This window comes from Nocardia sp. NBC_01503, assembly GCF_036327755.1.
Classification (GTDB): domain Bacteria; phylum Actinomycetota; class Actinomycetes; order Mycobacteriales; family Mycobacteriaceae; genus Nocardia.
Genome location: NZ_CP109596.1, coordinates 8174592 through 8229915, shown reverse-complemented (window position 1 = coordinate 8229915; position 55324 = coordinate 8174592). Strand labels below are relative to the sequence as shown.

Annotated in this window: 64 protein-coding genes (2 of these 64 only partly in view); 37 read left to right on the top strand and 27 right to left on the bottom strand. The window is 65.6% G+C overall.

Annotated features, from left to right (window positions below; all coding sequences use genetic code 11):
- Positions 1 to 424, top strand: partial view of a long-chain-fatty-acid--CoA ligase gene (locus OHB26_RS38155; protein WP_330182089.1) — the end only. It extends 1061 nt beyond the left edge of the window; only the last 424 of its 1485 coding nucleotides appear in the window; its start codon lies off the left edge, out of view; its stop codon occupies positions 422 to 424.
- A 70-nt stretch (positions 425 to 494) separates the two neighbouring features.
- A complete protein-coding gene (locus OHB26_RS38150; RefSeq protein ID WP_330182088.1) occupies positions 495 to 947 on the top strand; it encodes a MaoC family dehydratase in 453 nt (150 codons plus the stop codon).
- A 159-nt stretch (positions 948 to 1106) separates the two neighbouring features.
- On the opposite strand, the gene OHB26_RS38145 is transcribed toward OHB26_RS38150, so the two are convergent.
- Together OHB26_RS38145 and OHB26_RS38140 are read right to left on the bottom strand one after the other, a co-directional pair.
- A complete protein-coding gene (locus tag OHB26_RS38145) occupies positions 1107 to 1799 on the bottom strand; it encodes a YdcF family protein (protein ID WP_330182087.1) in 693 nt (230 codons plus the stop codon).
- 144 nt (positions 1800 to 1943) lie between these two features.
- Complete coding sequence (locus OHB26_RS38140) at positions 1944 to 2789, bottom strand: NAD(P)H-binding protein (protein WP_330182086.1); 846 nt, start codon at positions 2787 to 2789, stop codon at positions 1944 to 1946.
- Between the two features lie 92 nt (positions 2790 to 2881).
- On the opposite strand from OHB26_RS38140, the gene OHB26_RS38135 reads away from it, so the two are divergent.
- Both OHB26_RS38135 and OHB26_RS38130 read left to right on the top strand, forming a co-directional pair.
- Positions 2882 to 3337 (top strand): MarR family winged helix-turn-helix transcriptional regulator, encoded by a 456-nt coding sequence (locus OHB26_RS38135; RefSeq protein WP_330182085.1) that lies wholly within the window; start codon positions 2882 to 2884, stop codon positions 3335 to 3337.
- A gap of 44 nt (positions 3338 to 3381) precedes the next feature.
- Positions 3382 to 3657, top strand: a complete 276-nt coding sequence (locus OHB26_RS38130; protein ID WP_330182084.1) for an Lrp/AsnC family transcriptional regulator — start codon at positions 3382 to 3384, stop codon at positions 3655 to 3657.
- Positions 3658 to 3661: 4 nt separating this feature from the next.
- Here the strand turns inward: OHB26_RS38130 and OHB26_RS38125 are convergent, their stop codons facing one another.
- The 3 genes from OHB26_RS38125 to OHB26_RS38115 all read right to left on the bottom strand — a co-directional run bounded on the left by OHB26_RS38125 (position 3662) and on the right by OHB26_RS38115 (position 5773).
- Positions 3662 to 4015 (bottom strand): hypothetical protein, encoded by a 354-nt coding sequence (locus OHB26_RS38125; protein ID WP_330182083.1) that lies wholly within the window; start codon positions 4013 to 4015, stop codon positions 3662 to 3664.
- Between the two features lie 168 nt (positions 4016 to 4183).
- On the bottom strand, positions 4184 to 5239 hold the full coding sequence (gene trpD / locus OHB26_RS38120; RefSeq protein ID WP_330182082.1) for an anthranilate phosphoribosyltransferase: 1056 nt from the start codon (positions 5237 to 5239) through the stop codon (positions 4184 to 4186).
- A 123-nt stretch (positions 5240 to 5362) separates the two neighbouring features.
- Complete coding sequence (locus OHB26_RS38115) at positions 5363 to 5773, bottom strand: ribonuclease E inhibitor RraB (protein WP_330182081.1); 411 nt, start codon at positions 5771 to 5773, stop codon at positions 5363 to 5365.
- 178 nt (positions 5774 to 5951) lie between these two features.
- On the opposite strand from OHB26_RS38115, the gene ctaE reads away from it, so the two are divergent.
- From ctaE to OHB26_RS38090, 5 genes are all read left to right on the top strand, one after another.
- Positions 5952 to 6563 (top strand): aa3-type cytochrome oxidase subunit III, encoded by a 612-nt coding sequence (ctaE, locus tag OHB26_RS38110; RefSeq protein WP_330182080.1) that lies wholly within the window; start codon positions 5952 to 5954, stop codon positions 6561 to 6563.
- 82 nt (positions 6564 to 6645) lie between these two features.
- The gene (gene qcrC, locus OHB26_RS38105; RefSeq protein ID WP_442942813.1) at positions 6646 to 7509 is read left to right on the top strand and encodes a cytochrome bc1 complex diheme cytochrome c subunit; all 864 of its coding nucleotides are present in this window, start codon (positions 6646 to 6648) and stop codon (positions 7507 to 7509) included.
- 73 nt (positions 7510 to 7582) lie between these two features.
- A complete protein-coding gene (qcrA, locus tag OHB26_RS38100; RefSeq protein WP_330182079.1) occupies positions 7583 to 8737 on the top strand; it encodes a cytochrome bc1 complex Rieske iron-sulfur subunit in 1155 nt (384 codons plus the stop codon).
- Complete coding sequence (qcrB, locus tag OHB26_RS38095; protein WP_330182078.1) at positions 8734 to 10338, top strand: cytochrome bc1 complex cytochrome b subunit; 1605 nt, start codon at positions 8734 to 8736, stop codon at positions 10336 to 10338. Before qcrA ends, qcrB begins: the two co-directional genes overlap by 4 nt.
- 182 nt (positions 10339 to 10520) lie before the next feature.
- Positions 10521 to 10823: a hypothetical protein gene (locus tag OHB26_RS38090; protein WP_330182077.1), complete on the top strand. Its 303-nt coding sequence runs from the start codon at positions 10521 to 10523 to the stop codon at positions 10821 to 10823.
- A gap of 155 nt (positions 10824 to 10978) precedes the next feature.
- On the opposite strand, the gene OHB26_RS38085 is transcribed toward OHB26_RS38090, so the two are convergent.
- On the bottom strand, positions 10979 to 13183 hold the full coding sequence (locus OHB26_RS38085) for an MMPL family transporter (RefSeq protein WP_330182076.1): 2205 nt from the start codon (positions 13181 to 13183) through the stop codon (positions 10979 to 10981).
- Between the two features lie 98 nt (positions 13184 to 13281).
- Between OHB26_RS38085 and OHB26_RS38080 the strand changes: the two genes are divergently transcribed.
- Entirely contained in the window at positions 13282 to 13920 is a 639-nt protein-coding gene (locus tag OHB26_RS38080) for a TetR/AcrR family transcriptional regulator (RefSeq protein WP_330182075.1), read from the top strand.
- Between the two features lie 80 nt (positions 13921 to 14000).
- Positions 14001 to 14480 (top strand): nuclear transport factor 2 family protein, encoded by a 480-nt coding sequence (locus tag OHB26_RS38075; protein WP_330182074.1) that lies wholly within the window; start codon positions 14001 to 14003, stop codon positions 14478 to 14480.
- On the opposite strand, the gene OHB26_RS38070 is transcribed toward OHB26_RS38075, so the two are convergent.
- Complete coding sequence (locus tag OHB26_RS38070; protein ID WP_330182073.1) at positions 14460 to 14897, bottom strand: hypothetical protein; 438 nt, start codon at positions 14895 to 14897, stop codon at positions 14460 to 14462. The genes OHB26_RS38075 and OHB26_RS38070 overlap by 21 nt on opposite strands.
- Before the next feature lie 125 nt (positions 14898 to 15022).
- Between OHB26_RS38070 and OHB26_RS38065 the strand changes: the two genes are divergently transcribed.
- Positions 15023 to 15496 carry a diadenosine tetraphosphate hydrolase gene (locus tag OHB26_RS38065; RefSeq protein WP_330182072.1) on the top strand — a complete coding sequence of 158 codons (474 nt, stop codon included), beginning with the start codon at positions 15023 to 15025 and terminating at the stop codon, positions 15494 to 15496.
- A gap of 20 nt (positions 15497 to 15516) precedes the next feature.
- On the opposite strand, the gene OHB26_RS38060 is transcribed toward OHB26_RS38065, so the two are convergent.
- Positions 15517 to 15726, bottom strand: coding sequence for a DUF397 domain-containing protein (locus OHB26_RS38060; RefSeq protein ID WP_330182071.1), 210 nt, complete (start codon positions 15724 to 15726; stop codon positions 15517 to 15519).
- A complete protein-coding gene (locus OHB26_RS38055) occupies positions 15723 to 16613 on the bottom strand; it encodes a helix-turn-helix domain-containing protein (RefSeq protein WP_330182070.1) in 891 nt (296 codons plus the stop codon). Before OHB26_RS38055 ends, OHB26_RS38060 begins: the two co-directional genes overlap by 4 nt.
- A 175-nt stretch (positions 16614 to 16788) precedes the next feature.
- Here OHB26_RS38055 and OHB26_RS38050 point away from each other — a divergent pair, with 175 nt between their 5' ends.
- Genes OHB26_RS38050 through OHB26_RS38040 form a run of 3 tightly spaced genes read left to right on the top strand, consistent with a single transcriptional unit; the run spans position 16789 to position 18303 of the window.
- A complete protein-coding gene (locus OHB26_RS38050; protein WP_330182069.1) occupies positions 16789 to 17169 on the top strand; it encodes a hypothetical protein in 381 nt (126 codons plus the stop codon).
- Positions 17156 to 17461, top strand: coding sequence for a hypothetical protein (locus OHB26_RS38045; protein ID WP_330182068.1), 306 nt, complete (start codon positions 17156 to 17158; stop codon positions 17459 to 17461). Before OHB26_RS38050 ends, OHB26_RS38045 begins: the two co-directional genes overlap by 14 nt.
- Before the next feature lie 38 nt (positions 17462 to 17499).
- On the top strand, positions 17500 to 18303 hold the full coding sequence (locus OHB26_RS38040) for a HEAT repeat domain-containing protein (RefSeq protein WP_330182067.1): 804 nt from the start codon (positions 17500 to 17502) through the stop codon (positions 18301 to 18303).
- Positions 18304 to 18451: 148 nt separating this feature from the next.
- Here OHB26_RS38040 and OHB26_RS38035 read toward each other — a convergent pair whose 3' ends face one another.
- The 5 genes from OHB26_RS38035 to OHB26_RS38015 all read right to left on the bottom strand — a co-directional run bounded on the left by OHB26_RS38035 (position 18452) and on the right by OHB26_RS38015 (position 23372).
- Positions 18452 to 18910, bottom strand: coding sequence for an ATP-binding cassette domain-containing protein (locus OHB26_RS38035; RefSeq protein ID WP_330182066.1), 459 nt, complete (start codon positions 18908 to 18910; stop codon positions 18452 to 18454).
- Positions 18900 to 19604 carry a DUF998 domain-containing protein gene (locus tag OHB26_RS38030; protein ID WP_330182065.1) on the bottom strand — a complete coding sequence of 235 codons (705 nt, stop codon included), beginning with the start codon at positions 19602 to 19604 and terminating at the stop codon, positions 18900 to 18902. The genes OHB26_RS38035 and OHB26_RS38030 overlap by 11 nt, the downstream gene beginning before the upstream one ends.
- Positions 19605 to 19750: 146 nt before the next feature.
- On the bottom strand, positions 19751 to 20497 hold the full coding sequence (locus OHB26_RS38025; RefSeq protein ID WP_330182064.1) for a phosphatase PAP2 family protein: 747 nt from the start codon (positions 20495 to 20497) through the stop codon (positions 19751 to 19753).
- Positions 20494 to 22881, bottom strand: coding sequence for a heavy metal translocating P-type ATPase (locus OHB26_RS38020; RefSeq protein ID WP_330182063.1), 2388 nt, complete (start codon positions 22879 to 22881; stop codon positions 20494 to 20496). The genes OHB26_RS38025 and OHB26_RS38020 overlap by 4 nt, the downstream gene beginning before the upstream one ends.
- A 278-nt stretch (positions 22882 to 23159) precedes the next feature.
- Positions 23160 to 23372, bottom strand: coding sequence for a hypothetical protein (locus tag OHB26_RS38015; RefSeq protein ID WP_330182062.1), 213 nt, complete (start codon positions 23370 to 23372; stop codon positions 23160 to 23162).
- A 98-nt stretch (positions 23373 to 23470) separates the two neighbouring features.
- Here OHB26_RS38015 and OHB26_RS38010 point away from each other — a divergent pair, with 98 nt between their 5' ends.
- Together OHB26_RS38010 and OHB26_RS38005 are read left to right on the top strand one after the other, a co-directional pair.
- On the top strand, positions 23471 to 23866 hold the full coding sequence (locus tag OHB26_RS38010) for a hypothetical protein (RefSeq protein WP_330182061.1): 396 nt from the start codon (positions 23471 to 23473) through the stop codon (positions 23864 to 23866).
- A gap of 334 nt (positions 23867 to 24200) precedes the next feature.
- The gene (locus tag OHB26_RS38005) at positions 24201 to 25421 is read left to right on the top strand and encodes an IS256 family transposase (RefSeq protein WP_330181113.1); all 1221 of its coding nucleotides are present in this window, start codon (positions 24201 to 24203) and stop codon (positions 25419 to 25421) included.
- Between the two features lie 57 nt (positions 25422 to 25478).
- Here the strand turns inward: OHB26_RS38005 and OHB26_RS38000 are convergent, their stop codons facing one another.
- Both OHB26_RS38000 and OHB26_RS37995 read right to left on the bottom strand, forming a co-directional pair.
- On the bottom strand, positions 25479 to 25967 hold the full coding sequence (locus tag OHB26_RS38000) for an SRPBCC family protein (RefSeq protein WP_330182060.1): 489 nt from the start codon (positions 25965 to 25967) through the stop codon (positions 25479 to 25481).
- The gene (locus OHB26_RS37995) at positions 25964 to 27502 is read right to left on the bottom strand and encodes an FAD-dependent monooxygenase (protein WP_330182059.1); all 1539 of its coding nucleotides are present in this window, start codon (positions 27500 to 27502) and stop codon (positions 25964 to 25966) included. Before OHB26_RS37995 ends, OHB26_RS38000 begins: the two co-directional genes overlap by 4 nt.
- 28 nt (positions 27503 to 27530) lie before the next feature.
- Here OHB26_RS37995 and OHB26_RS37990 point away from each other — a divergent pair, with 28 nt between their 5' ends.
- Positions 27531 to 28175 carry a TetR/AcrR family transcriptional regulator gene (locus OHB26_RS37990; protein WP_330182058.1) on the top strand — a complete coding sequence of 215 codons (645 nt, stop codon included), beginning with the start codon at positions 27531 to 27533 and terminating at the stop codon, positions 28173 to 28175.
- 187 nt (positions 28176 to 28362) lie between these two features.
- Here the strand turns inward: OHB26_RS37990 and OHB26_RS37985 are convergent, their stop codons facing one another.
- On the bottom strand, positions 28363 to 29427 hold the full coding sequence (locus OHB26_RS37985; RefSeq protein ID WP_330182057.1) for a beta-ketoacyl-ACP synthase II: 1065 nt from the start codon (positions 29425 to 29427) through the stop codon (positions 28363 to 28365).
- A 24-nt stretch (positions 29428 to 29451) separates the two neighbouring features.
- On the opposite strand from OHB26_RS37985, the gene OHB26_RS37980 reads away from it, so the two are divergent.
- Positions 29452 to 29724, top strand: a complete 273-nt coding sequence (locus OHB26_RS37980) for a winged helix-turn-helix transcriptional regulator (protein ID WP_330182056.1) — start codon at positions 29452 to 29454, stop codon at positions 29722 to 29724.
- A 105-nt stretch (positions 29725 to 29829) separates the two neighbouring features.
- Here OHB26_RS37980 and OHB26_RS37975 read toward each other — a convergent pair whose 3' ends face one another.
- From OHB26_RS37975 to OHB26_RS37950, 6 genes are all read right to left on the bottom strand, one after another.
- The gene (locus OHB26_RS37975; protein WP_330182055.1) at positions 29830 to 31023 is read right to left on the bottom strand and encodes a protein kinase family protein; all 1194 of its coding nucleotides are present in this window, start codon (positions 31021 to 31023) and stop codon (positions 29830 to 29832) included.
- 279 nt (positions 31024 to 31302) lie between these two features.
- Positions 31303 to 31545 carry a helix-turn-helix transcriptional regulator gene (locus tag OHB26_RS37970; protein ID WP_330182054.1) on the bottom strand — a complete coding sequence of 81 codons (243 nt, stop codon included), beginning with the start codon at positions 31543 to 31545 and terminating at the stop codon, positions 31303 to 31305.
- Complete coding sequence (locus OHB26_RS37965; protein ID WP_330182053.1) at positions 31535 to 32386, bottom strand: ABC transporter permease; 852 nt, start codon at positions 32384 to 32386, stop codon at positions 31535 to 31537. Before OHB26_RS37965 ends, OHB26_RS37970 begins: the two co-directional genes overlap by 11 nt.
- Positions 32383 to 33312 carry an ABC transporter ATP-binding protein gene (locus OHB26_RS37960; RefSeq protein ID WP_330182052.1) on the bottom strand — a complete coding sequence of 310 codons (930 nt, stop codon included), beginning with the start codon at positions 33310 to 33312 and terminating at the stop codon, positions 32383 to 32385. Before OHB26_RS37960 ends, OHB26_RS37965 begins: the two co-directional genes overlap by 4 nt.
- A 206-nt stretch (positions 33313 to 33518) precedes the next feature.
- Complete coding sequence (locus OHB26_RS37955) at positions 33519 to 34442, bottom strand: NADP-dependent oxidoreductase (RefSeq protein WP_330182051.1); 924 nt, start codon at positions 34440 to 34442, stop codon at positions 33519 to 33521.
- A gap of 73 nt (positions 34443 to 34515) precedes the next feature.
- A complete protein-coding gene (locus OHB26_RS37950; RefSeq protein WP_330182050.1) occupies positions 34516 to 35241 on the bottom strand; it encodes an SDR family oxidoreductase in 726 nt (241 codons plus the stop codon).
- A gap of 48 nt (positions 35242 to 35289) precedes the next feature.
- Here OHB26_RS37950 and OHB26_RS37945 point away from each other — a divergent pair, with 48 nt between their 5' ends.
- Positions 35290 to 36186: a LysR family transcriptional regulator gene (locus OHB26_RS37945; RefSeq protein WP_330182049.1), complete on the top strand. Its 897-nt coding sequence runs from the start codon at positions 35290 to 35292 to the stop codon at positions 36184 to 36186.
- A gap of 405 nt (positions 36187 to 36591) precedes the next feature.
- Positions 36592 to 37422: an alpha/beta fold hydrolase gene (locus OHB26_RS37940; protein ID WP_330182048.1), complete on the top strand. Its 831-nt coding sequence runs from the start codon at positions 36592 to 36594 to the stop codon at positions 37420 to 37422.
- 260 nt (positions 37423 to 37682) lie between these two features.
- Here the strand turns inward: OHB26_RS37940 and OHB26_RS37935 are convergent, their stop codons facing one another.
- Complete coding sequence (locus OHB26_RS37935) at positions 37683 to 38144, bottom strand: hypothetical protein (RefSeq protein ID WP_330182047.1); 462 nt, start codon at positions 38142 to 38144, stop codon at positions 37683 to 37685.
- 607 nt (positions 38145 to 38751) lie between these two features.
- Here OHB26_RS37935 and OHB26_RS37930 point away from each other — a divergent pair.
- Positions 38752 to 39252: a hypothetical protein gene (locus OHB26_RS37930; RefSeq protein ID WP_330182046.1), complete on the top strand. Its 501-nt coding sequence runs from the start codon at positions 38752 to 38754 to the stop codon at positions 39250 to 39252.
- A 33-nt stretch (positions 39253 to 39285) separates the two neighbouring features.
- On the opposite strand, the gene OHB26_RS37925 is transcribed toward OHB26_RS37930, so the two are convergent.
- Positions 39286 to 40506, bottom strand: coding sequence for an IS256 family transposase (locus OHB26_RS37925; RefSeq protein ID WP_330181113.1), 1221 nt, complete (start codon positions 40504 to 40506; stop codon positions 39286 to 39288).
- A gap of 73 nt (positions 40507 to 40579) precedes the next feature.
- On the opposite strand from OHB26_RS37925, the gene OHB26_RS37920 reads away from it, so the two are divergent.
- From OHB26_RS37920 to OHB26_RS37895, 6 genes are all read left to right on the top strand, one after another.
- Positions 40580 to 41080, top strand: a complete 501-nt coding sequence (locus OHB26_RS37920) for a DinB family protein (protein ID WP_330185911.1) — start codon at positions 40580 to 40582, stop codon at positions 41078 to 41080.
- A gap of 120 nt (positions 41081 to 41200) precedes the next feature.
- A complete protein-coding gene (locus tag OHB26_RS37915) occupies positions 41201 to 41629 on the top strand; it encodes a hypothetical protein (protein WP_330182045.1) in 429 nt (142 codons plus the stop codon).
- A gap of 119 nt (positions 41630 to 41748) precedes the next feature.
- Complete coding sequence (locus tag OHB26_RS37910) at positions 41749 to 42057, top strand: hypothetical protein (protein ID WP_330182044.1); 309 nt, start codon at positions 41749 to 41751, stop codon at positions 42055 to 42057.
- Positions 42058 to 42247: 190 nt separating this feature from the next.
- Positions 42248 to 42985: a hypothetical protein gene (locus OHB26_RS37905; protein ID WP_330182043.1), complete on the top strand. Its 738-nt coding sequence runs from the start codon at positions 42248 to 42250 to the stop codon at positions 42983 to 42985.
- A gap of 391 nt (positions 42986 to 43376) precedes the next feature.
- The gene (locus tag OHB26_RS37900; RefSeq protein WP_330182042.1) at positions 43377 to 44396 is read left to right on the top strand and encodes an alpha/beta hydrolase; all 1020 of its coding nucleotides are present in this window, start codon (positions 43377 to 43379) and stop codon (positions 44394 to 44396) included.
- Positions 44397 to 44796: 400 nt separating this feature from the next.
- Complete coding sequence (locus OHB26_RS37895) at positions 44797 to 45174, top strand: hypothetical protein (RefSeq protein WP_330182041.1); 378 nt, start codon at positions 44797 to 44799, stop codon at positions 45172 to 45174.
- 51 nt (positions 45175 to 45225) lie between these two features.
- Here OHB26_RS37895 and OHB26_RS37890 read toward each other — a convergent pair whose 3' ends face one another.
- Positions 45226 to 45483: a YdeI/OmpD-associated family protein gene (locus OHB26_RS37890; protein WP_330182040.1), complete on the bottom strand. Its 258-nt coding sequence runs from the start codon at positions 45481 to 45483 to the stop codon at positions 45226 to 45228.
- A gap of 393 nt (positions 45484 to 45876) precedes the next feature.
- Between OHB26_RS37890 and OHB26_RS37885 the strand changes: the two genes are divergently transcribed.
- On the top strand, positions 45877 to 46878 hold the full coding sequence (locus tag OHB26_RS37885; protein ID WP_330182039.1) for a papain-like cysteine protease family protein: 1002 nt from the start codon (positions 45877 to 45879) through the stop codon (positions 46876 to 46878).
- Between the two features lie 12 nt (positions 46879 to 46890).
- The gene (locus OHB26_RS37880; protein WP_330182038.1) at positions 46891 to 47457 is read left to right on the top strand and encodes a hypothetical protein; all 567 of its coding nucleotides are present in this window, start codon (positions 46891 to 46893) and stop codon (positions 47455 to 47457) included.
- A gap of 94 nt (positions 47458 to 47551) precedes the next feature.
- Here the strand turns inward: OHB26_RS37880 and OHB26_RS37875 are convergent, their stop codons facing one another.
- Positions 47552 to 49372, bottom strand: a complete 1821-nt coding sequence (locus OHB26_RS37875; protein WP_330182037.1) for a DEDD exonuclease domain-containing protein — start codon at positions 49370 to 49372, stop codon at positions 47552 to 47554.
- A 575-nt stretch (positions 49373 to 49947) separates the two neighbouring features.
- Between OHB26_RS37875 and OHB26_RS37870 the strand changes: the two genes are divergently transcribed.
- The 7 genes from OHB26_RS37870 to OHB26_RS37840 all read left to right on the top strand — a co-directional run.
- Entirely contained in the window at positions 49948 to 50544 is a 597-nt protein-coding gene (locus tag OHB26_RS37870) for a C40 family peptidase (RefSeq protein WP_330182036.1), read from the top strand.
- Between the two features lie 215 nt (positions 50545 to 50759).
- Entirely contained in the window at positions 50760 to 51755 is a 996-nt protein-coding gene (locus tag OHB26_RS37865; protein ID WP_442943071.1) for an NlpC/P60 family protein, read from the top strand.
- Between the two features lie 19 nt (positions 51756 to 51774).
- On the top strand, positions 51775 to 52782 hold the full coding sequence (locus OHB26_RS37860) for a hypothetical protein (RefSeq protein ID WP_330182034.1): 1008 nt from the start codon (positions 51775 to 51777) through the stop codon (positions 52780 to 52782).
- Positions 52783 to 52856: 74 nt separating this feature from the next.
- Positions 52857 to 54020, top strand: coding sequence for a glycosyltransferase family 4 protein (locus OHB26_RS37855; RefSeq protein ID WP_330182033.1), 1164 nt, complete (start codon positions 52857 to 52859; stop codon positions 54018 to 54020).
- An 85-nt stretch (positions 54021 to 54105) separates the two neighbouring features.
- A complete protein-coding gene (locus OHB26_RS37850) occupies positions 54106 to 54495 on the top strand; it encodes a polyketide cyclase / dehydrase and lipid transport (protein WP_330182032.1) in 390 nt (129 codons plus the stop codon).
- A gap of 43 nt (positions 54496 to 54538) precedes the next feature.
- Complete coding sequence (locus tag OHB26_RS37845) at positions 54539 to 54976, top strand: SRPBCC family protein (protein WP_330182031.1); 438 nt, start codon at positions 54539 to 54541, stop codon at positions 54974 to 54976.
- A gap of 32 nt (positions 54977 to 55008) precedes the next feature.
- Positions 55009 to 55324 carry the start of an ArsA family ATPase gene (locus tag OHB26_RS37840; protein ID WP_330182030.1) on the top strand. The gene runs 947 nt beyond the window's last position, so only the first 316 of its 1263 coding nucleotides appear in the window; its start codon is at positions 55009 to 55011; its stop codon lies beyond the right edge, outside the window.

Below are 55324 nucleotides of genomic sequence, written 5' to 3'. Positions count from 1 at the left end.
TGTGTTCAGCGGTTACACCGGTAGGCCGGAGGCCACCGCGGAGGCGGTGGTGGACGGCTGGTTCCGCACCGGAGACCTCGGCACCAAGGATGAAGAGGGCTACCTGCGCATTGTCGACCGCATCAAGGAGATGATCATCCGCGGCGGATTCAATGTGTACCCCACCGAGGTGGAGGCCGCGCTCCTGCGGCATCCCAAGATCGCGCAGGTCGCGGTGATCGGTGTACCCGATGACAATTACGGCGAGGAGATCCTGGCCGTCGTCATACCCGCCGAACCGGTCACCGCCGATGAGGTAATCGATTACGCCCGTGAGCATGTCGCGCGCTATAAGTACCCGCGCCGCGTCGAATTCCTCACCGAACTCCCACTCGGGCCGACCCATAAGATCCTGAAACGAGAACTGAAGGAGCGTTTCGCATGAGCGGTCAGGCTCGGAGGCGGCAGCACGGTGTAACCACGCAGAGTCCCGCACCTGCGACAGGAGGTACAGCATGATCGACTTCGCCACCTTCGATCAGCTGCGCGCGGCGGTGGGCACCGAAATCGGGGTCAGCGATTGGTTTCTCGTCGACCAGCAGCGCATCGATCGGTTCGCCGAGGCCACCGGTGATCACCAGTGGATCCACGTCGATCCGGTACGCGCGGCCGAGGGACCTTACGGCCGCACCATCGCCCACGGGTTCCTGACCCTGTCCCTGGTCGTCCCCATGACCGCCCAGGTGATGGAGTTCAGCTGCGCCCGCATGGCAATCAACTACGGGCTCAACAAGGTTCGCTTCATCAGCCCGGTTCCGGTGGGCAGTCGCATCCGCGGTCGCTTCACCCTGAACTCGGTGACCGATATCCCCGGCGGTGTCCAGGCCGAGCGCACGGTCACCGTCGAGATCGAGGGCGAGGCCAAACCGGCCTGCGTCGCGGAGAGCATCGCCCGTTATCTGTCCTGAGTGCCGGTTCGGCGTGAGAACCTTTCGCTCTCACGCCGACTCAGCGTTCGGGGTAGCCAGGACTCGGGATCAGCGATGGGTATTCCGTAGCCGGGGCGGTCGCCGATATCGCCTCGTGCTCGGGCCACCGCAGGTCTTCCGGCCGCCGCGGGCGCTGATCTACTTGACCGGTCCGAAAGGCTGTGCCGAGAGCGGGGATTCGTCCGGGGTCATGGTCGCCACCACGGCGATACCGGCGGAGCGGAAATTGCTCAGTGCCCGCGCGATATGGTCCGCCGAGGTGATCAGGATGGCGGCGTGCGCGCCGATCGCCTCCATGAGCTGCGCCGAGAACGCCGCATTCTGAACCGTGGAGTTCGCCTTGGTCTCACTGTGAATGCGCTCGGGGTGGATGCCGCGTGCGATCATCCAGTCCGCCATGGCCTGTGCCTCGGTGCGTCCGTTCTGCGGATTGCCGCCGGTGACGATGACCGGCGCCTCGGGGGAGAGCAGCGCCGAGACGTATCCGGCGTACAGGCGGTTGATCAGCTCCGGGCGCATATCGCCGTCCGGTTGCAGCCCGTAGCCGAGCACCACGATCGCGGTGGTGGGGCTGAACATGGCGGGCAGGTCGAGACCGGGCAGGTCCAGCCCCGGCATCAGGTTGGTCACCGAATTGAGTGCGGTGACAACATCTTCGGTAATGCCCGCGATGGGGGTCGCGGGCACGGCCGAACCCTCGGCGTGGGCCGGGATGGCGGCCGCGGTGATCGCCGCGACGGTGGCCCCGGCGAGCAGGGTGCGCACGGCGAGGCGAGCGGTATTTCGGGAGAGGTGGCGCAGAACCGGAACGGCCGGTAGCAGGTCGTACATCGGAAACCCCCTGGATAGCCACTAGTGACTACTAGTCGGTTCACATTTTGATCCATGATCACCCGAAATCCTCGCCCGGGTACGGAAATCGTGAAAACAAGACCCCAATTTCTGGAACTTGTTCACTCAGTGGGACGTTCGGGTTCAGTGGAAGGCGTCCCGATGGGCTCGGCACCACTGCTCGAAGGTGCGCGGAGCCCGGCCCAGCAGCTCGGCGACCGTCTCGGTGCGCAGACCGACTGTGTCCGAACGCATCCGGTCGAAGGATTCGCGAATCGCCTCGGCCAGCGCCGGGGGCGCGCCCCGGGGAAAGCGGGCGCGAACGGCCTCGTCCGCGGTGGCGGTGGCGCGAATCCGCAAGGGGCGGTCCAGGACTCCGGAGAGAATCGCGACCTGCTCCGCGCAGGTCAGTGATTCGTCACCGGTCAGGTTGTACGCGGCTTTCGCATGACCGTCCTCGGTCAGTGCCAGGGTCGCGACCGCCGCGATATCGGCGGGGTCGATGGGTGCGAAGCGACCCGGTCCGGTCGGATCCAGAATGGGCTCATCCGCGCGAATCGCCGGAATCCACTCCAGGACATTGGTCATCAGCCCGCCCGGACGCAGGATCGTCGAGTCGATACCGCTGTCGATGACGAGCTGTTCCCGCGCGTGATGCCAGCGACCCATGGGCGGAATCGGATCGCCGAGAGCCCAGAACGAGGAGATCAGCACGACGCGCTCGACCCCGGCCGTGCGAGCGGCCGCGACGGCATGCTCGGCGTGGTCCATGCCGGTGCCGGGTACGAGCAGGAACAGCGCGGTGACACCGTCGAAGGCGGTGGTCAGGGTCGCGGGATCGTCGAGATCGCCGAGGTGGAGTTCGGCTCCGGGGAGATCGGCGGCTCGTGCGGTATCGCGCACCAGTGCCCGGTACGGCACCGCGGCCGCACCCAATTGTCGAGAGAGCTCCCGGCCTATGTTTCCGGTGGCTCCGGTCAGAAGTATCATGAAAAACGCTCCAAGTCGTTAGCCGTCTATCGAATAACGCTAGACGGCTAACGATCTCGGGTCAATGGTCGATTTCGCATATCGGAGGGTCGATGTCCGCATTCCTGGACCTGCACGGCAGCACATCGAAAGCCTTGCGCGCCTTGGCCGATCGCGATATGCGACGGCACGGCCTGCATCTGGGCCAGAACCATGTGCTCGCCGTGCTCTGGGAGCGGGACGGGCGCACCCCGGGGGAGATGGCGGCCGCGCTGAACGTCACCACCCCGACTGTCGTCAAAATGGCGACCCGCATGACCGCGGCCGGACTGCTGGTCCGCCGCCCCGACGATCGCGACAACCGACTCGTTCGACTCTGGCTCACCGATAAGGGCCGCGAACTCCAGGGCCCGGTCGAGGCCGATCGCAAGCTGCTGGAGGACAGGGTGACCGCCGCCCTCACCGATACCGAACGCGCACATCTGATGTCGGCCCTGACCAAGATTCACGCCAGCGCCACCGAACTCCTCGGCGGCCCCATCGACCAACCCGGCACGCTGCCCGACTGACACAACCGGCAACGCCGCGCCCGTGATCACCTAGAGTTGGGCGCATGATTACCGCGATCGTGCTGATCCACGCCGAGTCCGACCGCATTCCTGAGACCGCGCAGGAGTTGGCGGATATCGACGGGGTGGCCGAGGTCTATTCGTGCGCGGGCGATGTGGATCTGATCGCCGTCGTACGGGTGCGCGAGTACGAGCGCATCGCCGAGGTGGTGACCGGGCGCATCAACAAGACCCCGGGCGTCGTGCGCACCGCGACCCATATCGCGTTCAAGTCCTACTCGCGCGCCGATGTCGAGGCGGGCTTCTCCATCGGCGAATAGCGGCTCAGTCCGACTGGACCGACGCTCCGAGTGGCGTCGCCGTCCGGCCGGGCTCCACCACATTGGTGACCCCGCCCTTACAGACGGGGAGTAGATACACGCGGATCCCGCGGTCGGTCCTGTTCTCCACCGCGATGCGTCGCGGCACCTTGCGAATGGTCAGACAACCGGACGGGTCGAGGTAGTGGTGCCCGTCGACGGTCAGCGTGCCCGCGGCCGTCTCTCGCACGATCGGTGCGACCGGGTGTGCACCGCTCTCCGGCACCGCGCCCAGTAACCCGCCCACGCCGAGCACCGCCGCGACCGTGAATAATCCACGCCGCCAAGGGATTCCGCAGTGCTCACAGGTGTGCGCCATTACGGTGCGGTCGTTGACGCACCGGCGTTCATCACTCGTAATCGCACCATGCCGCACATCCTCGACTCGGTCCGTACGGCGATCACCCGCGCCCGGCAGCGGAGAACCGCCTGCTCAACGATCGAACTGTAGCGCTGTCGCGGGCATCTCACCGGCAAACGCGCGGGGTTACTCCGCGTCGAGCTGATTGGTGACGGTCGCCCAGCGGTCCAGCAGGTCCGCCGCCGCACCGGTATCGATGGCCGCGGCGACCTTCTCCAGGGCCACCGCCAGCTGCGAGTGCAGATCACCCGCGGCGGACTCGGGGGTCATCTCGAAGGCGACCACGGCGGCCGCGGAGTTCAGTAGCACGGCATCGCGCACCGGGCCGCGTTCACCCGCGAGCATATTGCGGGCGATCACCGCGTTCATCTCCGCGTCACCACCCTTGAGCGCCGACGGATCCACCCGCGCGATCCCCAATTTCGTTGGGTCGATGGTGGTTTCGACACTGCGCCCGCCCGCGACCACCCACGCATCGGTGGTGTCCGCGGTGGTGATCTCGTCCAGGCCGTCATTACCGCGCACGATCAGCGCGGTGGAGCCGCGGCTCGCGAACACACCCGCGATGGTCGGCAGCAGATCCGCGAACGCGCAGCCGATGAGTCCGGCGGTCGGCTGGGCCGGATTGGTCAGCGGGCCCAGGATATTGAAGACCGTGGGGATGCCGATCTCACCGCGCGCCTTGCTCGCGTACCGCAGCGAGGGATGGAAGACCGGGGCGAAACAGAAGCCGATCCCGACCTCCTGCACCGACTTCGCCACCGATTGCGGGCCGAGGGCGATCTTCACCCCGAGCGCCTCCAGCACATCCGCGCCGCCGCTCTTGGACGAGGCCGCGCGATTACCGTGCTTGACCACCGGAATACCGGTGGCCGCCACCACGATCGAGGACATGGTGGAGATATTGACCGTGCCGGACCGGTCGCCGCCGGTGCCGACGATATCGACCGCGCGGCCCTCATAGGGCACCCGGCGCGCGTGCGACAGCATTCCGTCGGCCAATCCACCCAGCTCATCGGGGGTGGGGCCCTTCATCTTCAGCGCCACGCCGAAGGCCGCGATCTGCGCCGAGGTCGCGCTGTCGGTGAAGATCTCGTTCATGGCCCACGCGGCCTCATCCGCGGACAGGTCGTTGCCGTCGGTGAGGATGCCGAGAATTTCTCGCCAGCTGCGCGCGCTCATTGACTCTTCCATTCGGGTTCAACCAACTCTCGGGACTCTCAGGGGCTTCGCCCCCGAACCCCCCGGGAATCCGGAGTGATGTCGGGCCACCAGTGTTGTCGGAGCAAGCCTAGTGCGCGGGGGCTATTTCTTTTCCCTTGGTTGTCCCGGTGCGGGTTGCAGGGCGTCCCAGCCGAGGGCGTCACCGTCATGGCGCTGGGCCAGGCCCGCCATTCGGGAGCGCTCCTGCGAGCAGTGCAGGGCGTCCAGGAGCTGTACCCGCTGCAAGATCATGTTCGCCTCGTAGTCGTAGTCGGTTAACTCATATCCGTCCTGCGCGGCTATGACTGCGACAGACTGCATCTGATCATCGGGAATCCGCAGGTGATGCCGCAGCACGGCAGGCTGGTCGGCAGTCCAGTTCTCCGCTCGTGCGAGCGCCGCCGAACACGCCTCCGCGTCGTCGAAGCTCGACGCCACCACGATCAGATCGCCGCGCCCGGGATCCAGTTCCGTTGTCCCGCCGCGCCGCAGCAGCTTTCGAACCCACTCCATCGCTGTGTCCAACTCCTCGAATCTCGGCTCAGGTTTCTCTTACCCGGTCAATCTAGGCTGGTCCGTGACACGCCGAGCGCCCCACGAGAGGCTCGCTCGCCCTGCGGTTTCCGACACGTACGACGAAGTTTCGTACCCCGCTATGTCTGTCGTACTACGACAAGTCATACTTACCGGCGTGACGACCGCAGTAGGGACCCCAGGATCGGCCATTACCCAGCGAGTGCATTCGCTGAACCGGCCCAACATGGTCAGCGTCGGTACCATCATCTGGCTGTCGAGCGAGTTGATGTTCTTCGCCGGCCTGTTCGCCATGTACTTTGTCGCCCGCGCGCAGGCCCACGGCCACTGGCCGATGGAGCCGACCGAGCTGAACCTCAAGCTCGCCGTGCCGGTGACCGCTGTGCTGGTGGCCTCGTCCTTCACCTGCCAGATGGGTGTCTTCGCCGCCGAGCGCGGCGATGTGTTCGGCCTGCGTCGCTGGTACACCGTCACCCTGATCATGGGCGCGATGTTCGTCGCCGGTCAGGGCTACGAGTACACCAACCTGGTCAAAGAGGGCACCACGATCTCCAGCACCGTGTACGGCTCGGTCTTCTACATCACCACCGGCTTCCACGGTCTGCACGTCATCGGCGGTCTGATCGCGTTCGTGTTCCTGCTGATCCGCACCTCGCTCAGCAAGTTCACCCCCGCGCAGGCCACCGCCGCGATCGTCGTCTCCTACTACTGGCACTTCGTCGACATCGTTTGGATCGGGCTCTTCGCCACGATCTACTTCATCCGCTGACGCGGATCCAGTACCACGGCACTGCCCGCCGTAGGCACGAAGCTTCTGACAAGTCGGTTCCGTCTACTCCAAAGGGACACAGATGAGTTCATCTCCCCCGTCAGCGCCAGATCCCAGCGAGGGGATCGGCGAGGCCACCAAGACCCGCAAGCAGCGGCGCCTGCGCCGCAAGCTGGCCGGCGGTCTGGTTCTTCTGATGGGCCTCGTCGGAGCCGGCTTCGCGGCATCGGCCCTGACCCCGCAGGCGCAGGTCGCCACCGCGCACGAGGACCAGTCCGCGCTGATCCGCGAGGGCAAGCAGATCTACGACACCTCCTGCGTCACCTGCCACGGTGCCAACCTGCAGGGTGTCCAGGATCGCGGCCCGAGCCTCATCGGCGTCGGCGAGGCCGCGGTGTACTTCCAGGTGTCGTCCGGTCGTATGCCCGCCGCCCGCAACGAGGCGCAGATCGTCCGTAAGCCCCCGAAGTTCGACGCGCACCAGACCGACGCCCTCGGCGCCTACATCCAGGCCAACGGTGGCGGTCCGACCGTCGTTCGGGACAGCAACGGTGAGATCGCGCAGGAGTCCATCATCGCCGGAGCCGATCTCGGCCGCGGTGGCGAACTCTTCCGCATGAACTGCGCCTCCTGCCACAACTTCACCGGTAAGGGCGGCGCGCTGTCCTCCGGTAAGTTCGCTCCGCCTCTGGAGGAGGCGAGCGAGCAGCAGATCTACCTGGCCATGCTCACCGGCCCGCAGAACATGCCCAAGTTCTCCGACCGGCAGCTGACGCCGGAGGAGAAGAAGGACATCGTCGCGTACATCAAGGACCGGATGGAGACCAAGTCCGAGGGCGGCTACGGCCTCGGCGGCTTCGGTCCCGCGACCGAGGGTCTGGCCATCTGGATCGTCGGCATCGTGGTTCTGGTCGGATCGGCTATGTGGATCGGATCCCGGTCATGACCGCGTCAGGCCCGGAGGCGGTAGCGCAGCGTAACCACGGAGGGCCCGCGGGCATGACCCGGAGGATTCAGTCATGAGTGAACAGGAGCGAAAGAGCATGGGGGACAACCCCAGCGAGCACGACTTCACCGATGAGCAGCTCGACGCCATGTCGCGCGATGAGCTCGTCGAACTCGGCACCAAGCTCGACGGTGTCGACGTCGCGTACCGCGCCCCCCGCTGGCCGGTCCCCGGTACCCGCGCCGAGAAGCGCGCCGAGCGTCAGGTGGCGCTGTGGTTCGCCATCTCCGCGATCTTCGGCGCCGCGCTCATCGGCGTCTACCTCTTCTGGCCCTGGGAGTACAAGGGTCGCGGCGAGGAGGGCAACGGCGCTTACACGCTGACCACCCCGCTGTACGGCCTCACCATGGGCATCGCGGTGCTCGCCATCGGTATCGCCGTGGTGCTCATCCGCAAGAAGTTCATCCCGGTCGAGATCTCCATCCAGGACCGCCACGACGGTAAGTCCTCCGAGGTCAACCGCCGCACCCTGGCCGCGCAGCTGCAGGACGCGGTGGACACCTCCACCCTGGGCCGCCGCAAGCTCATCACCCGCACCGCGGGTGCGGGCGCGGGCCTGCTCGGCATCGGCGCGCTGTTCGTCTTCGCCGGCGGCATGATCAAGAACCCATGGGCCAAGGGCGACAAGTCGCCGCTGTGGGTCTCGGGCTGGACCCCCGATTACGAGGGTCAGACCGTCTTCCTGCGCCGCGATACCGGCCGCCCCGAGGACATCGTCCTGGTGCGCCCGGAGGATCTGGACGCGGGCGCGATGGAGACCGTCTTCCCCTGGAAGGAAGAGTGGCGCGGTGACGAGCACGAGACCCTCCAGTCTCTGCGCGGAATTCGCAACGCCGTCATGCTGATTCGCCTGCGCACCAAGGACGCCGAAGGCGCCATCAAGCGCAAGGGCCAGGAGAGCTTCAACTACGGCGATTACTTCGCCTACTCGAAGATCTGCACCCATCTCGGTTGCCCGACCTCGCTTTTCGAGCAGCAGACCAACCGGATTCTCTGCCCCTGCCACCAGTCGCAGTTCTCCGCGACCGAATGGGGTAAGCCGGTCTTCGGTCCCGCCGCTCGCGCGCTGCCGCAGCTGCCGATCACCGTCAATGCCGAGGGCTACCTGGTCGCCGTACACGACTTCATCGAGCCCCTCGGCCCGGCCTACTGGGAGCGTCGTTCATGAGCCAGGCCAACGAACTCGACGAGCGGTACCACGCTGCCGCATTCGTGAAGCGGTCGATCAACAAGGTCTTCCCGACCCACTGGTCGTTCCTGCTCGGTGAGATCGCGCTGTACGCGTTCATCATCCTGCTGCTGTCGGGTATCTACCTGACGCTGTACTTCGACCCGTCCATGAGCGAGACCGTCTACCAGGGCGCGTACCAGCCCCTGCGCGGTGTCACCATGTCGCGGGCCTATGAAACCGCGCTGAACATCTCCTTCGAGGTGCGCGGCGGTCTGTTCGTGCGCCAGGTGCACCACTGGGCGGCGCTGCTGTTCGCGGCGTCGATCATCATCCACCTGTTCCGCATCTTCTTCACCGGCGCGTTCCGCAAGCCGCGTGAGGCCAACTGGGTGATCGGCTCGCTGCTGCTCATCCTGGCGATGTTCGAGGGCTTCTTCGGTTACTCGCTCCCGGACGACCTGCTCTCGGGTACCGGTCTGCGCGCGGCCTTCTCGGGCATCACCATCGGTGTTCCGGTCATCGGCACCTGGCTGCACTGGCTGATCTTCGCGGGCGACTTCCCGGGCACGATCATCATTCCGCGCCTGTACATCGCGCACGTGCTGCTCATTCCGGGCATCCTGCTGGCCCTGATCGCCGCGCACGTCGCGCTGGTCTGGTACCAGAAGCACACCCAGTTCCCCGGACCGGGTCGCAAGGAAACCAATGTCGTCGGCGCGCGCATCGTGCCGGTGTTCGCCGCCGACCAGGGCGCGTTCTTCATGTTCACCCTGGGCATCGTCGCGATCATGGGTGGCGTGCTGCAGATCAACCCGATCTGGAACCTGGGTCCCTACAACCCGTCTCAGGTCTCCGCGGGTTCGCAGCCGGACTTCTACATGATGTGGACCGACGGTATGGCGCGTCTGATGCCGCCGTGGGAGCTCTACTTCTGGGGCCACACCGTGCCGGCCGCGTTCTGGGTCGCGCTCATCATGGGTCTGGTGTTCACCGTCCTGGTGATCTACCCCTGGATCGAGAAGCGCCTCACCGGCGACACCGCTCGCCACAACCTGCTCCAGCGTCCGCGCGACGTGCCGGTCCGCACCGCCATCGGTGCCATGGCCATCGCGTTCTACCTGGTGTTGACCCTGGCGTGTGTCAACGACATCATCTCGCTGAAGTTCGACATCTCGCTCAACGCCACCACCTGGATCTTCCGCATCGCACTGCTGACCGCGCCGCCGATCGCCTACTTCGCGGCGTACCGGCTCTGCCTCGGCCTGCAGCGCAGCGACCGGGCGGTGCTCGAGCACGGTATCGAGACCGGTGTCATCAAGCGCCTGCCGCACGGTGAGTACATCGAGATCCACCAGCCGCTGGGACCGGTCGATTCGCACGGCCACCCCATCCCGCTGGAGTACCAGGGCGCACCCGTGCCCAAGAAGATGTCCAAACTCGGCTCCGCCGGCAAGCCCGGCACCGGCTCCTTCCTGTTCGCCGACCCGGCCCAGCAGCAGCTGGACAATGTCGCGAACGCGCACAAGGAAGAGCACGACATGCTGGCCGCCCTGGAATCCCACCAGGACACCGCGGACAGCGGTTCGCACGGCCACTGAGGTCGACAGCTGTAAAGGGAAGGCCCCGAGTCGAATTCGACTCGGGGCCTTCCCCTGTTGGTAGGCAGCTCGTTCAGAGCGCCCCCGGGAATCGGCATATCGAGAGGCAGCTGCTGCCGCTGCTGGACGACCTGCGGGCAGTATTGGCGGGCCCGGGCGGCATCGATGACCTGGAGTGCGTGGTGACGTACATTCTTAGTGTCGGTGAAACCAGCTGCGCTGATCTGGGGCCGGTCATCGATCGGCTCGGTCCCCTCGCCAAGGAGGTCATCATGACAACCGCGCAACGACTCCGCGCGGAAGGCCGCACGGAGGGCCGCACGGAAGGCCGCGCTGAGGCACTCCTGGAGCAATTGACCTTGAAGTACGGGGAGTTGTCGGCGGGGATCGCCGCTACCGTCCGCACGGCGGACACGGAGCTGCTGCGATTGTGGACCGCACGGGTGCTCACCGCAGGCGGTATCGACGAGGTCTTTCAGCCGTGATGCGACGCACGTTGCCCATGGTCTGGACCGGCGTGCTGTCATCGACCGCCGCGAGGGTTGAACGGAGCACGATCGCGCAGAAGACATCCGTGCCGTAGACGACGGCGGTGCTGAGTACGGAGACCGTTGACAAATCCCTCGGTGAGAAGTCGAAGCTAAGACGCTTCGATCTTGGCGGTCCGGCGCACCCCGGGATCCGTTTCGTATACGCCGACCCGCCGGTGCAGCCGCTTCAGGAATTGCGGTGCGTACCAAGCTCGTTCGCCGAGTAGGCGGAAGCTGACCGGAACCAGGATGCCGCGCATGACCGTCGCGTCCAGCAGGACGGCGACACCCGCCGCCAGGCCGAAGAACTTGGCGAAGCTCACCGGGCTCACCGCGAAGGCGAAGAAGCTGATCGCGATGAGAATCGCTGCGGCGGAGATGATCCGGCCGGTGCGGCCCAGGCCCTCGATCACCGCTTCACGGGTATCGGCTCCGGCGTCGTGCAGCTCCTTGATCCGGCTGATCAGGAATACCTCATAATCCATCGAGAGCCCGAATGCTATGCAGAGCAACAACACCGGCATGGACAGATCGAGCGGGCGGGGTGTGATGTCGAGCAGCCCGCTGCCGTGACCCTGCTGGAAGATCAGGATCATCACACCGAAGGTCGCGGACAAGCCGATCAGATTGAGCAGCAGTGCCCGCAGCGGCTGCACAACGCTGCCGGTGAACAGGAACAGCACGATGAAGGTCGTCACCGTGAGCAGCAGCAGTGCCCATGGCAGGCGGGTGGCGATGGCGTGCTTGGTGTCGACCAGGGTGGCGGTGGTGCCGCCGACCAGGAAGCGCATGGCATCCGGGGTGGGGGTGGCGCGCACCGCGCGCACCAGATCCTGGGCGGTCGCCGATTCGGGGTGGATATCGGCATTCAGTGTCAGGACGATCTCCTGTGCGCCGGAGGCGGTGAGCCGCCGCTGCGACAGGCCGGTCACCTTGCCCGCGGCGAAAACCCCTGCGGGACTGTCGACTCGGCTCACCCCTGGCAGCATCGAGAGTTGTTTCGCGTAATGCCCGATGGACGCGGTGGAGACCGGTGCGGTGGTGACAATGTCCATGGTCGCGGTGCTGTCCCCGCCGAACTCGGTGCGCAGCACATCGAGGGCGATACGGCTGTCCGTGGTGGTCGGCAGGGAACGATCGTCGACCGTCGCGTATTCGATGTGCGCTATCGGCGCGGCGGCCAGCAGCAGGATGGCCAGCACCGGAATGGCGGTGACCACCGGACGCCGCATGACGGCGGCCGCGAGCCTGCCCCAGGTTCGCGAGCGCTGCGATCGCGTGCTGTGTACGAAGGGAATTCGCCCGGCGTCGATACGCGGTCCGAGGACGGCCAGCAGTGCTGGCAGGAGGATCGTGGCCGCTGCGGCGGCGATGACCGTGACGCCGATGCCCGCCAATGCGAGTGAGCGCAGGAAGGTGGATTGGAAGACCAGCACCGCCGAGAGCGCGGCCGCGACGGTGGTGGCGCTGAAAACGATGGTGCGCCCGGCGGTTCGGATGGTGTTCGACACCGCGTCCTCGGTGCTGATGCCGCGCGCCAGCTCCTCGCGGAAGCGACTCACGGTCAGCAGTGCGTAATCGATGGCCAGGCCGAGCGCCAGGGCGGTGATGAGGTTGGTGGCGAAGATGCTCACCGGCGTTACCTCGGCCAGCAGTGACAGTTCGGCGAAGGTGCCCGCGATGGCCAGCAGGGCGATGACTAGTGGCAGCACCGCCGACATGACACTGCCGAAAATGGCGAGCAGCAGTATGAGAGTCAGGGGCAGCGCGATGGATTCGGCCAGTACCAGGCCCTCCATCACCGCGGTATCGATGTCGTTGTTCACCGCGAGCGCTCCGGCCGCGCGTACGGTGACCGCGGTACCGGCCTTGCCGAGATCGTCCTTCACCACCGCGGCGACCGTTTTGGCGCTGGCGGTCTCGTCACCACTGACGAAGGCGGAGATCAGTCCGTAGCGGGCGTCCTGCGATTTCAGCGTCGCTGCCCCGGTTGTCCAGTAGGACTGGATATTTCGTATCTCCGGCCGCTGCCCGAGGGCGGTGGTGAGCCGGTCCGCCGCGGCTACCACCGCGGGGTCGTCGACATTCCCGGATCGAGTGTCGATGAGCAGCAACAGATTCGGATTGCCATCCAGGTGTTGATCGATGAGTTGTTGTGCCCGAGTGGATTCCGCGTTGTCGGGCGTGAAACCGCCGTTCTCCAGCTTGCCGAAGGCGGTGCCCGCCAAGGCCATGGCCGCGACGGCGATCACCGCCGACAGCAGCAGGACGAGTCTGGTTCGCCGAACGATGAAAAGGCCCAAATGAGTGAACATGCCCCGCCTGTCTGACTTCGATCAGCAGTAGATGAACTAACGATCGTCATTGATCTATCAGTGATAGACAGTCAACCGCTGTCAGTAAGCTGTTGTCAATGGACGGAGGAGCTGTGCGGCGAGATACCGGGGGCGCGAGCAGCCCGAGCGGGCGGCGGCGCGAGCGTGAGCGCGAGCAGATGCGAAACCTGTTGCTGGATACGGCGCGGGGCATCGCGGCGGAGCAGGGCTGGCAGGCGGTGACGATCCGGCGCATCGCGGATCGGATCGAATACACCTCACCGGTGATCTACCAGTACTTCTCCGGGAAGGACGCGCTCGTCTCGGAGGTGATGTGCATCGGTTTCCGGGATATCACCGACCGGATCGAAGCCACCATGGCCGAACCGGTCGACTCCCGCCTGGCCGCGCTGGCCACCGCCTTCTGGAGTTTCGCCTTCGGCGCGCCCGAGCTGTACCAGGCCATGAACGGTCAGGCGGGCGTCTCGTTCGACGGTGCCGATATGCCGCCCGAGGTGTCGCGCGGCTTCATGGTCTTCCATGCGGTGCTCGAATCCATTGCGGCCGAACAGGGTCGCCGACTACGTGATCCTGCCGCGGCCGTGCACACCATGTGGGCGTACCTGCATGGCTTCGTCGCATTGGCCATGAGCGGGCGGGTGGCCGGTGGCGCGGAGCAGGGGGAGCGGTACATGCTCGCCTCCCTGCAACCGCTGTTCGACGCGCAATTGGCCTGAGCCCGGCTACCATCGCGAATCCGAACCGCAACGGCCGATTCCCGCCGGAACTCGCGCGGCATCACCGCGAGTATCGACTCATGCCCGCCGACCCGCTCACCATCCTGCACAAGTTCTACGCGGCCGAGGCCGCTTATGTCCGAGGTGACGCCGACCTCGATGCCATGCTTGCCCACCTGGCCCCGAACGTCCTGATGTCCCAAGCCTCGGTCCTGCCCTACGGCGGCGACTGGCACGGACCCCTCGGCTTCGCGGGGTTCCTCCGCGCGTTCGCCGCCACCTGGGCCGACCTCGAATTCCTCGATCAGCGTTTCGTATCCGATGCCGATACGGTCGCCGTCCACAGCCGAGGTCGCCTGACCTCCCGCGTGACGGGCCGCACCCTGGAAACCGAACTGATCCAATGGATTACGTTCCATGACGGCCTGATCACCGCCTTCCGCCCCTTCTACCTCGACACCGCCGCGGTTCTCGCCACGCTCGAGCCGGATCGGACGGATGCGGCTCCCGCCGAACTGGGCACCGCGCGGTCGGATCTCTCAGCGCTCGGTCGCTCGTAACGCCGCCTCGTATTGCGTCCGGTCGAAGACGAACGGTCCCAAGGCGGAGAGATCCCAATCTCGGTGTCCGTTGCGGAAGTCCTGCCACACCACGGTTTCCGGAGTCAGTTCGAGGCTCGCGGACAATGGCCAGCACCCGGCGATGCCACAGGTGCAGCCAAGGATGATCAGTTCGCCGTCGGCCACCCAGGTCTCCGCGGAGTCGCCCAGGAAATGGCGGCTCGGCCAGGCGACCTCGGCCGCAACCAGTCCGGCGTACGAGGCCGCGAGATCCGGGCTGTCCTCGGCCGCCGCGAACGGGCCCTCGACCGGGCGAACCAGATCGCGGAGTTCGACCCCGTCGATGTATACGAGGACGATATCGGTCTCCGCGATCGCGAGTTCGGCACGCTCGATCCGGAATTCGACGGTATGCACCGGCCGACTCTAACCGGTGGAACACCCTGAACCCTCGCCATTTTCGTCGCCGAATGTCGATCACGGTGTTCAGTGTGTTGCGATCATCGCGGTCGTCGCGTGATCCGCGTCGGTACCTTGGCAGTATGGGCGAACGGTGGCGGGCGGATCGGATCGGGAGCGCGCTGCGGGGTGAGAACCCCACCGTGATGCGGCGGTTCCAGGCCGGATTCGCGGTGATCGGGGATACGCAGTTCCTACCCGGATACTCCCTGCTGCTTACCGATGATCCAGCGGCGGAACGGCTTTCGGATCTCCGAAAAGGTGAACGAACGGCCTTCCTGGCCGCGATGGACTGTCTGGGGGAGGCGGTGGAGCGCGCGTGCCGCCGCCTCGACCCCGCGTTCCGCCGGGTGAACCTCGAGATCCTGGGAAATACCCATCCCTTCCTGCATGCGCACATTTGGCCGCGATACGAGTGGGAGCCCGCAGAGCGGGTGATCGGACCGGTCTGGCTGTACCCGGCCGAATCGTGGACCGACCCACGCTATGCCCTTGGCCCGCAACATCATCCGATTCGTCGGACTATCACCGAGGAACTGGCGCGCCTCGACGGGTGACGCCCTCGGCGGGCATCGGATCAAACGAGGCGGTTGAAATCTCCGCGGACGATAGCGCCGGTGAAGTCATCCCAGTCGCCGGGTGCGAAGACCAGCGCGGGTCCGGTCGGGTTCTTCGAATCCCGCACTCCGACGGTATCTTCCGGCAGCCACGCGACTTCGACGCATGCTCCGCTGCTTTCGCTGTGACTGCTCTTGAACCAGTTCGCCGCGGATAGGTCGATCTTCACCGTTCGTAACTCCTTGTTGCCCGCCGGAACAGGTCTCGTGTGGTGTCCTCGTCGAGGGCCGTAGCACGCAGGGCCGCAACGAGTTCATGGTAGCGCCGCAGATCGGCGGGCTTCTCCAAGTAGACATCGTTGCTCATCTGGATCTCGTGATAGACCACCGGTGGCTCGATGGGGCCACCTTTGGCATCGGTGCCGAAGTCGAGAATGACGAAGGGGCCGTGCAGTAGTCCCCACGTGCATCCTGCCGAGAAAGGATGGATGCGCACCGATACGTTGCTCAGCTTGCTGATCTCCGCGAGGTGTGCGAGCTGGGCCGCCATGATCTTCCGGTCGCCGATTACCCGATGCAGGGCCGATTCATGAAGGAGCACATCGAGTTTCAAAGGTCGGGTCTTGCGGGTGACGATCGCCTGACGCTTCATCCTGAGTTCGACGCGTCGTTCGATGTCGTCGCGGCTGTCGTCTCGGAAGAAGGCGCTGATCAGCGCCCGCGCGTAGTCCGCGGTTTGCAGCAGGCCGGGAACGTGCTCGTGGTATGAAATCAGCTGTTGCGCTGAGGCTTCCAGGCCGACATACATATTGAAGGTGTCGTTGAACAGGCCGCCGAACGCGTGGTACCAACTGGTGACCTTGGCCTGTTCGGCCAGTTCGACCGCTCTCTGGGTGTCTTCGGCGCTGATTTCGTAGATTTCGCACAGGGCCTGAACATCGCGGACTCGGACTTTCTTCACTCGCCCGGCTTCGATACGTTGCAGCCCCGGTTCGCTGAGCTCGACCATTTCGGCCGCGATTTTCTGCGTCAGTCCGAGCGCTTCGCGGGCTTCGCGTAGAAACCGGCCGAGTTGGCGTCGGGGGAGGGTCGAGGGTTGATTGCCAGTGTCACTCATGGGGTCTCCCGGAAATGAAGCTGACGGTGCGTGGAAGTTGAAGCCATATGTACCGCAGATCTGAGGCCGGTCATGGCCTTTTGAAGAACTTCAATCTGAAGCTTCAGTTTTCACTGTATGCGCAGGTTATGGGTGGTGTGCTGGCATCACGGCCACGATCAGAGAGGTCAGCACAATGTCCAGAGACAACCAATGGTCGGTGCAGGCGATCATCGAGCGCATCGACCGCGAGAAGCGGGCCGCCGCCGAGCGCGCACCGGCTGAATCGAGCAGTGTCGGGTATTCGGTGCGCGGATTGTGGTCGTGCTACGCCGATCCCGGCGAATTGACCGCCGCGCAGGCGCACACCGCGATGCAGTTGCACCTCGAATGTGGTGTTGCCACTTGCCAAGTGCGGTGGCGGGCGCGCAATGCCCTGGTATCGGCCGGGCGGATGGTGCTCGATCCACGCGCGGCTCGCCCGGCGGCGGCGCGGACGAGTCTGTTCACTCTGCTGCGGATCGCGGTATTCGGTTATGGCGCACTGTTTTTGGGTGGTCGCCATGCCCTGCGATGACCGTGACCAGATCGAACGCCAGGTGATCGCTGACGTTCTCGATACCGTCGAAGCCCAGCTGCGCGAACGCGAACTGCACGGCTGGCGACTGACCGTGCCACGCTCGCGGATCTACGCGATCGTCTTGCACGCGGTCATCGTGAGCGCCCGCGCGGCGCATCGCTATCCCGCTACGCTCGATCGGGCCGACATCTTGGACGCGATCTTCGACGGCGCTGAACCCTGTGCACCCGGCAGCGCCAGGCGGCTGGTGGCCGATGTCATCGGCCGTCACACCGTGCACGCGAATTGACGTCGGGGGACAAGATCATCACCAGGTACCGTTGGGCGGTGAACCCAGCTGATGCGCGACTCCTCCTCGACGGTGATCTCGAAACCCGTAAGGAGAATCTGCGCCTCCTGCTCGATCGGGCCGCCGACGGCGACACATCCGCCCGAGAGGTGCTGCGCGCACTCGTCCGCGACTACCCCGACTATCACCGCTCGCTGTACAGCCTGGCACTGAACCGCACCGAGGTCTTCGGTGACGACAGCCTGCGCGCACCACTGCTCGCCTCACTATCCGATACCAGGTACAACTGCCAGGCCTGGGCCGCAATGGGTTGCGCCGCTCTAGGTTTCCATGACGCGGTCCCCGGCCTGGTCGCGATGCTGAACCACCCGCAGGAGATGGCGCGCGAACAAGCGGTGATCGCATTGGGGATCCTCGGCGACGAATCGATCGTCCCCGCCCTCACCCCCATACTGCGAGACCCGATCCAGGGAATGCGCGAACGCACCGCCGAGGCTCTCGGCGATATCGGCGGCGATGCGGCCCTGGCCGCACTCTGGGAAGAATTCCAGCACCGCCGCTACTACCGCATCGGCTATATCGCCAGCGCCCTGTCCACCTTCACCCCCGACATCATCCCGAGGCTGTGTGAAGCCGCCCGCGGTGACGACCCGGACCAGCGCTACTGGGCCGCCGTAGCCCTCGGCTCCACCGGCGACAACCAGGCCGTCCCCACCCTGGAACACCTGATGGCCCACGACCGCGGCACCACAGTCTTCGACGGCGTAGTCAGCGTCGCCGCCAAGAAAGCCCTCCGCACCCTCCGCCGAATCCAAGCCGCAATCGCGGCCCGCGAATCCTGAAACCCCAACCGCCATAGCCATTGTCGACCTTCTGCAATGACCACCCGGCAAGGTCACGGCGGTCTCCCAGTTCGACACGCACGACTTCACCGATCCGTGGTCCGCATAGAACAGGTCGTGATCGGAATCCTGCCGAGTAGTCGGGCGATCAGGCGATGGCCCGGGCGCGGGTCGCGCTCGTCGCGGCGAGGATGACACCGGCCGCAGCCAGCGCGCTCAGGAACAGCAGCCCGCCTGGAGGTAGGGGTGGCCGGTCGCGCCGAACAGCGACAGCCGCATCACCCAGGAGGGCGCTGACTCGCGGCCACTGCACCAATTCGCCGGGTAGGTAACCGATCTTGCGTTTGATCTCCATACTGTCGGTGTGGGCGTCGAGCCCGAAGATCTTCGCATGCCTCCGATCGGGGCGAGGGAGGTCTATCCGCAGCCGAATGGTGGTCGTCTTCCCTGCGCCGTTAGGGCCGATGAAACCGAACGTCTCCCCACGGTCGACCGTGAGGTCCAGGTCGAAAACACCACGGCCCGCACCGAATCCTTCGTCAGCCCTGTGCAGGCCACCACCGGTTCGGCGGCCGGGCGGGCATCGATATCGGAGGTCATGATTCATCGTCACAATCGGCGCCACCGCCCGGCAGAGCCTTTCGTCCTCGTCCGGTGAGGATCTCGCCACCATCGGCAGCCGCGATTCGCCAGGCCACGCCGATCGTGATCGCGCTCAACGCGACCAACTGAATCCGCTGCGGGACACCTACCCATCCGAAGGGGTACCCGGCCACACAGGCCAGCCCGGCGACGATGACGACAGCCAGCCCCGTCCGCGCGGCCATCCGATCGCCGCGGGTGCCCGACCGTGTTGCCAGTCGCTCGAGAGCCAGCACAGCGGTGATGGCGGCAAGCTGGGAAACCACGCTCGCTCCCAGATGCGCGAGGTGGTGCCAGGACACTTGCGCGGCGAATTCCCTTCGCTCGCAGACGGGATCGACCGTGGTAAGGCAGTCCGGTACGAACACGGCGTCGGTCAAGGTCGCCACACCGAATAGCGCGGCCGCTGCGGCCGTACCGGCCACGAGCCGATCACTCGCGTGGTGCCCGGTGGCCACCAGACCGGCCGCCGCCGCATAAAGGATGCCCGCGACGACGTCTCCACCACGGAAAAGCGAGTGATACGGCTGAGACACCACGTAGTGCTCGCTGACAAAACTGGAGATCAGCGAAAGACGTGTCGGCAATATGAATTCCACCAGCCACAACGCATAGGCGAGACCCGCCCCGGCGAGTACCGCGGCAATGAGGAGTCGCAATCGACGACTGCTCCCGGATGCGCTGCCGACACCTGGCGAACGACGGGTGAGTATCGTCATGGCTCCGACTCCGGTCCTCGTTTCCCTTCACTATCGACTGCGGGAAGGGCACCCACACCGGACGAAAGTCACTCGAGTGCAGGTCTTTACGATTCGATGTCGCCGCCGGGCGCTCCCTGATCATCGCGTCCCCGCACTGCCAATGCTGGGGATCGTGGCGACGGGCGTGCCTCCCACAGTCGAGTCGCCCCTATCGCCACGCCTGCCCACAACGCTCCCAGCACCCAACCGGCGAGAACATCGCTGAGGTAGTGGACGCCCAGGTAGACGCGGGAAAAGCCCACCCCCGCAACGGCTGTCAGCGCAATCGTCCATACGGCAACCTGTCCGGCCCGCGATCTGACGCACCATCGGGTGAGCAGCCAAGCACTGATGATCGCGACCACGCATACGCCGGTGGAGTGCCCTGACGGAAACGACGAGCCGTCGACGGCCGCGACCGGGTGCGGCAGTTCGGGGCGCGGGCGACCGACCGCGAACTTGACCGCTACCACGGCGAGCAGGAACCCCGCGACTCCCAGCATGCCGATGCCGAGGGGCGCGACCGTGCGAGTCAGCCCGGCAACGGCCGCGGCGACCACCGCCATGACGCCGATGATTATGAGCGGGTCACCCAGTCGCGTGAGCGTGATCATCGCCGTAGTGAGCCCGTGATACCGATGTCCGGCAACCCATCTCGTCAATGGACCGTCAATCGCCGCGATTCCGTCCCCATCGACCACATTGTCGAGGATGGCGGCGAACACCATCGCCAGCCCCGACATCGCGACCGCGCCCACCGCCACGGTGACCAGCGCGGTATGGTGACCGGCCGCACCGGACGGCGGAGTCATCGCCGTGGCGGCCGAGGCGCGCCGGATTGTCCCGCCGCCGAAGCATATTCGCGCTCGTCCTCGGCCAGGGTGAAGTAGTTCTCCTCTTCCTGCCGGAAGTGCAGTTGCAGCAATGTGTAGAGCCCGTACAGGCAGGCGAGCAGATCGTCGGTCTGGTCGGGGCCGATGCGACCGGCGATCCGCGCCAAGCGCAGATGTGTTTCGATACGCGTCGTCAGCCGCTCGATCTCCGCGTGCGTACGGCTCATGGTGGCGGTGGCCTCGACACTGCCGAGCGGCACCGCGAGTGCGGGATACAGCTCGGTCTCCTCGGCCTGCTCGTGCGGTCGCAGCTCGCCGGTGAGGAATCGGTACGCGTCCTCGACCGCGGACAACGCAACCGCGTCCTCGCTCCGGTCCGCGAGCCGGTCGGCGGCGGTGCGCAGCAGGGTCAGGGTATCGCGCAGGGTCTCGTGCTCATCGGCGAAGCGGTGCAGTAGGGCCTCGGTGTCGGGGGGAAGATCGGTGCGCAGCGCGGGATTACCGCGCAGGGCGCGTAAGGCATTGAGGATCACCGCCACGTCGATGCCCTCCTGCAGCAGCGCACCGGCGGCGGGCGGCAGCCGGCCGATCGCGGCGACGACCATGGCCACCAGGGACAAACCCATGCCGACCACCGCACTCTGCACAGCGATGCGACGCGACCAGCGGGCGGTATCCATCGCGTCGGCGAGACGGTCGAGACGGTCGGTGGTCAGCACGATGTCGGCCGCTTCGGACGAGGCTGTCGATCCGCGCGCACCCATGGCGACACCGACCGACGCGGCTGCCAGCGCGGGTGCGTCGTTGACGCCGTCGCCGACCATCACCGTCACCGCGGATTCGCGTTCGCGGCGCACCGCCTCGACCTTGTCGGCGGGACTCTGCCCCGCGTACACCTCGTCCAGACCGAGAACGGTGGCGACCTCACGCGCAGGCTCGGGACGGTCGCCGGTGAGCATGACCAGCCGTGTCAAACCCGCCTGGCGCAACCGACGGATGGTGCGAGGCGCGTTCCTCCGCAACGGATCTCGCAGCAGGACGGCGGCGGCGAGCTCGTCGTCGACGACGACCCACGCGATCGCCGCGCTGTCCAGGCTCGCCCGGTTCACGACCGCGCGAGCCCAGTCGGCACCGGTGGATCCGTCCGGCAGCTTGCCGACCTCGACCCGATGGCCGTCGACAACGCCGGACACCCCGCGCCCGGCTTGCTCGGCCACCTCGGCCGGGGCCGAGAGCGCGAGACCGCGAGCCAGCGCCTCGGTGACGATCGCTTCGGCCAGCACGTGCGGCGACACCTGGTCGACCGAGGCGGCCAGCCGCATCATCTCCGGCGCTTCACGTCCGGGCGCGGCGATCACGTCGACAACCTTCGGGCGGCCGGCGGTGAGGGTTCCTGTCTTGTCCATCACCAAAGTGGTTGCGTGACCGAGGCTTTCCAGCGCACCGCCGCCGCGCACCACCACACCCAGCCGCGAGGCCCGCGACAGCCCGGACACGATGGCTACCGGCGCGGCCAGCAACAGCGGGCACGGCGTCGCCACCACCAGCACCGCGACCGCCCGTACCGCCGAGCCGCTCCACACGTACGCGCCACCGGCGACCAGCAGCGCCAGCGGCAGGAACCATGCCGCGTATCGGTCGGCCAGGCGGACCACCGGAGCGTTCTCCGCATTGGCCTGCTGCGCCAGGCGCACGATTCCGGCGTAGGTGCTGTCAGCGGCCGTGGCACCGGCCCGCATCTCGAACGCGTCACCGGCATTGACCACACCGCTGCGCACCGGGTCGCCGGGCCCGCGCTCCACCTGCAGTGGCTCTCCCGTCAGCACCGACTCATCCAGTACCGCAACGGTATTCAGGATCCTACCGTCGACGGGCACCACCTCCCCGGCCGCGACCACGAGCACGTCGCCGACAGTCACCTGGTCGAGTGGAATCACCATCACCTCGTCACCGATCCGGCGACGAGCCGACCGCGGCGCATGTTCGAGCAGAGCGCGTAAGTCCCGGGAGGCACGGCGTTCGGCAGCGGCATCGAGGGCTCGTCCACCGGCCAGCATGACCGCGATCAACGCGCCCGCCAGATACTCCCCGACCATGACCGTGCCCGCCAGCGACAACACCGCGATCAAATCGACCCCGGCCCGTCCCTTCACCAGGGTGGCGATCATCCAGTACAACGCCGGAAGGAAAGCCGCGGCGGTCGCCGCGATCCAGAACCCGTCGGCGATATCGCGCACGCCGAACGCCCACAGCACGCCGCCGATCGCCAGCGCGCTCACGGTCACCCCCACCAGCACCGGTTCGAACCATGAGCTGATCCGGGCCTTCCACGATCGCGTCCTGGCTGTCGGCTGACTTCTCATCGCACGCTCCTTCCGGCCGGGCTCGCGGCACGATCCACACCAGTGCACCGGAACGCGGGCCACAAAGGCAGGGGCCGGGGTCCTCACGGCCGGTGCCCTTAGCCCTTCCCGTACCCGCGATCAGCGGTCGGGGACTCGGCGATGCCAAGGCTCGAAACCAGCCCGGGTGGTGGGGTGTTGTCCAGATCGGCAAAGGTACGGCACCGAATCTCGATGCGGCTCAGTCCTTGTTGTCGCGGAACTGCGCAGCGCGATGCGTACCCCGGTGCGGGACACTTCTACACCGACAACCCCTGCCCGATTTCGACCCCCACGCCAACGAGCTGACCTGGCAGCGCACCATCGAGTTCCTGGCCCACCTCGATCAGGAGCCGCCCCGCGTCGTCCCCACCGTCGACCAGGCCGAAAAGAACGACCGGTAATGCCGCGACCCGGGCGTTGGTCGCTCGTCCAAACGAGTTAACCGACAGCGCTTTCCAGTGCGCGCTCATGCCGATGAGCGTGTACCACCCCTATCAGCAGATGCTGGTGAAACCTCTTGTCTACGAGGCATATCGCATCAGTTTCGGGTGCCGGATACGCTGCGGCGATGGCAACTGTTGCGGTAGAGGCACTGAGTGCCGGTGACACGATCAGCTTCGAGAGCGAACCAGCACTGGTCCAGAGCCTTCTCCGCCACAACATGCAGAAGGGCGAGCACACCTACGATCTCAAGCTCAAGGTCTTGAGTTCAGGAGTAACCGTTGGGCGTTCCTACCGTGCAGGTACAGAGATCGAGCTGATTCCCGTGGAGATCAAACCGGTGACGCTGGCATCGACGATCGAAAGGATCTGCACGTTCGTGGATCCTGACGGGTCGCTGTACGAATTGGACGTCGCGGACTTCCAGCCAGCTCTCAGGGACATGTACGAAGGCACCCCCGAGGTCTTCGATCTGAACCTGTTGAACGGCGAAGCTGTCACCATCCGGCCAGCGCGGCAGTAGCGGTCGAAATACAACATCGCCAGCGCAGGACACCACGTCGTATATCCGCACATGCCGCTTCCCGCGCTGTTCGAAGCAGCCACCGCGGGCCTGCGGAAGATCAACGGGCGGAGCGTGTTCGACCACCGGCAACGCACCGTAATGGCGAATGTAGTGCTGTCTCTACTGGTTCTTTGTTGTGAGTGCCGACTACGCCTCGGTTGAGTCCAGCAGAATGGTGTACGAGCTGGCGGCCTGATCTGCCGCCGAGTCTGGCGTAATCCCCGGACAGCAAGGTGGTCACCGCGTGATCCTCGAAGGACCTCTCACAGTCTCTCGAAGGAGAACTCACGCGATGACCGATATCCAGCCTATCGACCCGACCGCCGTACTGTCCGAGCAACCGGACCTGCTGCGCGGGTTGTTGTCCACGTTCATCCAGTCCTTGATGAGTGCCGAGGCCGACGCGCTCTGCGGCGCCGACTACGGGCAACGCAGCGACGAGCGCGTCAACCAGCGCAACGGCTACCGCCACCGCGACTTCGACACCCGCCTGGGCACCGTCGATGTCGCGATCCCGAAACTGCGCTCGGGCAACTACTTTCCCGACTGGCTCCTCGAGCGCCGCAAACGCGCAGAGCGTGCCCTCACCAGCGTGGTCGCCACCTGCTACCTACTCGGCGTGTCCACGCGCCGGATGGAGAAGCTCGTCGAATCCCTCGGGGTCACAACACTTTCCAAGTCACAGGTCTCGATCATGGCCCGTGATCTGGACGCCCAGGTCGAAGCATTCCGCACCCGCCCCCTCGATGCCGGTCCCTACACGTTCGTCGCCGCGGACGCCCTGGTACTCAAAGTGCGTGAGAACGGGCGGGTGGTCAACGTTCACGCCCTGGTCGCGACCGGCGTCAATGCCGACGGGCACCGCGAAATCCTGGGGCTGCAGGTGGTTTCCGGGGAAAACAAGGCCGGCTGGCTGGCGTTCTTCCGTGACCTGGTCGCGCGCGGGCTGAGCGGGGTTGCCTTGGTGACCTCCGATGCCCATACCGGCCTCGTGGCCGCGATCGGGGCGACCCTGCCCGGCGCGTCCTGGCAGCGTTGCCGCACCCACTACACGGTCAATCTCATGTCGGTTTGCCCGAAATCGTCGTGGCCGTGGGTTCGCACGTTGTTGCACTCGGTATTCGATCAGGCCGACACCGAATCGGTTGCCGCCCAGTATGATCGGATGCTCGACGCGCTCGCCGGCAAGCTCCCGAAAGTCGCCGATCACCTCGATGGGGCCCGCGCGGATCTGCTGTCGTTCACCGCGTTTCCCAAACAGATCTGGCGCCAGATCTGGTCCAACAATCCCCAAGAACGGTTGAACAAGGAGATCCGCCGCCGCACCGACGTGGTCGGCATCTTCCCGGACCGCGGCTCGATCATCCGCCTGGTCGGGGCGGTCCTGGCCGAGCAACACGACGAATGGATCGAAGCCAAACGCTACCTCGGCCTCGAGGTGCTCGCCCGCTCACGCGGGCTGGCACCCACCGACGAACAGGAGGAACCAGCACCCACCGAACTCACCGCCTGACACGACAATTCGGATCCTGCGGTGACCACCGAGTTACACCACGCATTTGGACTTGACCTACGCCTCGAACAGATGGCCGATGTCGAGCAGATCGCGGAGTCGCGTCAGTCTGCCGCGCCACATTCGTTCCATTCCGTTACGGGCCATCTTCTGGCGGCGATCTGCGAGATCGAAGCCGCTATGTGTGAGCAGCAATCTGGTGCCGTGGCCTTCGGGGCGGATTATCCAATCGAGGACCCAGCGGGTGGGCTGCTCTGCTCGCAGGTCGATCCAGCTCATGGTCAACTGTTCATGTGGTTGGGCGGTCAGCACTTCACATGCGATCTGGTTGCAGGGCGTAGCCTGTCGCCTGGCCGCGGTTTGCGGTTGCGGCGGCACTTCGAAGGCGAAGCGCGTTCCGGCGGACGCGGCGAATCCGGTGGAGGGCATCAACCACCGTTCCATCAGGAGTGGCTCTGAGAGCGCGCGCCAGACTTCCGACGGTGCATGGGAAAAGAAGACGTCGATCTCGACTGACGCATGATCCCGTGTTGGATCAGATATCACTGCGCCGCCCCGTTCTGTGCCTGCTTGAACCCCATCCTGTCGACCCAAGTGCTGACGGCTTTGTGAAGCCCGCCGGTACCGGGATCGTCGGAGGCCCAGGCTACGTGGCCGTCGGGCCGGATCAATACGGTGGCCGGGATGGCGATCTCACCCAGGAGGGGAACTATCCAATGTTCGCCCTGGCTGTGCGCGGTGACCAGGTCCAGTCGTTCGGGCCATTCGATGGCTGTCGGGGGTCGGGTTTCGTTGAGAGACAACAGCATCGGGCGTCCCGATCGCAGGAGTTGGTGGACTCGTTTGTTGCCGGTGGGCAGCGATAGATCGGCGTCGGGAACGCGGTGTCCGGACAGCGGGTGGTCGTGGCCGACGTCGTAGCGGATGTCCAGGGCGAACAGCATGGCGGCGAGGCGGTTTCGAACCTCGTCGATGTCGAACAGCCCAGCCAGGGTTGCGCGGAGTGCTTCGGTGTGCGGGCCGGGGCGCATGAGGGCGGTTTGCGCGCGGGTGTTGTGCAGGACGCGGGTAGCGACGGGGCGGCGTTCGGATTCGTAAGTGTCGAGCAGGGATTCGGGCGTTCGGCCGCGGAGGACGGCCGCGAGTTTCCAGCCGAGGTTGGCTGCGTCCTGGATGCCGGTGTTCAGGCCCTGCCCTCCGGCCGGGTAGTGGATGTGCGCCGCATCGCCCGCCAAAAGGACTCTGCCGCAGCGGTAGCGGTCAGCGAGGCGGGCCGCGTCGCCGAACTGGGAAACCCAGCGTGGGCTGTGCATGCCGTAGTCGGAACCTGCCACCTCGCGAAACGAGGCACGGAACTCGTCGAAGGTGGGGGCGGTCGCCGGATCGATGACGCGGTCGTGGCGATTCACCATGAGCCGGAACCATCCGGGCTGCAAGGGAAGCACCGAGAAGTCACCTGGGCCGTATCGTCGGGTCAGGATCCACCCGGAGGGTGGGCTGGACAGTTCAACATCGGCGATCATGCCGATCATGGTCGCGTCGGTGCCGGTGAAACCGATTCCAGCCAGTTTGCGAACGGTGCTGCGGCCGCCATCGCAGCCGATGAGGTAGGCAGCGCGGACGCGACGGGGGTTCGTGCCGCCGATTCGTACCTCGATGCCGTCGGAGTCCTGCTCGAGACCGGCAACCGGCGATCCCCACTGCACGGGTGCACCCAATTCGGTTGCGTACCGGTCGAGTTGAGTTTCGAGGTTGGCCTGGGTGATGGCGAGCCCGGTGGGATAACGGGTGGCGAGATCACCGAAAACCATGGGGATACCGGCGAAATGGCCGGGGCCCTTGCCCGGGAACACGTGTCCGTGCGGCAGCAGGCGCTCTACCATTCCGCGCTGATCGAAGATCTCCATCGTCCGGGCATGGATGCCTCCAGCGCGCGACTGACCGGTCCGTTCGGCGAGCGTATCGAGCAGAACGACGTCCACGCCCGCAAGCCGTAATTCGCACGCCAGCATCAACCCGGTCGGTCCGGCCCCCGCGATGACGACCTCGGTCCGACTTACCGTGTGGTAAACATTGTTCACCACAGGGAGGCTATTAGGCTCTGCCCCGATGGTCAAACGCGGATTGAGCCGGGATCGGCTGGTGGAGATCGCCCACGAGTACGTGTCGGCGAACGGACTGGACGCGCTCACCATGCGCCGACTCGCAGTAGCGGCGGAGGTGACACCCGGCGCGTTGTACAAGCATCTGAAGGATCGGCGAGATCTGCAGCGAGCAATGTCCGATGCCGTCTACGCCACCATCGAACTCGGCGATATAGACCTCGACAACCCGACGGTCGCCCAAGTGATCACCTGCTGCGAACGAATGCGCACGGCCATGCTCGGATTCCGCGACGGCGGCCGCATCGTCGCGGGCTCCTACTCGCCGTTCGCCGCGACCCTGAAGCTGTCGGGCACACTGATGCGTCTGCTTCAGGGCGTCGTGCTACCACCCTTCCAAGCAGGAGACATCCAATCCGCACTGCGCTCCTACACAACGGGATTCGTCATCGAGGAGCAGGCGTACCTCGAGCTCGAACGAGCCGGTGAGTGGGAACCACTCGTGGCGACTCTGACCTCAAACGGCCCGCGGGCGAACCTCACCGGCGACACCATCTCGATCATGACCGGCGAGCGAGATCGGCGCTTCACGGCAGGGCTCCACGCCATTCTTACAGGCACCGTCCACGCCGATCCCACAACATCAGAATAGTGGTAACAGGTCGAGAACCACTGTGGGAGAAACTATCTCATCGGCAACACCCTGTCATGCCGCGACCCGCGCGTTCCGAACCGGCTCTGGCGGCACGCCGAAGATCAACGGGCAGAGCGCTGTTCGGCCGCGGGGATCCATCATCATGCCCGAGTTTCGGATGGGCTGAGCTTGATCGCGCAGTCTTTCAGTACCGCCCGAACACCACGGCCGCGTCGTGACCGCCGAAGCCGTACGAATTGTTCATTGCGTAGTTGACCGTCGCATTTCTGGCGGCTCCGTGAACGATATCCAAATCGATTGCGGGGTCCTGGTTTTCGAGGTTCAGCGTGGGCGGTATCAGCCCGTCTCGGATGCTCAGGACAGTAAGGGCAGCTTCAACAGCTCCGACTGCCCCTACCGAGTGTCCGAGCGCGGATTTCGGGGCGTAGACGCTCGCGCGATCGCCGATAGCTGCCTTGATGCCGTTGGCCTCGGCGAGATCACCGAACGGAGTTGCCGTCGCGTGGGCATTGACGTGATCGATGTCGGCAGCGCTGAGTCCGGCAGTCTGGATCGCACGTCGCATGGCGCGTATGTTGCCGATGCCATCCGGGTGCGGCGCGACCATGTGGTACCCGTCGGAGGTGAGCCCGGCGCCCATGAGACGGGCCAAGGGTTTTGCCCCGCGGGCTCGTGCGTGGTCTTCTGCCTCCAACACGAACAGCGCTGCGCCTTCACCGAAGACGAATCCGTCACGGTCCTTGTCGAATGGCCGTGACGCGCGCTCGGGCTCGTCGATACGCGTGCTCAACGCTCTCATCATCGAGAATCCAGCTACCGCAAGGGGATTGATCCGGCCCTCGACACCGCCCGCGACGATGACATCGGCATCGCCGAGGATGATCGTGCGCCAGGCGTGAACCAGCGCCTCGCATCCTGAAGCACACGCTGATACGGGCGTGACCGCGCCGGCCCCGGCACCGAGTTCCAGGCTCACCACTGCGGAGACCCCGTTCGGCATCGACATAGGTACGGCGAAGGGGGAAACCTTCCGGTACCCGGATTCCCGCATCAGATCGTGGGATTCGATGACAGTGTCTGCGCCGCCGAGACCTGTGCCTATGCAGACACCAAGCCGATCGAGGTCGACTTCGGGGTGTCCGGCCGTATCCCAGATACGTTTGCCCATCACGTAGGCGACCTGTTGGACATAGGACATTCGACGTTTCTGTACCCGAGTCAGTTTTGCGGTCGGGTCGAGCTTGAACACTGACCGAACCGGCCACCGCCGGGCGTGGAAGATCAACTGGCGGTTGCCATCCGAAGTCGTCCGAACGCACGCACATGCGCTTTTCGTGCCCTGCACAACCTGGTCCGGGACGGTCTGGTCGCCCGTCGAGTGGAGCCGACAGTGCCACCGCGCGTGCACTACCGGCTCACCGAACCGGGCCTGTCCCTGGAGGTCCCATTGGCGGCACTGCGCACTTGGGCCGTGGATCATATGGCCGAGATCGACCGCGCGGGCACCGTCTACGACGCACAAGCGGGCTCAACCGCCAGCGAATAGCTTCAGCACACGCTCATGGCACTGATCGCGCCGAGCTGATCAGCCACGCGGTGACGGCTGCTCATGTCGATGACAAGATATTCGGGCTGTCTGTGACCCCGGGCGTTATGCGGTCGGTCGTCTGACGTCGGCGCTCCGTATGGCCTGGCCGTCCAGCAGGCGGCGGATCTCGTCGTTCGGGTAGCGTGTGCTTCGGCTCTGCTGCTGGAACGCACGCGTGAATGCGGTCATCGCCGCGGCGATCGGCGCGTGCCGGGTGAGGACCCTGGCAGCTCCCTCCGAGATGCCTTCCGGCGGCTTGCCCTCGGCGATGGCACACACCATCGCGGCGCGGGTCTCCCGGCCTTGCAGCCCGTACACGGCGGTGAGTAGCCAGTTCACCAGATAGGTGGCGGTGAAGCCGCGGTCATAGCTCTGGTTCTGGTCGAAGAACGCGGCCTCCTCCGGCGCGAGGTCGAACGCCGAGGAGAGCGAGAGGCCGTAGTCGCCGAAGTAGAGGCGCCGACCGTCGGTCAGGATGTTCCAGAAGTGCGCGTCGATGTGCAGAAGCCCACGGCTGTTCATGAACGCGGTGCCGGCGGCCAGTTCCCGCTCCACCAGGGCGCAGGCCCGATCGGTGGCCTCGCCGCCCGCCTCGATCTGGGCGTTGAGCCACTCGTGCAGGGTCTGCGGGATGTACTCGAGAAACAGCGCGATGCTCGCCGAAGAATCCCGGACGGCCTCGATTCGGTGGCGTACTTGCGGTCGCTCGTCCCAATAGGCGACGGTGCGGTCGATGTCGGCGAGCTCGGTCGGCAGCGGCGTCGTGTCCGGTAACACCCGCCAGTGATACATCAGCGGGAAGCCCTCGTGTTCGGCGGCGAGCACCCAATTCGTCGTCATGGTGTGCACGGCGAGCTCGCGCCAGGCCCCGAAGCCCACCCCACCGATGAGACCGACGCCGTAGTGGTAGAACACCGGCAACTCGAACAGGTTCGCCGTGGACCGGACATGCTCGGGTTGTCGTTCCAGGTCGGTGAGGGGTACTCGTTTCACGAAGACCGGGGTTTCGGCGATCTCCAGCAGCGCCGACTTCCCGCCGATACCAACGCCGAGCGGTGCGGCCGCATCCACGAGCTCGCGCAAGGCGTGATCGCTGTACAGCGCCAGGGCCGTGGAAACGGCGCCATGGACGTGCAGGCGCGCCATGCGCGACATATCACGGGTGGCCGCCGCGCCAGGAGATGAGATCGTCACTGTGTCAAGGGAGTTCGCTGCGGCCTTCATGTGCGCGCCGACCTCGATTTCAGCTATGGCCACGCGGTCGGACCGACAGCCTCCGGAACGGGCGGGAGGTCGGTCCGGGGCCGCACCCGATGGCGGTCCCGGGTTGTCCCCCCGGAACCGCACTCTACGTCACGATCTCCACGTAAAGCCCTGTGCGGCAGTGCACTACACCGTAACCGCCTTGAACCCGGGCGCTGATACCCGGGAATCCGAACGCGCGCTCATGGCGAATGGCGGATGTCGATTGAACGTCATCCGCACAAGCATTCGGAGGTGGCCGAGACGGGCGTGTTGGTCTCGACCACCTCCGAGTCAGGCGGAATCGGCTGTGGAGCCCAGGCGTGGGAATGGTGTGGTGGAGAAGAGGATCTCCACCGTGACCTCGAAATAGGCCGCGAGCCGTAGCGCGAGATGCAGGCTCGGGCTGTACTCGCCCCGTTCCAGGTATCCGACCGTCTGGTAATGCACCCCCAGGGCTTCGGCCAGTTCCCGTCGTGAGATGCCGCGCTCGGCGCGCAGCATCGCGATGCGGTTGTAGATGACCTCAGTAGGCACTCTGCATTGCCTTCTCGCGACGGGTCGCCACCTTCGAGCCCGATTCGTGCCGGGCCATGCGTCGCAACACGGTTGGTGCGATCAGTAGTCCGACGAGGGTCCAGGCGCCCAGCACCGAAGCGGTTTCCAGGTGTCGCCAGGACTGGTCGATCTCGATCGCGGACGTATCAGTGGGCAGCAGGGCCGACCGCATGCCGAGCCCGACCCAGTACATAGGGAACACCTGGGCCAATCCCTGTACCCAGCCGGGTAGGGCGGTGATCGGGTAGTAGATGCCCGAGATGGCGACCAGTCCCATCAGTGGCATTGTCAGGAAGAATGTGGCGCGCGGGCCTTCGAGGATCGCGCCGAGGACCGCACCCAACGGCAGCACGGCGAGCAGCCCGAGCAGGACCACCCATACCAGGGTCAGCCAGTGCCCGATGCCGTCGATGGATAGTCCACCGACGATCATTCCTCCCCCCACCAGCAGGAATGCGATCTGAACGAGCACCAGGCCGGCGCTCACACCGATCTTGCTGATGAAGAAGGCCACCATGCCGTTCGGTGTCGCCTTGGCACGCAGCAAGGTTCCGTCTTCCCGATCGAGAACCAGGTAGTTCGCGATCCCGTACAGGCCGTTGAACACGATCATGCTGCCGAGCACTCCCGGCAACGCGAGCGCGCCGAGCTTGAGTCCGGTCTGGTGGAAAGACCCGTCGCGCATGAAGTACAGCGCGATCAGGATGAGGATCGGAAAGAAGAACAGATTGATCAGATCGGTTGCGTTGGTGAAGGATTGCCGTAGCTCGATCCACGTGCGGGCTACTCCTGCCCGGATCGCGACCATGGTCGGATTCATAGCTTGATCTCCTCCAATGCGTGCACCTCGGCGTCTTCGCGGCCGGACTCGTATCGACGCACAAGTGTCATATACGTGTCTTCCAACGAGGCCCGGCGGACCTCGAGTTCGTCCACCTTCTCGCCGTGTTGCTTGAACAACTCGTAGACGAACTGGGTCGACTCGGAGGTGGTGTCGACAAATCGTTGCCCGGCCAACGTCCAACGCACCTCTGCGTCCGTGGCGACACGTCGGGACAACTCATCGGGCGAGCCATCGGCGACGATGCGCCCACCCGCCAGGATGAGGATCCGGTCGGCGAGCTTCTCCGCTTCGTCCAGGTCGTGGGTGGTGAGCAGAATGGTGGTTTGTTGGTCGTCGGCAAGCCGGTGCACCAGGTCATGGAACTCGCGGCGTGCTTCAGGGTCGAAGCCTGCGGTCGGCTCGTCCAGAAAAAGGATTTCGGGGCGTCCGACAATGCCGATCGCAACATCCATTCGACGGCGCTGACCGCCGGACAATGCGCTGATCTTTGCGTCCGCATGCTCCGAGAGCCCCACCAGTGCGATGAGATCGTCTGTGTCCCAAGGTCGTTGAACACTCTCGGTGCTATAGGGCGGATAGAACGAGCCGAGGTAGGTGAGCAGTTCTCGAACCCGCCACTTGCCGTGGTCACGCCACGACTGCAGCACGACCCCGACACGTGCCCGCCATTGCTCATCGCCATGCGCCGGGTCGGTGCCCAATACCTCGACGTCGCCAGCCGACCGTGCGCGGAACCCCTCCAGAATTTCGATGGTGGTGGTCTTGCCCGCACCGTTCGGCCCCAGCAGGACCAGGACTTCCCCGCGGCGTGCCTGGAACGTCACCTCGTGCAAGACGTCGGTACTGCCGTACCGCATGCGTAGCTTCTCGACGTTGAGAACTACGCCTTCACCCACTGTCATGGTTTCCCTCTCGTTGTGGGTTGATGATCATATGTAGCATAACTACTACATTTCGATGCGGCAATGCTGTACTACAAACCGTCGTTGAGGAGTCCCATGCCGAATATCCAGATGCGTGGTTTCCGGGAAACAGACAACAGTGCTGACGGGAATCAGCCCCCGCGGCTGAGCAGTCCCCTGAAAGCGCGCCGCATCGTGTGTGGCAGCTAGGGCCGCAGCACGATCTTGCCGTGGGTGTGTCTGCGTTCGAGTTCGGTGTAGGCCTGACGAACCTGAGTCAACGGGTAGACGTTCGCGATCGGGACTTCGAGGTTTCCGTCGGCAATCAACCCGGCCAATTCGGCGAGGACCTCGACGCCCCGCCTGCCGTTGGGCCTGGGTTCGGTTTTGACCCCGTACTTCGCGGCTGCCGCGAAATCGATGAGGGTGTCGATCCGCTCGATCGCGACGCCGAGAGCGAGGGCCAGTTCGACGTACCCGTGGCCGTAGGCGTCGATGAAGGCATGGATGTCGTTGGGTGCGGCGGCCTTGATCCGGTCCGCGACGCCGTCACCGTATGCGACGGGAAGCACGCCGTGGCTTCGCAGCCAATCATGGTTGCCCTCGCTCGCCAGGCCGATGACCGTGGCTCCGGCCCGGCGCGCGAGCTGGACGGCGAGCGAGCCGACTCCTCCGGCCGCTCCGGAGACGACGACGGTCTCGCTCTTCTCGAGCTGTACGGAATGCACTGCCCCCCAAGCGGTTACGCCCGCAATGTACAGGCTGCCCGCCACCTCCCAGGAGACGTTCTTCGGTTTGGGCGTGAGGTTGTCGACGTCGACCAGGACCAGTTCGGCCTGGGAGGCCCGCAGTTCGGAGAATCCGATCACCTCGTCGCCGACCGAGCATCGGTCGGCTCCGGCGCCGATCTCGACGACCACCCCGGCGAGATCGCTGCCCTGCCCGGACGGAAAGGTCGAGGGAAAGATGTGCGTCATCGCACCGCTGCGTAATGCCGCCTCACCGGGGTTGATGCCCGCCGCTCGCACCTGCACGAGGACCTGCCCGGCCGCGGGCGCCGGGCGCTCTACCTCGTCGATCCGCAGGACGTCGACTCCGCCGAATTCGTCGTACCTGACTGCTTTTGTCATTGTCTTGCTTCTCCTCCGGAGCGCCGTGCGCGGCTGACTTCGAGAACGGGAACGGTTCGCACCGGCGTGCCCGTCACCAGGACACTGCTCCGGCGTCGTCGAAGAATCCGCCGGTCGGTCCGTGGTCGGGCAGGGTCGCGAGGTGAATCGCGATCGCCGCCCCCTGCTCTGGTGTGCGGACGCCTTGGAAGCCGTTGAGGTCGGTGGCGGTGAAACCGGGGCAGCCGCAGTTGATCAGGATGTTGGTGTCGCTCAGTTCCTTGGCGTACTGGATGGTGACGGCGTTGAGGAAGGTCTTCGACGCCAAGTACGCGGTGGGAAGTAGGCCCATGTCGATGCCGGGTGTGGTCTGCAGGGCGAGCGAGCCCACGCTGCTGGACATGTTGACGATTCGCGGTGAGGCCGAGCCGCGCAGCATGGGCAGCATCGCATTGGTGACCCGGATGACTCCGATCACGTTGGTTTCCACGACAGTTCGCACGGTCGCGGGATCGACCGTGCTGGGTGTCTGTGGCATATCGCCGGTGATCGCCGCATTGTTGACCAGGACGTCGAGCCCTCCGGCATGGTCGCCGATCAGCTCGGCCGCGGCGGCGACACTCGCATCGTCGGTCACGTCGAGCGGCACGCCGAACGCGTCGATCCCGGCCGCGCGCAGCTTCTCCACCGCGGTCTCGCGGCGCTGTTGATCCCTCGCGCCCACACCGATTCGCCAGCCGAGCGCGCCCAGGCCCGCCGCGATCTCGTATCCGATTCCTTTGTTCGCGCCGGTCACCAGCGCGATCGTCCGTTCGCTCATGCCGTTGATCATGTTGCGGACTCGGGTGGGGCGTCCAAGACCGATCGGGTGGGCGGCGATACCGCACGGGTATCGGCCGTGGTGAGCGCCGGATACGATGCCACGGTGGAGACTCGGGAGTTGCGCTACTTCGTCGCCGTCGCCGAGGAGTTGCACTTCGGGCGGGCGGCGCAACGGCTCGCGATGGCGCAACCACCGCTGTCGCGGGCGATCCAGCAACTCGAACGGCGACTCGGAGTTGTTCTGCTGCAACGCAATTCCCGCGCGATCGCCTTGACCGAGGCCGGGTCGGTGCTGCTGCGGGAGGCCCGGCTCGCACTGGAAGCGGTCGAAGCCGCCGAGCGCCGCACCCGCCGCGCCGCCGCCGACCGGCCCGGTCTGGTGCTGGCCACCAAGGCGGGAGCATCCCGCGAACTGCTGTCGAAGCTGCTGGACGCCTACGCCGCCGAACCCGGCGCTGTCGCGGTCGAGGTGGTGCTCTGCGGGCCCGGCGAACCGGAAAGCCTGCTGCGCAACGGGAGCGCCGACGTCGCTCTGCTCCACCGTCCCTACGACACGACGGCCGGATTCGACACCGAGGACCTGCACACCGAACAACAGATCGTGGTCCTGCCGGCGGGGCACCCCCTCTCCAGCCGACCCCACATGTCGATGGCCGAGGTCAACACCCTGACCGACCTGCCCCTGCCACGCTGGCCTCGACGGGATGGAAGTTATCCGGACGGCCCCGGCCCGCAGGTTCGCGACCATACCCAGTTGACCCAGCTGATCACGCTCGGACGGGCCTGCGCGGTCATGCCCGAGTCGCTCCGCGCCCAGCTCCGCGACGATCTCGCCATCGTGCCGGTGCCGGACGCACCGGCCGTTACGACCGTCATCGCCTGGCCACCGGACAGCAGATCCAAGGCCATCGCCGACCTCGTCCGCACGGCGATCCGCCTGTAGCCGACAGGCTCCGCAAATGCCTGCGGGCGCAGGCGGTCAACCGGCAGCATCCATCCGGCGTCGGCCGAACGCACGTACTGTCGAATATCGGGCGATGCCCTGGGCGGAGTGGGCGGACGACTAGCCAGGTTTCGCGCTAGCGGACATGGTTTCGGGTTGGCGAAGCCCACCATAGAACATGCGCTAATGCCTGAGCCCACACCGAGTTTCGCGCACCGACGGGGGGTAGGCCGCGATCTCCACCGTGATCGGCGATCGCGAATTATCCAAGCCAACTACAAGTGGTAGTAGACATCGCGTGACCTCGTTTGTAGCATCGTGCCCAGTCTTGGCGCGGTGGCGTACCAAGGCACGTCGCGACTCTGAATCACGTTGGGGAAGAACGGAAGGGGGCAGAGAGCGCGCATGATCAGTGCAGCGAACTCTTCGTCGGCACCGGCAAGGCTCAGCAGGAGCGGTTCAGGTGAACCGCTCCTGCTGCTGCACGCGTTCACGCAGACATGGCATTGCTGGGGTGGGGTGATCGACGAGTTGTCGAACGAATTCGACATGCTCGCACCGACCTTGCCGTTCCATTGGGGAGGACCCGTCGGCGACCGGCCACTGACCGTGGCCGCAGGAGCCGATCATCTCGAAGCACTGATGAACGAGACCGGTTGGGAGACAGCACACATCGCCGGGAATTCGCTGGGCGGGTGGATGGCCCTCGAGCTCGCCCGGCGTGGCCGCGCGCGCAGCGTGACCGCCATCGCCTCGGCGGGACTGTGGCAGCGCGGCAGCCGCCACGCCGACCGGCTCCGGCGGAAGTTCCAGCTCAGTGCGTACCTCGCTCCGCTGTCGCGCGGTTTCGCGAATCCGGCACTGGCCGCCATGGGAAAAGCCACCGCGATGCGCGTGCTCTGCCACCGGCCAGGGCTCGTCGCGCCCGATCTGGCTGCGATTGCCCTGCAATCGGCTGCACATTGCACCGCGCGCGACATCAACGCAATCTGGCCGACCGACACAGCACTGGAGATGCTCGACCAGATCACCACACCGACCACAATCGTCTTCAGCGCGCGCGACCGCGTGATCCCGCCCGCTCGCTTCGGTGCACAACTTGTCACCCCTTCAGCCACCCGCCGGGTCGTCACGCTGCCCGATGTGGGGCACGTACCGATGCTCGAGGCTCCCGCCAGAGTGGCTGCCGAAATCCGCCGAACAGCAACAGAACCACTTGTTGACGCTGCCAGCTGAGGTCGGCGGCCAGCAGTGTTACCGACCGAACGCACTATTTGCCGCTGATCGCGCTGTGCGGAACGGCCAGCGCGGCACCCTGGAAGATCAACCGGCAGTTGGCATCTGGTGTCGGCCGAACGCACTGATCTGCCGATGTCAGTGCCTTGACGGCACAGCGCAACCTTCATGACACAGGGCCGTCTTCGTGCGCATGTGCAAAGGTGAACGGCGACCTCGAAGCGGGCGTGTGAGCGCAGCGCCGGACTATGGGCAACCGCTCAGATCGATGTCGAGTCGCGCAGATCTTCGACCCGGACAGGTTCATGGTTCACGAAAACCACTGCCACTCCGTAGGGTTCGCAGATCGGCAATCCGCCCTCGGCGAAGCGCAGGAGCCATTCGATGCCGTCGTAGAAGTTGAGCTGGGGGCGGTCGACCGGGAAGGTCGCGGGATCGAACCGCTCGAATCGACGCACGTCCGCGGGTGTCGAACCGAAGGACGCGGGGTCGGCGATCAGCTCGGTGTGAAGGAATCGCAGGCCGAGTAGCAGGTAGTGGTCCAGGTCGCCCAGCACCGTCGCGATGAGCGCCGAATCGGCGGACCGCCCCTCTGGGAGAAGTACATTCACCTCGACCGGATCGTCGAACAGACTGCTGCTGATCGCAGCCGGTGGAGACCAGATGCTCTCGCCTTCGGGCCCTGGTTGAGCTGTGAACGGTCCGATGCCTGCGATGAACACGACGCCATCATAGGGACCGCGCGAGGTGGACTGGCCTACTGCACAGAATGTCCTCTCCTGCCGCTTCCCGCGCAGGCAGCGTGGCGAGATGTTCTGCGGCGCAGAGCATCCGCAACCCGTGCGTTGCCGAAGCCAGCCATACGAAGGTCAAACACAAGGGCAGATGTCGGCGCGAGCTCCTAGAAGTGTGCCGGGGCGGTCGGTGCGGATTGCGGCGCGAGGACTGCGCCGCACCGGTGGCCCTGGCCTGGCAGGGCCAGAAACGCGCAGCTCGTCGAATTGAGCTAGGGCTTCTGCCGGCCCCAGGCCAGCGCCCTCCGGAACCGCCAGGCCTCCACTACATCGGCGACGAGCCGACGACGCCGCCGGTCCCGTCTATACCGGCCAGCCCACGGTCACCTCGTATCACCACTGGTAGCCCTCTCGATGTTGACGCTGGCGGCCCGGTGTCTGCTGCCCTCCGGCCGCCAGTGGACCGCTCGGTATGTATCGCACCGGCCCGCTAGTGTTGATCATGAGCGCGCCGCGAACATGCCGTTCGGGCTGGATGTGAGATTGGAAGTTTGAGATGGGGTTCCTCCGCCGCTTCGGACACAGGCCCACGCCGGTGGTAGTTACCGAATGGGCCGCAGACGATTCGGCGTTGAAGACGGCGCTCGACGAGATCAAGACGACCGGGAGCTGGATGCCCGCGGCGAAGCTGCTCGCGGCGACCGGGCGTGACTGGGATCGGCGTTCCTACCGAGTGGAGGCACTGGCGGAGTCGGCGGCACCGGATATGACGTGGTTGGCCGGATGGTGTGCCGAACGACCGGACGATCCCGATGCGCATGTGCTGCGGGCGAAAGCGGAAGTATTGTGCGCCTGGAACGCTCGGGGGAGCGCCTACGCGAGTCAGACCTCGGACGAGGCAATGGCCAACTTCGCCACGATCTTGCGCCGTGCGCAGCAGTGGTGCGTGCGGGCGATCGAGTTGAACCCGGATGATCCGACTCCATGGGTCGCGAGGCTGTGGCTGGTGATCGGTGGGCAGGAATCCCCGCACTCGTTCCGGTCGTATTGGAAAGAAACCTGCGCACGCGAGGTCAAGTCCAAATGCGTGGTGTAACTCGGTGGTCACCGCAGGATCCGAATTGTCGTGTCAGGCGGTGAGTTCGGTGGGTGCTGGTTCCTCCTGTTCGTCGGTGGGTGCCAGCCCGCGTGAGCGGGCGAGCACCTCGAGGCCGAGGTAGCGTTTGGCTTCGATCCATTCGTCGTGTTGCTCGGCCAGGACCGCCCCGACCAGGCGGATGATCGAGCCGCGGTCCGGGAAGATGCCGACCACGTCGGTGCGGCGGCGGATCTCCTTGTTCAACCGTTCTTGGGGATTGTTGGACCAGATCTGGCGCCAGATCTGTTTGGGAAACGCGGTGAACGACAGCAGATCCGCGCGGGCCCCATCGAGGTGATCGGCGACTTTCGGGAGCTTGCCGGCGAGCGCGTCGAGCATCCGATCATACTGGGCGGCAACCGATTCGGTGTCGGCCTGATCGAATACCGAGTGCAACAACGTGCGAACCCACGGCCACGACGATTTCGGGCAAACCGACATGAGATTGACCGTGTAGTGGGTGCGGCAACGCTGCCAGGACGCGCCGGGCAGGGTCGCCCCGATCGCGGCCACGAGGCCGGTATGGGCATCGGAGGTCACCAAGGCAACCCCGCTCAGCCCGCGCGCGACCAGGTCACGGAAGAACGCCAGCCAGCCGGCCTTGTTTTCCCCGGAAACCACCTGCAGCCCCAGGATTTCGCGGTGCCCGTCGGCATTGACGCCGGTCGCGACCAGGGCGTGAACGTTGACCACCCGCCCGTTCTCACGCACTTTGAGTACCAGGGCGTCCGCGGCGACGAACGTGTAGGGACCGGCATCGAGGGGGCGGGTGCGGAATGCTTCGACCTGGGCGTCCAGATCACGGGCCATGATCGAGACCTGTGACTTGGAAAGTGTTGTGACCCCGAGGGATTCGACGAGCTTCTCCATCCGGCGCGTGGACACGCCGAGTAGGTAGCAGGTGGCGACCACGCTGGTGAGGGCACGCTCTGCGCGTTTGCGGCGCTCGAGGAGCCAGTCGGGAAAGTAGTTGCCCGAGCGCAGTTTCGGGATCGCGACATCGACGGTGCCCAGGCGGGTGTCGAAGTCGCGGTGGCGGTAGCCGTTGCGCTGGTTGACGCGCTCGTCGCTGCGTTGCCCGTAGTCGGCGCCGCAGAGCGCGTCGGCCTCGGCACTCATCAAGGACTGGATGAACGTGGACAACAACCCGCGCAGCAGGTCCGGTTGCTCGGACAGTACGGCGGTCGGGTCGATAGGCTGGATATCGGTCATCGCGTGAGTTCTCCTTCGAGAGACTGTGAGAGGTCCTTCGAGGATCACGCGGTGACCACCTTGCTGTCCGGGGATTACGCCAGACTCGGCGGCAGATCAGGCCGCCAGCTCGTACACCATTCTGCTGGACTCAACCCAGCGAGAAACCTTGGCGTGGAAGTGCTCCGAGCTCTCGACTGCCCAGCTGCGCCTGCGCGCGGTGCCACCGTCGAAGCTGTCGTTGCTCGGACTTGTCCGCCACATGACCGACGTGGAGCGAGGCTGGTTCGCCCGCACCCTCGGCGGAGTCGACGCGCCCGCGTTCTACTGGCGTGCGGACCGATCCGAGGATGTCGACTTCGACGTCGCGGATGCGGACGTGGATGAGGCGTTTTGCTTGTGGCACGAGGAATGTGCTCGCTCGCGCGCACTCGTGGCCCACTGCGACTCACTCGACACTGTAGGTACCCACCAGCCCAGCGGTCTCGATTTCAGCTTGCGCTGGATCCTCACACACATGATCGAGGAGTACGCCCGCCACAACGGCCACGCCGACCTGCTGAGGGAACAGCTCGACGGTCACACGGGCGAATAGGGCCGATCGCGCAGGTATCCGGTCATGCCGCTTACAAGGGCATTCACGCCGGACAGCGCCACGGCTGGGTGTCGGGGATCAATGCCTGAGTTTCACCAGGTGGGCCGATATCTTGAGGATGTGAGCGATGACGCCGTTCGACCCGAGTGGTGCGTGGTCGCGTCGTTGTTGCCGTACCCGTACAAGGAGTCGGGTCCCAACGCTGAACTGCGTAGCCACAAGATATTCCCGGCTGGCGCGAAGCTTCATGTGATCGGCGGTTTCGCAGGCAAGGGTCATGAGGTGGTGACCGTGGTCGGCACGGCTCACCGCCGCCGGTACGTCACCGCCCATATCCAGGCTCGATACCTCGGCAATTGGCGTGTGGCTCTGATCTATCGGCCCGAGGTGCTGCGGGCAATCCATCACGCCGAGATCGATGACCGATGGAGCGCTCATCGCTGGAATCAGCAAGGCTTCGAACTGGATTCACCCGAGTATGGCGAGTACCTCAGGCGGATCGCCGAGAGCTTCCAGCGCACTCAGCGCGATAGAACCGACGACGAGTAGCGCGTCTGCTTCGTGGCGTGGCCGTCGGCGACAACATCCGGAACTGCCGCTGATCGCTCGGTTTCGGAGACACGGAGCGGCAGGCCCGCGATCGGCTCACGGCGGTACATGATCGTGGGATGACTGATGGGACGTCGGACGATGAGCAGCTTCGGTTCATCGTCAAGGGTGCCTTCAATCTGAGAAGTCGCGGGACGTCCGTGATCGGACATATCGAGGCGGGCCGGGTAGTCGTCGGCGACCGGCTTCGTGTCGTGCGAGTTGATGGTGAGCTCGGTCCTGCCGCTGAATGCACGGGCGCAGGTCGTGTGCGGGTTGCGAGTTGGGAGCCAGGGCAACCTGTTCCGGTGGCGTTACTTCTACCCGGCCTGCAAGTGTCGGATATCCGGGAGGGCGACGTCCTTGTCCGCGATGCCGTCATCGTGTAGCCGTCGCCGCAGGGGCACCGCACCCAACGCGCTACATTGCCGCGTAGCGCGCTGACCGAACCGGCCACCGCGGGCGGGGCGAAGGTCAACGGGCCGAGCTGATCTGGCGTCGGCCGAATGCACCATATTGCCGAATGCAGCGCGAAGTGTCGTGGCAGCCGAGCATACTGGCACCACTAGGGTCTCGGCTGTGGGCAACCATTTCAGCGCGGATGCGTTGGGCCTGGATATCTACATGACCAACAGCAGCACGGACGTGTTCTGCGATGTGATCGCATTGGCAGGCTCGTCGATGACGCGCACGGTCTGGCAGCAGCATTTGGTGCTGCACTTCTGCGACCTGGAGCGGTTCCGCGCCGGTATCAGCGGGTTCGACCTGGCTGAGCTGCCGTGGACACAGGATCACCAGGCTGAGCAAGACTTCTTCCTCGTCCTGCTCGACCGCGCGAACCGCCGGACCGGTTGGGAGAAGCTGCACTACACGCCGTCGATCGACTACAACCTCGGCGCATTCATTCAGATGCTCACCAGGTTTCGCCCAACCCCAACGATCAGCTCCGACTTCGGGAACTGGACCAGCGCACCGAAACCGTATCTCCTCGATAGATGTCTGCGGCACAAGGTCTTCCGAGGTGAGTTCGGGTGCCGCTTGTGCGACACCTGGACTCAGCCTTCCGACGCTCCCTTCGTCTGGGAAGTGACCAGTACCTACACCGTCGACGGAACCCGCAACACCGAGATCATCGACCGCCGAATATGGCAGATCCCCGAGGGACTGATCCCTCGAATCTTTGCCATCGCCGGTAATCCGGAGCGACGGGCAGTGGGGATATCGATCGAGCCCCAACACCTCGAAGCGGTATCCGCCATCATCCAGACGCCACTCGATCCCCAGGCTCGTCATTGGCTCGGAAAGGCAATGGACTGAGCACCGCATCGGGCTGGGCTGAAACATCCGCTCCTGCCGCGACCCGGGCATTGTTCGGCGGTCCAGACGGGTTGGCCGACAGCGCTTCCGGGTGCGCGGTAACGCCGCATGGCGCGCTGACCGAACCGGCCGGCTCGGCACTCCGAAAGATCAACGGGCTGAACGTGGCTCAGCCTTCGGCAGTGCACGGTAAGGCCGAATTTCGTGCCCTTCGGGCCGGCAGCGAACAGATGGTTGCGTGGGTTGTAACGTCGGCCACGGAATGTTCGATCATGTGTCCTGATTACGTTAGTGTCGGTGCCGATCAAGGCATTTCGACGGTGGGGAACTTGGGGGTTCGATCTTGAGACGCCATTTATCAAGGCGTGCATTGTCATTCGCGGTGGCGGGGATGGTGTTCACGACTGCCGTTGCCGTGTTCGGTGCGGGGAGCAGTTCCGCGGATACCGGCGATCCGATCACCGATTCCAAGAAACTGCTGGCGGATCCGGTCGCCTCGGACGGGTCGAAGATCTCCTCCGGCACCATCGACGGCCGCAATCTCACCTTGCAGGTCCACTCCACGGCAATGGGCAGAAACATCACGGTCAAAGTACAACGACCCAACGACGCTTCCGAGCCGCGGCCGGTTCTCTACCTGGTCAACGGGGCGGGTGGTGGAACCGACGCGGCGACCTGGTGGGCCAACACCGATGTGGGTGATTTCCTGGCGGGCAAAGACGTCAACGTGGTGATGCCTATCGGTGGCGCCTTCGCCTACTACACCGATTGGCAGAAGGACGACCCCGAGATGGGGCGCAACAAGTGGCGGACCTTTTTCCTCGACGAACTTCCGCCGCTGATCGATAGCGCACTGGGCACCAACGGAATCAATGCGATCGCCGCGAATTCCATGACCGCCACCTCCATCTTGCAGATGGCAGAGGCCAAGCCTGGCCTGTATCAATCGGTCGCCGGATACAGCGGCTGCGCGCAGATCGCGGATCCGATCGGCAAGCGGTTCACCAAACTGGTGGTGGAAACCTACGGTGGCGGGGATGTCCGCAACATGTACGGAGAAGACGACGACCCCGCCTGGGTCGCCAACGATCCGGTCATCCACGCAGAAGCGCTACGCGGCACCAAACTGTTCCTCTCCACCGGCAACGGTTTACCCGGGCATTGGGACACTCTCAACGGTCCGCACGCGCTCCCGGGCACATACGGTTTGGCGAACCAGATCGTGGTCGGCGGAGTCATCGAGGCCGCCACCAACTGGTGTACCCATAACCTGCAAGATCGCCTCAACCAACTCCAGATTCCCGCAACCTTCGACTACGCGCCGACCGGCACGCACTCATGGGGATATTGGCGCGACGCCTTCTACCAGTCCTGGCCGATGCTCGCCGACGGGCTCGGAGTACCCGCATAGGTACGTCAGAACGTGCACGCTCGTGCCGCTGATCGCGCTGTGCGGAATGGCCAGCGCGGCACCTCTATGCGATGGCCGCAGCTTCGCCTCCATTCCGCACAGCCGAGATAGCCCACAGCAATACCATTCAATAGTTCAGTGCTCCAAGACATTCTCGTGAACACACTCAAATTCCGCATGCCGTGCTGTTCGAACGGGCGACGCGGAAACCAGCGCAACTTGGTCTGGGGACTTACAGAATCTCCACGATCTGGTCGATATTTCTCCCGATCTACGCGATAGCGTCAGTCTCGGATCAGCTTGCGGCGGTTAGGGATAGGCCGTGGCCGAAGGTAGGGGCAGGGTGCGAGGACGTGGGGTGGTGAGACGAACTACTGTGCGTCGGATACTTGGGGACACGGTGGCGGTGGCGCTGGGCCTGTTGTTCGGTTGCCTGATCGTGGTCGGTGTGGGGTGGGTGCTGCTCGACCACTTGTTGTCGCCGACGTGGGATGGCGATGTGCACTTCATTGTCGAATCCTTGCCGCGCGACGGGGCTGGCAACGCGGACGGGCAGCCCGTAGATCCGAGCTACGTCATCGTCAGCGTGGGGGAGGAGACCCCACTGGCTCTCTACGAAAACTCGAGCGGAAGGATGGGAGCATCGTTGAAGACCAGTGAGATATCCGGCTTGCAGGTCGGTGATCGGCTGTTGTGCACTGTGCATGTCGACTCGTCCGGAGGGGGTCGGGGCGCCGGGCAGCCGCTCTACCGAGTCACGAACTGCCGACGCGCGTAGTCACTGCCGGGCCGCATTCGATCGTGGAGACGTCGGGCTTCTCACCCTTGTTCATCGGTGGATGCGCTCTCCGCGACGGAGCATGTCCAGATAGGTGGCGATGCGGCGTTGGCGTGTCTGCGGGCGCTTGGCTTCGTTGACGCGCCAGATGATCGAGTAGCGGTTACCTGCGTCGAGTTCGGCGAAGGCCGCAGCTGGCCGGGATATGGCGGCGCGGATACTCCAAACGCGCGAGAAGTCCCTGACGAGCGCGCTGTCCGCGGATGAGATCGACACTCTCGCGTCAGCGCTGGACACGATGCTGACCACGGTGACCCTCGCCCGAGCCGAGCAACGCGCAGCCCACAGCGGCGACCGTCCGCAGCCTTGGCTGTGCCGCCTCTGCGACTTCGCCGCGTGTGGCCGTAGCGAGGGCGACTGCCCGGTCGATAACGTCGCTGCGACCGGCAATGTCCCGTAGGTGGTCCAGCACCTCTCAATGTCCGCGCACTGTCACTCGGTGATCTCGAATTGTATTGTGCCGCAAGATTTTTCGTGTCCAGGGTCCTTGTCAGGCGAATGCTCGATCCGGGGCGAAAGTCCCTGTGCGACAAGGCCGGATGTGCTGAACTGAATCATCCCACCGGCATCGGCCGAAATAGCCTTCAGTGACGCGGGTTTCGTGCCTGACCTGGGAATTCTCTGCATGGAAGAAGGCACATCATGCCACTGTCAGCAGCCGACCTCGCAGCTCTGGGAGATACACCGATCACGATTCGGTCGACGGCGTTCTCGAATGTGTTTCTGCGGATGGACGCCAGCGGGGTGACCGCCCCCGCTGACTTCGGTGGCGGCACGGTCAACTGTCAGTACGGGGCCGGTGCCTACGAGAGATACCGGGTCCGACCCCAATCCGATGGTTCGTACGCTTTCGAGTCGGTGGCCTTTCCGAAGGTCTATCTGCGTATGGACGGCAGCGGGGTGACCAGTCAGACCGAGTCCGGCGGCGGCACGGTCAACTGTCAGTACGGCGCGGGCCCCGGTCCATACGAGAAGTACCACGCCAGTCCACAGACGGACGGATCGTTCTCGTTCGAGTCGATGGCCTTCCCCAAGGTGTTTCTGCGCGTGAACGGCACCGGAGTGACCGCCAACACCAGCACCGGTGGCGGCACCGTCAACGCCCAGTTCGGCGCCGACGGCGGTATCCACGAGAAGTTCATTCTGACCATGGACGACCAGCGTCTGGACTTCCGCATGCAGCACCAGGAGCAGACCCTATGGTGCTGGGACGCGGCCACGGTCAGCACCGCCGCGTACTACGACCCGGCGACCCCGTGGACCCAGTGCACTCTGGCCAACGCGGAGTTGGGCAGGAACGACTGCTGCGTCGGCGCGGGTGCGGTGTCGCCGTGCAACCAGGGCCGGTGGCCCGATACCGCGCTGACGCGGATCGGACGACTCAACGTGCGCCTGAACGCCGCTCTGACCAATGCGCAACTCGGCGCCGAAATGGCCAAATCCGCCCCGGTCATTGTGAATATCGCCTGGCAGGGCGGCGGCGGGCACATTGCCGCGCTGCGCGGCCGATCGGTGAGCGGCGGTGTCGACTACGTCAGCGTCGCCGATCCCTGGTACGGCGACTCGGATGTCACCTACGACGTGTTCCGAAACAGATACCAGGGCACCGGAACCTGGAACGTCAGCTACAAGACCCAGCGCTGAGGAGACCCGATCATGCCGCTCCATCTGCCCGAACCGCCGTCCGACGTCCCCGACAAGGTCAAGGGGAAGCTGCGGGCCTTCGCCGACGACGCGAAGTTCTCGACCAAGGCGCTCCGCGGCGCCCGTAAGGACCAACTCGACCTGTCCACCCCGCACCAGATCTTCACCATCGGGCTCGACGACATCGCCGCCGGCGCCGGCCTCGATGCGGCGCAGCCCGTGGGCTGGCGTTACCTCGTGGTGGACGGCGCTCAGATCATCGCCAGCGCCGAAACCACGCTGGCGCCCGACGGAACCCAGGAGCTGGCACAGTTCACCGAGGGACCGTTCGTCCTGTCCACCGACAAGTCCGTGAAGACCGTCCGTAAGCTCCCTCAACTCGAGGCTGCCGGCTTCGAGCTTCGGCTGCTGCGCATCCCGGCCCTGTATGTGATGGCACTGTGGTTGCATTCTCCGATCAGCGACATCCTCGTCCCGCTGGATCCCTCTCCGATCGGTAAGGAAGGCAAGCCGGTCCCCGCGCCACAGTTCCTGGCCGAGCTGTCCGAACTGGCCCGCGCGAACAACCCGCCCGCGTGAGAGTCTGAGAACCCTCGATTCCCGCGCCGACCGTAAGGCCGGTGCGGGGTGACGGAAGGCCAACGGGCCGAGGGTATCTCGGCAGACGGGTCGACTATTTGCCGTAATCGGGGCGGACGTGTGCGTCCTGGGCCGCATGGGCGATCTCGGCTCGCTCGAGCCATGCCAGCCAGGGGCCCGCGCCGAGGCGAGGTTCGGCGTAGCCGTGGCTGGTGCGGACTATCCGGGTGCCGGGTTGTTCGAGCCAGCGCACCAGGAGTCCGACCTCCTCGGGGAGTGCGCCATGCAGCGGAGGGTGGGCTGGCTCGCCCGCCGGTGGTGTGGTCGTGGGATTCGCGCTGGGATCGGGGTCCAGCGCGATGCCCGGTGGGGGAGTGAGGATTCGGGGTGGAGTGTTCAGGGTGGGCGGGATGACGGTTTCGGCCGAGGCTACGAGGCGGTCGACCGTTCGCATGGGGGAGATGCCGCGGGGTGCGTTGCCCGCGGAGGCGAGGCGGCCGTGGCGGATGACCGCGAACTGCCAGCCACCGGACCCATCGGGGTGCGCGGCTATCAGTTCCGGGATGCGGGTCAGAGCGGACAGGCGCTGGGTGCGACGCAGGGCTCGGAGCACAGTGCAGGTGCGATCTCGCAGTCGAGCTGCTGCCTCGAAATGTTCTGCGGTCGAGAGAGATTCGATTCTGTGCTGAATCGTGCGCAGGATCGCGTCGCTGTCGCCGGAGAAGAGCGCGCGCACCGTTTCGGGGGCTTGCGCGTACTCCTCTATATATAGGGGTCTGTTTTGGGCGCTCGCGGGGCAACCGCCGACCACGGCGGGCGGGCAATCATGTGCGCCGCCGCGCGGGATGCGAGTGGTGCAGGTGCGCAGGCCGCAGTTCTCGGCGATGGTGGTCGCCACCTCGACGGCATCGGCGCGGGAGTTGAAGGGGCCGAGCGCATCTCGGTTCGGGGTGCGGGACACGGCGAAGCGGGGGAACGCCTCGTCGGTGAGCGTCAGCCACCACGCCCGCTGCGGGAATTTGGAGCGGCGGTTGTACGGCGGGGTGTGCGCGAGCAGCAGTCGCAGTTCGCGCACGCCCGCCTCCAGCGCGTGCGCGCATTCGACATGATCGACCCGGGTCGCCAACTGCACCATCTCGCGCATGCGCGGACGGGTGTCCGAACCGGTGAAGTAGTTGCGCACTCGGCGGCGAAGATTCACCGCGGTTCCTATATATAGGACTTCATCCGAAGGACCCCGGAAGAGGTAGACGCCGGGGGTGGCCGGAAGATCCGCCGCGAGAGTCCGTTTCGCGCGCTGGCGGCGCGTCACCTCCGGCAGATAGTCGAGCAGCTCGGTGAGACTGTGCACGCCCTGATTCCCGACCCGGGCCATGAGCGCGTGCAGCACATCGACGGTCGCGCGCGCGTCATCGAGGGCGCGGTGCGTCGGCCGCGTCTGCGAGCCGAGCAACTCGGCAAGGAAGGACAACTTCACCGAGGGCGCTTCATCCCGGTTGAGGACCCGTCGTGCCAACTGCACCGTGCACACCACTTGGAAGGCGGGCCACGGAATCTCGCACTGTGCCGCGGCCGCGCGCAGAAACCCGGTATCGAATCGAGCGTTGTGCGCGACCAGCACCGCCCCGTGCGCGAACTCCAGAAACCCGGGCAGCACCGACTCGATACGCGGCGCGTCGATCAGCATGGCCGTGGTGATCCCGGTGATCTGCACGATCTGCGGTGGAATCGCCAGTCCGGGATTCACGAGGGTCGCGAACTCGCCGAGCACCTCACCGCCGCGCACCTTCACCGCGCCGATCTCGGTGATGGCGTCCCCCTGCGGGCTCGTTCCGGTGGTCTCCAGGTCCACGACCACGAACGTTGTGTCGTAGAGCGGTGTTTCGAGCTCGTCGAAGGCCAACTGTTCGGACACGACCCGCAAGCGTAGGCCGGGGGTCCGACAGGTTTCGCCCGGTCGGGCCGGGATTTTCCGACCAGCGGAAATGTCGGAATTCGACGCCGTGATCTTCGGGGTGAAATCCCCGAATTGCACGAATATGCCAGAAAGTGACCGGGATCACATTAATTCATAAACTGAATCAATTCGATCGGATGTGACGGACCGTTCGAGTCGCTGCCTGCCGCGTGCTGTCTCGGTAAGGGTCGCCTTGGGCCGGTTCGCAAGTCCGCCGGTCAGGGCCAGGTCGAACAAGGTGCGTCTGAACTGCTGTTATTCGGAATCCCTCCTGCAAGGAGGGGGTGTTTCCGGCTCTTGGCTACCGACCGGTAGCTCCGTGGACGCTCCCGGCAAAATGACCACTGTTATCGTTTCGTGATTGCTGTGACTTTTGTCGCACCGAAATGCGGCCGCGTAACTATTTCCAGCCGCCGTGCGTTGGTCGCGGCTTTACAAACCACCGTTATCGGCTCGTAATCTTCCTGAGACCTCGCGGAGTCCGACCCACCAAACCGGTGCGGCGTCGCGGGGCAGATTGGAAGTACCTCACCATGGCGACCAAGACCGTCAAGCGGGCCCTCACGGCCGGTGCCGTCGGCGCTGCCACGCTGAGCGCGCTGCTGCTGCCCGCCACTCCTGCATCGGCGCAGCCGGTGACCATCCCCGGCGTCGGCACCTTCGACGTGCCGGACCAGGTTCAGCTCCCCGCCGGGATTCCGGGTGTGCCGGAGTCCCTTCCGGTGCAGCTGCCCGCCATCCCGGGCGTCGAGATGCCGGGTGTCCCCGCCCCCGCCGCCCCGCAGGCCAGCCCGCGCCAGCAGGTCGTGGACGCCGCCATGAGCCGCATCGGCGACCCGTACGTCTACGGCGCCGCCGGCCCGAACGCCTTCGACTGCTCCGGTCTGGTGCAGTGGTCCTACGCGCAGGCCGGAATCAACCTGCCGCGCACCAGCTATGAGCAGCTCAATGCCGGCGCCCCCATCTCGGAGGAGGCGCTGGAGCCGGGCGATGTGGTGTCGTTCTACGGCGGCAGCCACTCCGGCATCTACGTGGGTGACGGCAATGTCGTGCACGCCTCGACCTCCGGTCAGCCGGTCAAGGTCGCCCCGATCTCGTCCATGCCGTTCGCCGGCGCGCGCCGGATCTGATTTTCCGGAACTGAAGATCCGCAGGTCGAGCGACCTGCGAGCGAACGGCGACCGTAATGATTTCGTGGCCTGCTGGACACAAGCGGTCGCCGTTTCGTAACCTATTCGAGACCTTCTTTTCCAGCTCGGGGCAAGAGAACGGGACCAGGCCGACGGTGGCAGCGCAACATCGCACGAAGAAACTCGTAGGTGGAGCCCTCACAGCAGGGGTCCTGCTGGTGGGAGCCAACAACATCGGACCCGCGCTGGCCGATCCGGTCGCCGCACCGGCATCGGCCGGGGAAGCGGTGCAGCGACTGATCGACCTCTCGCGCCAGTCCGAACAGCTCAATCAGCAGGCGCTGAACGCCCAGGCCGATCTCGACACCAAGGTCGCCGCCGCCAAGGACGCCGATTCCAAGGCCGCGGCCGCCGCAACCACATTGGACGCGGCTCGCTCCGAGATTCGCAGATATCAGCCGGTTATCGATCGCGCGGCCAATTCGGCCCTGCTCGGTAGTCGTACCAACCGGCTCACCTCGCTGCTGGTCAGCTCCTCACCGCAGCAGCTGCTCGACCAGATGTCCATCGTGGATCTGGTCGGCACCCGCACCAATGATCAACTGAGCCAGTATCAGAAGGTCAGCTCCGCCGCCTCCGCCGCCGAAGCCGCGGCCCGCACCGCCGCCGACGTCGCCCGCGCCGCGAGCGCACAGGCCGATGCGGTGCGCACCGACCTGGAGTCCAAGCGGGCCGCACTACAGGGCTCCATGGCGGGCGTCATCGCCGCCTGGGGTCAGCTCTCGGCCAATGATCGCTCCGCCCTCGCGGGTTCGATGTTCCCGCCGGGCTTCGACAAGGATTCGCTGCTGCGCGGACTCGTCCCCGGCAGCGGCACCAGCGCCCTCGCCGCCGGACTCACCCGCATCGGCGCACCCTATGTCTGGGGCGCGGTCGGTCCCGAACAGTTCGACTGCTCCGGTCTCGTGCAGTGGGCCTTCCATCAGGTCGGCAAGAACGTGCCGCGCACCAGCCAGCAGCAGGCCGGTTACGGTACGCCGGTGGACCAGAAGGATCTGCAGCCCGGCGATGTGGTCTTCTTCTACTCCGACATCTCCCATGTCGGTATCTACGCGGGCAATGGTTTGATGTTGCACGCCTCCACATTCGGCGTCCCCGTCCAGGTGGCGCCGATGGGATCATCACCGTTCCATTCCGCGCGTCGATTCTGACCAACACCATGAGGTGGCAATGAGCGCATTGCGGCAGGTACGCGGCTGGTTGTCGACGAAGCGCCGCTTCCAGTTCTGCCTGACCCTGGTCATGGTCACCGGGCTCACCGCCGCCTGTGGTGCGCTGCTCATGCTGCCCAATTCGGTGCTGCCCAAGATTCGCGCGGTGGTGCCGGGCGGGGACAACTCGCTCGTCGCCTCGGATCCGCAGGTGTCGGGGTTGCATCGGCTGATGGATTCCTACGGCAAGGTGATCGCCGAACCGGTGAACACCGGGGCCGGGAAAGTCGGTGTGGTGCTGGGGCATCCGGCGCGCGGCGGCGATGTGGATGTGCTGGCGGGGGAGCTGGCCGCGGCGACGCGGGCGGTCAGCGCGCTGTGGGGTTCGGACTGGTCGCAGGCCCCGGTTGTCGTGGTGGCCTCCAGCCCAGCCGAATTCGCGGCGCTCACCAACGCGACCGGTGACGTGCCCGCCGAAGTGGCGGCGGCTACGGTCGCGGATCCCTTTCATCCCGGTGCTCAGGTGACCGGTCAGCGCGTGGTCTTCGGCCCAGAGGCGGGGCGTCGTCTCGGCGCGGACGGCCTGCGCTCGGTGCTGCGGCATGAGCTCACTCATGTCGCGACCCGCGCGGTGACCGTCGACGGTTCACCGCAGTGGATGCTCGAGGGTTTCGCCGAATACACCGCGCATCGCGGTCTGCGCCAGCCCATCGCCGAGGTCGCGCCGACACTCACCACTCGCGCCCGGGCGGGTGATCTTCCGGCCGATCTGCCTGCCGACGCCGCCTTCGAACCCGCCAGTGGTGAGGCCGCCGCGGTCTACGAACAAGCGTGGTCCGCCTGCGCCTTCATTGCCGACCAGTTCGGTGAGCCCCAATTGGTCTCGCTCTACCGGCATTTGGCGACCGGTCCCAAGGATCACGCCGCCGTCGAGGCCGTCCTGCGGAACACCCTCGGCATCCCCTATTCGGAGTTCCTGGCGCGCTGGCACTCCTGGATTACCAGCCGCACCACCGCGGGCGCCTGAGCGACACGCGCCAGTGGGTGCGCGAGGTTTCGGTCCGGGGCGAGCTCCCGGGGCGAGTGCAGTAGGTTGATCGCATGGGGCGAACGCTGCTGGTTACCAATGATTTCCCGCCACGACCGGGAGGTATCCAGTCCTACGTGCATGCACTGGCCATGCAGCTACCCCCCGACGAACTGGTCGTCTACGCCCCACGCTGGAAGGGTGACAGCCACTGGAAGTTCGACGCGGAACAGCCTTTTCAGGTGGTGCGGCACCCCACCACGCTGATGCTGCCCACGCCGCTGGTGGCACGGCGCGCGGCCAAACTGCTCCGTGACGAACAGTGCGATCGGGTCTGGTTCGGCGCCGCCGCACCGCTGGCGCTCATGTCCCCGCTACTGCGCCGCGCGGGTGCCGAGCGAATTCTGGCCTCCACCCACGGGCATGAGGTCGGCTGGTCCATGCTGCCCGGCGCGCGCCAGGCGCTACGCGCCATCGGCGACAACACCGATGTCATCACCTACGTCAGTAAATACACGCGCCGTCGCTTCTCCGCGGCCTTCGGTGCGCGGGCCGCGCTCGAATACCTGCCGCCCGCAGTCGATTCCGAGGTGTTCAAACCGGATCCGGCGGCCCGCGCCGAACTTCGCGAGCGCTACGGCCTGGGTGACCGCCCCACCATCCTGTGCCTGTCCCGCCTGGTCCCGCGCAAGGGGCAGGATGTGCTGCTGGTCGCGATGCTGGAGATCCGCAAGCAGATTCCGGGCGCGGTGCTGGTCATCGCGGGCGGAGGACCCTACGAGCAGAAGCTGCACGTCTTGGCGGAGTCGCTCGGCGTCACCGATGATGTGGTCTTCACCGGTCGGGTCCCCGCTGCCGAGCTCGCCGCCCACCACACCATCGCCGATGTCTTCGCCATGCCCTGCCGCACCCGCGGCCTCGGCCTCGATGTGGAGGGCCTGGGCATCGTCTTCCTGGAAGCCTCCGCCACCGGAGTCCCCGTGGTAGCGGGCAATTCGGGTGGTGCCCCCGAAACCGTCCGCGAGGGCGAAACCGGGTATGTGGTCGACGGCAAATCCCCCGAATCCATCACCAAGGCCATTGTCGACGTCCTCTCCGACCGCGACGCCGCCGCTCGCATGGGCGCGGCCGGTCGCACCTGGGTCCAGGAGCAATGGCGCTGGGACCGCATGGGCGAACGCCTGCGCGACCTGCTCGACCCGCCGGTCCGCAGCACCCCCGGTATCACCCTGAACTAGTCGATCCGATGATCGCCGCCCGCGGGGCGCGCCCCGCGCAGGAGGCGAATCGAACACGGGCGTGCTCTGGGTTAGGCTCACGGTCGTGAGCAGTATCCAGGTTGCCGATCAGACCTTCGTCGCCGCGTCCGGCGTTGCCGTCGGGGAAATGCTGGCCGATCGGGGCCGCTGGCGGCAGTGGTGGCCGGACCTGCAGTTGCAGGTGCGGGAAGACCGGGCCGACAAGGGAATTCGGTGGACCGTCACCGGTGCGGCGACCGGCACCATGGAGGTGTGGCTCGAGCCCATGCTCGACGGGGTGATCCTGCACTACTTCATGCATGCCGAACCGCGTGGCGTCGAGGGGATGTCGCCGCGGGATCTGCTGGCCGTCAACCGCACTCGTCGCGTGGCCGGGAAGAAGATGTCCTTCGAGGTCAAGGCGCGGCTCGAGGCCGGTCGCAAGGCCGGGGTCGCACCCGCCGCCGCGCAGTAGACCCGTCCCCAGTCCCGCCCTTCGAAAGGAAGCGTTGTCACCCATGGCCGATCGAACTCAACGGTCGATCGTGATCGACGCCCCCTCGGATCGAGTGATGGCCGTCATCGCGGACCTGGAGTCGTATCCGGAATGGGTCGCCGCGGCCCACTCGGTAGAGGTGCTCGACAAACTCCCGGACGGCCGGGCGCGCACCGCGCGCTTCGTCCTGGACGCGGGCGTCGTGAAGGACACCTACACGCTCTCCTACACCTGGCGTCCCGACGGCAAGGCCGTCAGCTGGACCCTGGTCGGCGGTGATCTGCAGAAGGCCCAGGACGGCAGCTACGAACTGATCGTGCTGCCCGACGGCGGCACCCAGGTGGTGTACGAACTCACCGTGGACCTGAACATTCCGATGATCGGCATGTTCAAGCGCAAGGCCGAGAAGGTCATCACCGATACGGCATTGAAAGAACTCAAGAAACGGGTCGAAGGCTGACCGCGAGCGGTACCGAGCGACCTGCCACCCGGGTGGAACTGTTCGTCGGCAAGGGTGGGGTAGGAAAGACGACGCTGGCGTGCGCGACCGCACTCGCCTACGCGCGCGGCGGGCAGCGGGTGCTGCTGGCCTCCCTCGATCAGGCGCACTCCCTCGGCGACGCACTGGGATTCCGGTTCCGGCATCAACCCGGCAGCGTGCCCGGGGTGGCGGCGGTACAGCCGGGGCTCGATGTGATCGAGGTGGATTCCCTTGCGCTGCTGGAGGATCGCTTCCGCACGGTGCTGCTCATGGTCTCGGGCGAGGGGCATGAGCACGGTATCGACCTCGGTGCGCTGGACCCCGCCG

Bases quoted from the DNA above. Each gene is read 5' to 3' on its own strand.
- OHB26_RS38150 (WP_330182088.1), top strand. From the start codon at position 495: ATGATCGACTTCGCCACCTTCGATCAGCTGCGCGCGGCGGTGGGCACC.
- OHB26_RS38145 (WP_330182087.1), bottom strand. From the start codon at position 1,799: ATGTACGACCTGCTACCGGCCGTTCCGGTTCTGCGCCACCTCTCCCGA.
- OHB26_RS38140 (WP_330182086.1), bottom strand. From the start codon at position 2,789: ATGATACTTCTGACCGGAGCCACCGGAAACATAGGCCGGGAGCTCTCT.
- OHB26_RS38135 (WP_330182085.1), top strand. From the start codon at position 2,882: ATGTCCGCATTCCTGGACCTGCACGGCAGCACATCGAAAGCCTTGCGC.
- OHB26_RS38130 (WP_330182084.1), top strand. From the start codon at position 3,382: ATGATTACCGCGATCGTGCTGATCCACGCCGAGTCCGACCGCATTCCT.
- OHB26_RS38125 (WP_330182083.1), bottom strand. From the start codon at position 4,015: ATGGCGCACACCTGTGAGCACTGCGGAATCCCTTGGCGGCGTGGATTA.
- trpD (WP_330182082.1), bottom strand. From the start codon at position 5,239: ATGAGCGCGCGCAGCTGGCGAGAAATTCTCGGCATCCTCACCGACGGC.
- OHB26_RS38115 (WP_330182081.1), bottom strand. From the start codon at position 5,773: ATGGAGTGGGTTCGAAAGCTGCTGCGGCGCGGCGGGACAACGGAACTG.
- qcrC (WP_442942813.1), top strand. From the start codon at position 6,646: ATGAGTTCATCTCCCCCGTCAGCGCCAGATCCCAGCGAGGGGATCGGC.
- qcrA (WP_330182079.1), top strand. From the start codon at position 7,583: ATGAGTGAACAGGAGCGAAAGAGCATGGGGGACAACCCCAGCGAGCAC.
- qcrB (WP_330182078.1), top strand. From the start codon at position 8,734: ATGAGCCAGGCCAACGAACTCGACGAGCGGTACCACGCTGCCGCATTC.
- OHB26_RS38085 (WP_330182076.1), bottom strand. From the start codon at position 13,183: ATGTTCACTCATTTGGGCCTTTTCATCGTTCGGCGAACCAGACTCGTC.
- OHB26_RS38080 (WP_330182075.1), top strand. From the start codon at position 13,282: ATGGACGGAGGAGCTGTGCGGCGAGATACCGGGGGCGCGAGCAGCCCG.
- OHB26_RS38075 (WP_330182074.1), top strand. From the start codon at position 14,001: ATGCCCGCCGACCCGCTCACCATCCTGCACAAGTTCTACGCGGCCGAG.
- OHB26_RS38065 (WP_330182072.1), top strand. From the start codon at position 15,023: ATGGGCGAACGGTGGCGGGCGGATCGGATCGGGAGCGCGCTGCGGGGT.
- OHB26_RS38055 (WP_330182070.1), bottom strand. From the start codon at position 16,613: ATGAGTGACACTGGCAATCAACCCTCGACCCTCCCCCGACGCCAACTC.
- OHB26_RS38050 (WP_330182069.1), top strand. From the start codon at position 16,789: ATGTCCAGAGACAACCAATGGTCGGTGCAGGCGATCATCGAGCGCATC.
- OHB26_RS38045 (WP_330182068.1), top strand. From the start codon at position 17,156: ATGCCCTGCGATGACCGTGACCAGATCGAACGCCAGGTGATCGCTGAC.
- OHB26_RS38035 (WP_330182066.1), bottom strand. From the start codon at position 18,910: ATGAATCATGACCTCCGATATCGATGCCCGCCCGGCCGCCGAACCGGT.
- OHB26_RS38025 (WP_330182064.1), bottom strand. From the start codon at position 20,497: ATGACTCCGCCGTCCGGTGCGGCCGGTCACCATACCGCGCTGGTCACC.
- OHB26_RS38020 (WP_330182063.1), bottom strand. From the start codon at position 22,881: ATGAGAAGTCAGCCGACAGCCAGGACGCGATCGTGGAAGGCCCGGATC.
- OHB26_RS38015 (WP_330182062.1), bottom strand. From the start codon at position 23,372: ATGAGCGCGCACTGGAAAGCGCTGTCGGTTAACTCGTTTGGACGAGCG.
- OHB26_RS38010 (WP_330182061.1), top strand. From the start codon at position 23,471: ATGGCAACTGTTGCGGTAGAGGCACTGAGTGCCGGTGACACGATCAGC.
- OHB26_RS38005 (WP_330181113.1), top strand. From the start codon at position 24,201: ATGACCGATATCCAGCCTATCGACCCGACCGCCGTACTGTCCGAGCAA.
- OHB26_RS37990 (WP_330182058.1), top strand. From the start codon at position 27,531: ATGGTCAAACGCGGATTGAGCCGGGATCGGCTGGTGGAGATCGCCCAC.
- OHB26_RS37965 (WP_330182053.1), bottom strand. From the start codon at position 32,386: ATGAATCCGACCATGGTCGCGATCCGGGCAGGAGTAGCCCGCACGTGG.
- OHB26_RS37960 (WP_330182052.1), bottom strand. From the start codon at position 33,312: ATGACAGTGGGTGAAGGCGTAGTTCTCAACGTCGAGAAGCTACGCATG.
- OHB26_RS37955 (WP_330182051.1), bottom strand. From the start codon at position 34,442: ATGACAAAAGCAGTCAGGTACGACGAATTCGGCGGAGTCGACGTCCTG.
- OHB26_RS37950 (WP_330182050.1), bottom strand. From the start codon at position 35,241: ATGAGCGAACGGACGATCGCGCTGGTGACCGGCGCGAACAAAGGAATC.
- OHB26_RS37940 (WP_330182048.1), top strand. From the start codon at position 36,592: ATGATCAGTGCAGCGAACTCTTCGTCGGCACCGGCAAGGCTCAGCAGG.
- OHB26_RS37925 (WP_330181113.1), bottom strand. From the start codon at position 40,506: ATGACCGATATCCAGCCTATCGACCCGACCGCCGTACTGTCCGAGCAA.
- OHB26_RS37910 (WP_330182044.1), top strand. From the start codon at position 41,749: ATGACTGATGGGACGTCGGACGATGAGCAGCTTCGGTTCATCGTCAAG.
- OHB26_RS37900 (WP_330182042.1), top strand. From the start codon at position 43,377: ATGGTGTTCACGACTGCCGTTGCCGTGTTCGGTGCGGGGAGCAGTTCC.
- OHB26_RS37885 (WP_330182039.1), top strand. From the start codon at position 45,877: ATGCCACTGTCAGCAGCCGACCTCGCAGCTCTGGGAGATACACCGATC.
- OHB26_RS37880 (WP_330182038.1), top strand. From the start codon at position 46,891: ATGCCGCTCCATCTGCCCGAACCGCCGTCCGACGTCCCCGACAAGGTC.
- OHB26_RS37870 (WP_330182036.1), top strand. From the start codon at position 49,948: ATGGCGACCAAGACCGTCAAGCGGGCCCTCACGGCCGGTGCCGTCGGC.
- OHB26_RS37860 (WP_330182034.1), top strand. From the start codon at position 51,775: ATGAGCGCATTGCGGCAGGTACGCGGCTGGTTGTCGACGAAGCGCCGC.
- OHB26_RS37855 (WP_330182033.1), top strand. From the start codon at position 52,857: ATGGGGCGAACGCTGCTGGTTACCAATGATTTCCCGCCACGACCGGGA.
- OHB26_RS37845 (WP_330182031.1), top strand. From the start codon at position 54,539: ATGGCCGATCGAACTCAACGGTCGATCGTGATCGACGCCCCCTCGGAT.